Origin of the sequence: uncultured Granulicatella sp., assembly GCF_963521425.1 — a bacterium.
Lineage (GTDB): Bacteria > Bacillota > Bacilli > Lactobacillales > Aerococcaceae > Granulicatella.
In genome coordinates this window covers 1-57,671 of the sequence record NZ_CAUQUN010000006.1, presented here as the reverse complement: position 1 = coordinate 57,671, position 57,671 = coordinate 1, and the positions used below count along the sequence as shown (strand labels likewise).

The 57,671-nt window shown below is 33.1% G+C and carries 58 protein-coding genes, 2 pseudogenes, 1 riboswitch and 1 other annotated feature (1 of these 62 running past the window's edge); of the genes and pseudogenes, 41 read left to right on the top strand and 19 right to left on the bottom strand.

Annotated features, from left to right (window positions below; translation table 11 throughout):
- Nucleotides 1-150: the 5' portion of a biotin--[acetyl-CoA-carboxylase] ligase gene (locus RWO76_RS02900; protein ID WP_314354175.1), read on the bottom strand. The gene continues 846 nt to the left of window position 1, outside the view; only the first 150 of its 996 coding nucleotides appear in the window; the start codon lies at nucleotides 148-150; its stop codon lies beyond the left edge, outside the window.
- 161 nt (nucleotides 151-311) lie between these two features.
- On the opposite strand from RWO76_RS02900, the gene RWO76_RS02895 reads away from it, so the two are divergent.
- Both RWO76_RS02895 and rho read left to right on the top strand, forming a co-directional pair.
- Nucleotides 312-1,574 carry a UDP-N-acetylglucosamine 1-carboxyvinyltransferase gene (locus tag RWO76_RS02895; protein ID WP_314354173.1) on the top strand — a complete coding sequence of 421 codons (1,263 nt, stop codon included), beginning with the start codon at nucleotides 312-314 and terminating at the stop codon, nucleotides 1,572-1,574.
- 1 nt (nucleotide 1,575) lies between these two features.
- A complete protein-coding gene (rho, locus tag RWO76_RS02890; protein ID WP_314354172.1) occupies nucleotides 1,576-2,841 on the top strand; it encodes a transcription termination factor Rho in 1,266 nt (421 codons plus the stop codon).
- 746 nt (nucleotides 2,842-3,587) lie between these two features.
- Here the strand turns inward: rho and RWO76_RS02885 are convergent.
- From RWO76_RS02885 to RWO76_RS02850, 8 genes are all read right to left on the bottom strand, one after another.
- On the bottom strand, nucleotides 3,588-4,229 hold the full coding sequence (locus RWO76_RS02885) for an HD domain-containing protein (protein WP_314354170.1): 642 nt from the start codon (nucleotides 4,227-4,229) through the stop codon (nucleotides 3,588-3,590).
- Nucleotides 4,230-4,290: 61 nt separating this feature from the next.
- Entirely contained in the window at nucleotides 4,291-5,022 is a 732-nt protein-coding gene (locus RWO76_RS02880) for an amino acid ABC transporter ATP-binding protein (RefSeq protein WP_314354168.1), read from the bottom strand.
- Nucleotide 5,023: 1 nt separating this feature from the next.
- Nucleotides 5,024-6,463, bottom strand: coding sequence for an amino acid ABC transporter substrate-binding protein/permease (locus RWO76_RS02875; protein WP_314354167.1), 1,440 nt, complete (start codon nucleotides 6,461-6,463; stop codon nucleotides 5,024-5,026).
- Nucleotides 6,464-6,580: 117 nt separating this feature from the next.
- A complete protein-coding gene (locus RWO76_RS02870; protein WP_314257031.1) occupies nucleotides 6,581-6,736 on the bottom strand; it encodes a YvrJ family protein in 156 nt (51 codons plus the stop codon).
- Nucleotides 6,737-6,803: 67 nt separating this feature from the next.
- Nucleotides 6,804-7,676: a Cof-type HAD-IIB family hydrolase gene (locus RWO76_RS02865; protein ID WP_314354165.1), complete on the bottom strand. Its 873-nt coding sequence runs from the start codon at nucleotides 7,674-7,676 to the stop codon at nucleotides 6,804-6,806.
- The gene (locus tag RWO76_RS02860; RefSeq protein WP_314354164.1) at nucleotides 7,673-8,017 is read right to left on the bottom strand and encodes a YtxH domain-containing protein; all 345 of its coding nucleotides are present in this window, start codon (nucleotides 8,015-8,017) and stop codon (nucleotides 7,673-7,675) included. The genes RWO76_RS02865 and RWO76_RS02860 overlap by 4 nt, the downstream gene beginning before the upstream one ends.
- Entirely contained in the window at nucleotides 8,018-8,437 is a 420-nt protein-coding gene (locus tag RWO76_RS02855) for a hypothetical protein (protein WP_314354162.1), read from the bottom strand. It abuts the gene before it with no gap.
- Nucleotides 8,438-8,439: 2 nt separating this feature from the next.
- Nucleotides 8,440-8,862 carry an HIT family protein gene (locus RWO76_RS02850; RefSeq protein ID WP_006702299.1) on the bottom strand — a complete coding sequence of 141 codons (423 nt, stop codon included), beginning with the start codon at nucleotides 8,860-8,862 and terminating at the stop codon, nucleotides 8,440-8,442.
- A 154-nt stretch (nucleotides 8,863-9,016) separates the two neighbouring features.
- Between RWO76_RS02850 and RWO76_RS02845 the strand changes: the two genes are divergently transcribed.
- The 11 genes and pseudogenes from RWO76_RS02845 to RWO76_RS02795 all read left to right on the top strand — a co-directional run bounded on the left by RWO76_RS02845 (nucleotide 9,017) and on the right by RWO76_RS02795 (nucleotide 19,626).
- Nucleotides 9,017-9,760: an ABC transporter ATP-binding protein gene (locus tag RWO76_RS02845; protein ID WP_314354161.1), complete on the top strand. Its 744-nt coding sequence runs from the start codon at nucleotides 9,017-9,019 to the stop codon at nucleotides 9,758-9,760.
- Complete coding sequence (locus RWO76_RS02840) at nucleotides 9,753-10,985, top strand: ABC transporter permease (RefSeq protein WP_314354160.1); 1,233 nt, start codon at nucleotides 9,753-9,755, stop codon at nucleotides 10,983-10,985. The genes RWO76_RS02845 and RWO76_RS02840 overlap by 8 nt, the downstream gene beginning before the upstream one ends.
- 91 nt (nucleotides 10,986-11,076) lie before the next feature.
- Entirely contained in the window at nucleotides 11,077-11,874 is a 798-nt protein-coding gene (locus RWO76_RS02835) for a phosphotransferase family protein (RefSeq protein WP_314354159.1), read from the top strand.
- Nucleotides 11,875-11,879: 5 nt separating this feature from the next.
- Nucleotides 11,880-12,545 (top strand): tRNA (guanosine(46)-N7)-methyltransferase TrmB, encoded by a 666-nt coding sequence (gene trmB, locus RWO76_RS02830; RefSeq protein WP_314354158.1) that lies wholly within the window; start codon nucleotides 11,880-11,882, stop codon nucleotides 12,543-12,545.
- A gap of 13 nt (nucleotides 12,546-12,558) precedes the next feature.
- Nucleotides 12,559-12,891: a PepSY domain-containing protein gene (locus tag RWO76_RS02825; RefSeq protein ID WP_314354156.1), complete on the top strand. Its 333-nt coding sequence runs from the start codon at nucleotides 12,559-12,561 to the stop codon at nucleotides 12,889-12,891.
- Nucleotides 12,892-12,990: 99 nt separating this feature from the next.
- Nucleotides 12,991-14,076: a glutamyl aminopeptidase gene (gene pepA / locus RWO76_RS02820; RefSeq protein WP_314354155.1), complete on the top strand. Its 1,086-nt coding sequence runs from the start codon at nucleotides 12,991-12,993 to the stop codon at nucleotides 14,074-14,076.
- 28 nt (nucleotides 14,077-14,104) lie between these two features.
- Nucleotides 14,105-14,719, top strand: coding sequence for a YtpR family tRNA-binding protein (ytpR, locus tag RWO76_RS02815; protein ID WP_314354154.1), 615 nt, complete (start codon nucleotides 14,105-14,107; stop codon nucleotides 14,717-14,719).
- Nucleotides 14,720-14,742: 23 nt separating this feature from the next.
- Nucleotides 14,743-15,486, top strand: coding sequence for a hypothetical protein (locus tag RWO76_RS02810; RefSeq protein WP_314354151.1), 744 nt, complete (start codon nucleotides 14,743-14,745; stop codon nucleotides 15,484-15,486).
- A gap of 21 nt (nucleotides 15,487-15,507) precedes the next feature.
- Nucleotides 15,508-16,839 (top strand): UDP-N-acetylmuramate--L-alanine ligase, encoded by a 1,332-nt coding sequence (gene murC, locus RWO76_RS02805; RefSeq protein ID WP_314354148.1) that lies wholly within the window; start codon nucleotides 15,508-15,510, stop codon nucleotides 16,837-16,839.
- A gap of 76 nt (nucleotides 16,840-16,915) precedes the next feature.
- A riboswitch (Lysine riboswitch) is annotated at nucleotides 16,916-17,063 on the top strand.
- A gap of 143 nt (nucleotides 17,064-17,206) precedes the next feature.
- Nucleotides 17,207-18,883: pseudogene (locus RWO76_RS02800) on the top strand (ABC transporter permease subunit).
- A 5-nt stretch (nucleotides 18,884-18,888) separates the two neighbouring features.
- On the top strand, nucleotides 18,889-19,626 hold the full coding sequence (locus tag RWO76_RS02795; protein WP_314354146.1) for an amino acid ABC transporter ATP-binding protein: 738 nt from the start codon (nucleotides 18,889-18,891) through the stop codon (nucleotides 19,624-19,626).
- 87 nt (nucleotides 19,627-19,713) lie between these two features.
- On the opposite strand, the gene RWO76_RS02790 is transcribed toward RWO76_RS02795, so the two are convergent.
- Nucleotides 19,714-19,956 carry a ferredoxin gene (locus RWO76_RS02790; protein WP_314354145.1) on the bottom strand — a complete coding sequence of 81 codons (243 nt, stop codon included), beginning with the start codon at nucleotides 19,954-19,956 and terminating at the stop codon, nucleotides 19,714-19,716.
- 227 nt (nucleotides 19,957-20,183) lie between these two features.
- Here RWO76_RS02790 and RWO76_RS02785 point away from each other — a divergent pair, with 227 nt between their 5' ends.
- The 12 genes from RWO76_RS02785 to ileS all read left to right on the top strand — a co-directional run bounded on the left by RWO76_RS02785 (nucleotide 20,184) and on the right by ileS (nucleotide 35,636).
- Nucleotides 20,184-20,768, top strand: a complete 585-nt coding sequence (locus RWO76_RS02785; protein ID WP_314354143.1) for an SAG1386/EF1546 family surface-associated protein — start codon at nucleotides 20,184-20,186, stop codon at nucleotides 20,766-20,768.
- Nucleotides 20,769-20,851: 83 nt separating this feature from the next.
- Nucleotides 20,852-21,511: a (d)CMP kinase gene (cmk, locus tag RWO76_RS02780; RefSeq protein WP_314354141.1), complete on the top strand. Its 660-nt coding sequence runs from the start codon at nucleotides 20,852-20,854 to the stop codon at nucleotides 21,509-21,511.
- Between the two features lie 129 nt (nucleotides 21,512-21,640).
- Nucleotides 21,641-22,834: a 30S ribosomal protein S1 gene (rpsA, locus tag RWO76_RS02775; RefSeq protein ID WP_314354140.1), complete on the top strand. Its 1,194-nt coding sequence runs from the start codon at nucleotides 21,641-21,643 to the stop codon at nucleotides 22,832-22,834.
- 71 nt (nucleotides 22,835-22,905) lie between these two features.
- A complete protein-coding gene (gene der, locus RWO76_RS02770; protein ID WP_314354139.1) occupies nucleotides 22,906-24,219 on the top strand; it encodes a ribosome biogenesis GTPase Der in 1,314 nt (437 codons plus the stop codon).
- Nucleotides 24,220-24,357: 138 nt separating this feature from the next.
- Entirely contained in the window at nucleotides 24,358-24,636 is a 279-nt protein-coding gene (locus RWO76_RS02765; protein ID WP_006702317.1) for an HU family DNA-binding protein, read from the top strand.
- Nucleotides 24,637-24,739: 103 nt separating this feature from the next.
- Nucleotides 24,740-26,014, top strand: a complete 1,275-nt coding sequence (locus RWO76_RS02760) for a tetratricopeptide repeat protein (protein WP_314354137.1) — start codon at nucleotides 24,740-24,742, stop codon at nucleotides 26,012-26,014.
- A gap of 12 nt (nucleotides 26,015-26,026) precedes the next feature.
- Complete coding sequence (locus RWO76_RS02755; RefSeq protein ID WP_314354136.1) at nucleotides 26,027-26,554, top strand: YpiB family protein; 528 nt, start codon at nucleotides 26,027-26,029, stop codon at nucleotides 26,552-26,554.
- Nucleotides 26,555-26,573: 19 nt separating this feature from the next.
- The gene (locus tag RWO76_RS02750; protein WP_314354135.1) at nucleotides 26,574-27,785 is read left to right on the top strand and encodes a CCA tRNA nucleotidyltransferase; all 1,212 of its coding nucleotides are present in this window, start codon (nucleotides 26,574-26,576) and stop codon (nucleotides 27,783-27,785) included.
- A 110-nt stretch (nucleotides 27,786-27,895) separates the two neighbouring features.
- Complete coding sequence (locus RWO76_RS02745; RefSeq protein WP_006702321.1) at nucleotides 27,896-28,369, top strand: hypothetical protein; 474 nt, start codon at nucleotides 27,896-27,898, stop codon at nucleotides 28,367-28,369.
- A 416-nt stretch (nucleotides 28,370-28,785) separates the two neighbouring features.
- On the top strand, nucleotides 28,786-31,533 hold the full coding sequence (locus RWO76_RS02740; protein WP_314354134.1) for an AAA family ATPase: 2,748 nt from the start codon (nucleotides 28,786-28,788) through the stop codon (nucleotides 31,531-31,533).
- A 1-nt stretch (nucleotide 31,534) separates the two neighbouring features.
- Complete coding sequence (locus RWO76_RS02735; protein ID WP_314354132.1) at nucleotides 31,535-32,263, top strand: hypothetical protein; 729 nt, start codon at nucleotides 31,535-31,537, stop codon at nucleotides 32,261-32,263.
- 583 nt (nucleotides 32,264-32,846) lie between these two features.
- On the top strand, nucleotides 32,847-35,636 hold the full coding sequence (gene ileS / locus RWO76_RS02730) for an isoleucine--tRNA ligase (RefSeq protein ID WP_314354131.1): 2,790 nt from the start codon (nucleotides 32,847-32,849) through the stop codon (nucleotides 35,634-35,636).
- 100 nt (nucleotides 35,637-35,736) lie between these two features.
- Here ileS and RWO76_RS02725 read toward each other — a convergent pair whose 3' ends face one another.
- Genes RWO76_RS02725 through RWO76_RS02710 form a run of 4 tightly spaced genes read right to left on the bottom strand, consistent with a single transcriptional unit; the run spans nucleotide 35,737 to nucleotide 38,538 of the window.
- On the bottom strand, nucleotides 35,737-36,078 hold the full coding sequence (locus RWO76_RS02725) for a DUF5960 family protein (protein WP_314354129.1): 342 nt from the start codon (nucleotides 36,076-36,078) through the stop codon (nucleotides 35,737-35,739).
- The gene (locus tag RWO76_RS02720; RefSeq protein ID WP_314354128.1) at nucleotides 36,053-36,433 is read right to left on the bottom strand and encodes a hypothetical protein; all 381 of its coding nucleotides are present in this window, start codon (nucleotides 36,431-36,433) and stop codon (nucleotides 36,053-36,055) included. The genes RWO76_RS02725 and RWO76_RS02720 overlap by 26 nt, the downstream gene beginning before the upstream one ends.
- Nucleotides 36,430-37,845 (bottom strand): Y-family DNA polymerase, encoded by a 1,416-nt coding sequence (locus tag RWO76_RS02715; RefSeq protein ID WP_314354126.1) that lies wholly within the window; start codon nucleotides 37,843-37,845, stop codon nucleotides 36,430-36,432. The genes RWO76_RS02720 and RWO76_RS02715 overlap by 4 nt, the downstream gene beginning before the upstream one ends.
- 9 nt (nucleotides 37,846-37,854) lie before the next feature.
- Nucleotides 37,855-38,538: an XRE family transcriptional regulator gene (locus RWO76_RS02710; RefSeq protein ID WP_314354125.1), complete on the bottom strand. Its 684-nt coding sequence runs from the start codon at nucleotides 38,536-38,538 to the stop codon at nucleotides 37,855-37,857.
- Between the two features lie 135 nt (nucleotides 38,539-38,673).
- Between RWO76_RS02710 and RWO76_RS02705 the strand changes: the two genes are divergently transcribed.
- Nucleotides 38,674-39,930, top strand: coding sequence for a hypothetical protein (locus RWO76_RS02705; protein WP_314354124.1), 1,257 nt, complete (start codon nucleotides 38,674-38,676; stop codon nucleotides 39,928-39,930).
- A 12-nt stretch (nucleotides 39,931-39,942) separates the two neighbouring features.
- On the top strand, nucleotides 39,943-40,647 hold the full coding sequence (locus tag RWO76_RS02700; RefSeq protein WP_314354122.1) for a CpXC domain-containing protein: 705 nt from the start codon (nucleotides 39,943-39,945) through the stop codon (nucleotides 40,645-40,647).
- Between the two features lie 75 nt (nucleotides 40,648-40,722).
- On the opposite strand, the gene RWO76_RS02695 is transcribed toward RWO76_RS02700, so the two are convergent.
- The 3 genes from RWO76_RS02695 to RWO76_RS02685 form a co-directional block, all read right to left on the bottom strand.
- Nucleotides 40,723-41,229: a phosphatidylglycerophosphatase A gene (locus RWO76_RS02695; protein ID WP_314354120.1), complete on the bottom strand. Its 507-nt coding sequence runs from the start codon at nucleotides 41,227-41,229 to the stop codon at nucleotides 40,723-40,725.
- A 68-nt stretch (nucleotides 41,230-41,297) separates the two neighbouring features.
- Complete coding sequence (locus RWO76_RS02690) at nucleotides 41,298-42,287, bottom strand: NAD(P)/FAD-dependent oxidoreductase (RefSeq protein ID WP_314354117.1); 990 nt, start codon at nucleotides 42,285-42,287, stop codon at nucleotides 41,298-41,300.
- Nucleotides 42,288-42,301: 14 nt separating this feature from the next.
- Nucleotides 42,302-42,811: a divergent PAP2 family protein gene (locus tag RWO76_RS02685; protein ID WP_314078392.1), complete on the bottom strand. Its 510-nt coding sequence runs from the start codon at nucleotides 42,809-42,811 to the stop codon at nucleotides 42,302-42,304.
- Nucleotides 42,812-42,963: 152 nt separating this feature from the next.
- Between RWO76_RS02685 and RWO76_RS02680 the strand changes: the two genes are divergently transcribed.
- From RWO76_RS02680 to RWO76_RS02665, 4 genes are all read left to right on the top strand, one after another.
- Nucleotides 42,964-43,611, top strand: a complete 648-nt coding sequence (locus RWO76_RS02680; protein ID WP_314354116.1) for a CpXC domain-containing protein — start codon at nucleotides 42,964-42,966, stop codon at nucleotides 43,609-43,611.
- Nucleotides 43,612-43,705: 94 nt separating this feature from the next.
- Nucleotides 43,706-44,299, top strand: coding sequence for a peptidylprolyl isomerase (locus RWO76_RS02675; protein WP_314354115.1), 594 nt, complete (start codon nucleotides 43,706-43,708; stop codon nucleotides 44,297-44,299).
- Between the two features lie 9 nt (nucleotides 44,300-44,308).
- On the top strand, nucleotides 44,309-44,701 hold the full coding sequence (locus RWO76_RS02670) for a CvfD/Ygs/GSP13 family RNA-binding post-transcriptional regulator (protein WP_006702336.1): 393 nt from the start codon (nucleotides 44,309-44,311) through the stop codon (nucleotides 44,699-44,701).
- 60 nt (nucleotides 44,702-44,761) lie between these two features.
- On the top strand, nucleotides 44,762-46,108 hold the full coding sequence (locus tag RWO76_RS02665; protein WP_314354114.1) for a glucose-6-phosphate isomerase: 1,347 nt from the start codon (nucleotides 44,762-44,764) through the stop codon (nucleotides 46,106-46,108).
- Nucleotides 46,109-46,442: 334 nt separating this feature from the next.
- Here the strand turns inward: RWO76_RS02665 and RWO76_RS02660 are convergent, their stop codons facing one another.
- Together RWO76_RS02660 and RWO76_RS02655 are read right to left on the bottom strand one after the other, a co-directional pair.
- Nucleotides 46,443-47,057: a response regulator transcription factor gene (locus RWO76_RS02660; RefSeq protein ID WP_314354112.1), complete on the bottom strand. Its 615-nt coding sequence runs from the start codon at nucleotides 47,055-47,057 to the stop codon at nucleotides 46,443-46,445.
- Nucleotides 47,050-48,099, bottom strand: coding sequence for a histidine kinase (locus RWO76_RS02655; protein WP_314354111.1), 1,050 nt, complete (start codon nucleotides 48,097-48,099; stop codon nucleotides 47,050-47,052). Before RWO76_RS02655 ends, RWO76_RS02660 begins: the two co-directional genes overlap by 8 nt.
- A 160-nt stretch (nucleotides 48,100-48,259) precedes the next feature.
- Here RWO76_RS02655 and RWO76_RS02650 point away from each other — a divergent pair, with 160 nt between their 5' ends.
- From RWO76_RS02650 to RWO76_RS02605, 10 genes and pseudogenes are all read left to right on the top strand, one after another.
- The gene (locus RWO76_RS02650) at nucleotides 48,260-49,204 is read left to right on the top strand and encodes an ABC transporter ATP-binding protein (RefSeq protein WP_314354110.1); all 945 of its coding nucleotides are present in this window, start codon (nucleotides 48,260-48,262) and stop codon (nucleotides 49,202-49,204) included.
- Nucleotides 49,201-50,265, top strand: coding sequence for an ABC transporter permease (locus RWO76_RS02645; RefSeq protein WP_314354109.1), 1,065 nt, complete (start codon nucleotides 49,201-49,203; stop codon nucleotides 50,263-50,265). Before RWO76_RS02650 ends, RWO76_RS02645 begins: the two co-directional genes overlap by 4 nt.
- Nucleotides 50,252-51,391: an ABC transporter permease gene (locus tag RWO76_RS02640; protein ID WP_314354108.1), complete on the top strand. Its 1,140-nt coding sequence runs from the start codon at nucleotides 50,252-50,254 to the stop codon at nucleotides 51,389-51,391. The genes RWO76_RS02645 and RWO76_RS02640 overlap by 14 nt, the downstream gene beginning before the upstream one ends.
- A gap of 177 nt (nucleotides 51,392-51,568) precedes the next feature.
- Nucleotides 51,569-52,108 carry a DUF6609 family protein gene (locus RWO76_RS02635; protein WP_314354106.1) on the top strand — a complete coding sequence of 180 codons (540 nt, stop codon included), beginning with the start codon at nucleotides 51,569-51,571 and terminating at the stop codon, nucleotides 52,106-52,108.
- Nucleotides 52,109-52,222: 114 nt separating this feature from the next.
- Nucleotides 52,223-52,538: pseudogene (locus RWO76_RS02630) on the top strand (DUF3847 domain-containing protein).
- A gap of 218 nt (nucleotides 52,539-52,756) precedes the next feature.
- On the top strand, nucleotides 52,757-53,362 hold the full coding sequence (gene coaE / locus RWO76_RS02625) for a dephospho-CoA kinase (protein ID WP_314354105.1): 606 nt from the start codon (nucleotides 52,757-52,759) through the stop codon (nucleotides 53,360-53,362).
- Nucleotides 53,363-53,391: 29 nt separating this feature from the next.
- Entirely contained in the window at nucleotides 53,392-53,868 is a 477-nt protein-coding gene (nrdR, locus tag RWO76_RS02620) for a transcriptional regulator NrdR (RefSeq protein ID WP_006702344.1), read from the top strand.
- A 12-nt stretch (nucleotides 53,869-53,880) separates the two neighbouring features.
- Entirely contained in the window at nucleotides 53,881-55,368 is a 1,488-nt protein-coding gene (locus RWO76_RS02615; protein ID WP_314354104.1) for a DnaD domain protein, read from the top strand.
- Nucleotides 55,369-55,370: 2 nt separating this feature from the next.
- The gene (dnaI, locus tag RWO76_RS02610; protein ID WP_314354103.1) at nucleotides 55,371-56,294 is read left to right on the top strand and encodes a primosomal protein DnaI; all 924 of its coding nucleotides are present in this window, start codon (nucleotides 55,371-55,373) and stop codon (nucleotides 56,292-56,294) included.
- 69 nt (nucleotides 56,295-56,363) lie between these two features.
- Nucleotides 56,364-56,574: a binding site (T-box leader), on the top strand.
- A gap of 75 nt (nucleotides 56,575-56,649) precedes the next feature.
- A partial coding sequence (locus tag RWO76_RS02605; RefSeq protein WP_314354101.1) for a TGS domain-containing protein occupies nucleotides 56,650-57,671 on the top strand: 1,022 nt, incomplete at its 3' end.

Here is a 57,671-nt window from a genome sequence, read left to right as displayed (position 1 = left end):
ATCGATAGTATAACCTTCTTTTTTTAGTGATTGGATGGCTTTCCAGATTGAAGTTCGAGATTTACTTAAAGCCAGTGCCATTTTTTCTCCTGAAATTGGTTCACCAGTGTGTTCTTGAAGGTAGAGTAAAACAGCTTCTTTTGTTTTCATAAAAAATCCCCCTTTACTTGATTCAAATTGTATAAAGATTCTGTAATATTGTCAACTTTACATTTACTGTTAGTTAACAATGATAAATATAGTTTTAAGTATGCCTTTTTAGAAAGGCATGTTATAATAGAGAAGAAGATGATATGAGAGGATTTGAATCAATGAGAAAATTAGTTATTAATGGAGGAAAACCACTTACTGGGGAAGTAACAATAAGTGGTGCTAAAAATAGTACTGTAGCTTTAATTCCTGCAGCTATTTTGTCATCAGAACCAGTTATATTAGAAGGTGTTCCAGATATTCAAGATGTCGCTGCATTAATTGAAATTTTGAGCGATTTTAATGTTCATACTACTTTTGAAGAAGGAGTATTGACGATTGATCCAACAAATATGTTATCCATTCCAATGCCAAGTGGAAAAATTCAAAGTATGAGAGCTTCTTATTATTTTATGGGAGCAACTCTTGCAAAATTTGGTGAAGGGGTTGTTGGACTTCCTGGAGGATGTTTTTTAGGACCAAGACCAATTGATCAACATATTAAAGGATTCAAATCATTAGGAGCAGATGTTCGAAATGAAATGGGAGCTATTTATTTATCCACAAATGGACAAGGCTTAACAGGAACTCGTATTTATATGGACGTTGTATCAGTAGGAGCAACGATTAATGTTTTACTAGCTGCTGTTCGTGCAAAAGGTAAAACGATTATTGAAAATGCTGCAAGAGAACCTGAGATTATTGATGTCGTTAATTTATTAAATAAAATGGGTGCCAATATTAAAGGTGCTGGTACTAGTATGATTCGTATTGAAGGTGTAGATGAATTACACGGATGTCGACATACGATTATTCCAGATAGAATTGAAGCAGGTACATATTTATCAATTGCAGCAGCAGTAGGTGAAGGAATAACTGTTAAAAATGTCATTTTTGAACATATTGAAGGCTTGCTTGCGAAAATGGAAGAAATGGGCGTGAAAATGACAATTGGAGAAGAAGATATTTATGTAGCTCCTTCTAAAGATTTAAAAGCAGTAAGTATTAAAACATTACCTTATCCTGGTTTTGCAACTGATTTACAACAGCCAATTACGCCATTACTAATGAAAGCGACTGGAGAAGCAAAAATTATTGATACAATTTATCCAAAACGTGTCAATCATATCCCTGAATTAAATCGTATGGGAGCGTTAGGACGTGTAGAAAATGATGTCATTTCAATTACGGGTCCAACACCTTTAACTGGTTGTGAAGTTGCCGCAAGTGATTTAAGAGCTGGTGCAGCGTTAGTCATTGCAGGTTTAATGGCTCAAGGTACAACAAAAATTAGCAATATTGAACATATTTTAAGAGGATATTCTCATATTGTAGAAAATCTACAACAATTAGGTGCCGATATTCAAATGATTGAAGAGGATTAAAATGTCAGAAACAATTGAAACAGTAACTTTACCAGTCTTACAACAAAAGACTTTAAAAGAAATGTATGCTTTTGCGAAGCATTATAAAATTCCTTATTATGGGCAAATGAATAAAAAAGAATTAGCTCTAGCAATTATGAGAGCTCAAGAAGAAGCGACTGGGTTCTTCCAAGTAGAAGGAGTATTAGATATTAATAATGCAGAAGGATTTGGTTTCCTTCGTCCAATTAACTATTCTACTAGTCAAGAAGATATTTATATTTCTTCTTCACAAATTCGTAAATTTGCCTTAAGAAATGGTGACTTAGTAGCAGGGCCTGCTCGTCCTCCGCGTACGGGTGAAAAGTTTAATGGATTAATGCAAGTTGGAGCTGTTAATGGAAAAGATCCTGAAGAAGCAAAAGAAAGGGATCATTTTCCAGGCTTAACACCACTTTATCCTGAAAAACAAATGCAATTAGAAACGACTACGGGTAGAATTGCTTCTAGAATGCTAGATTTAATTTGCCCAATTGGATTTGGACAGCGTGGATTAATTGTGGCACCTCCGAAAGCTGGTAAAACAAGTTTATTAAAAGAAATTGCAAATGGAATTACAACAAACTATCCTAATGCGGAATTAATTATTTTACTAATTGATGAACGGCCAGAAGAAGTAACGGATATTGAGCGTACTGTAGATGCTGAAGTTGTATTTTCGACTTTTGATCAAACACCGGAACACCATATTAAAGTGAGTGAATTAGTTTTAGAGCGTGCATTGCGTTTAGTAGAAGATGGACGTGATGTGATTGTCTTGCTAGATAGTATTACTCGTTTAGCACGTGCGTATAACTTAACAATTCCACCTTCTGGACGTACATTAAGTGGAGGTATTGACCCCGCTGCTTTTTATCGTCCTAAGAGATTTTTTGGTTCTGCAAGAAATATTGAAGATGGTGGCAGTTTAACAATTTTAGCAACAGCTTTAATTGAAACGGGTAGCCGTATGGATGATGTGATTTATGAGGAGTTTAAAGGTACAGGAAATGCGGAAGTGCATTTATCTCGTGAATTAGCAGAAAGACGTGTATTTCCTGCGATTGATGTGAAACGTTCGGGTACTCGTAAAGAGGAAATTTTATTGGAACCTAATGTTTTAGAAGCAGTTTGGAAAGTTCGTAATACAATGAAGGGTGACGGGCTAGAAACAAGCGAACAAATTGTGAAGCAATTAAGAGAAACAAAAAGTAATAAAGACTTTATAAAGCGTATCGAATTACTGTAAAAGATATTCGAAAGACTTTTCTTAAAATAGCATTGGACGCCAGTAGCTTCGCAAATGCGAATCTAATGTAAAAATGCTACTAGGGAAAGTCTTTTTTTTGGATGGACGTAAAGTGAATAGAAACAGAAAAATTTTCATGGTAGCCGGACGCCAGCAGACCTGTCGGTCTCATGGCTAAAAATTGAGCCTTGGTCTCAATTTTTCCTTGTAATATAAGCCACTGAACTAGTGGCTTATATTACTGCTACTATGAAAATTTTTCTGTTTCTATTCACCTTAACTTGTAATTTTTTCTTTTATTCGGTATAAATGCTAGTAAGAAAAGTTTATTTATATTTTTACGTACTTTTTAGGATAATTCAAAAGCAGTGACTAGAACGTATGTTTTATTCTAAAAAAAGGTTGTGATAATAACCAAGCGATAGAATATAGTCTACCTATTCTTAAAGTAATTGCCATTGCTGTAGATAAGAAGGTTCAAAATATGAGAATTGGTTCCATGATTATAAAACAAATTTTATAGAAACATTAAAGATCCATACGCTTCTCAAATAAAAGAGAGTGAATAGAAAGAAAAAACATTTTTACTGTAGCAGTAATATAAGTCACAAGAGTAGTGGCTTATATTACGGGAAAATTTGAGACCAAGGCTCAAATTTTAGCCATGAGATTCGCGAAAGCGAAGCTGCTGGCGTCCCAGTTACAGTAAAAATGTTTTGTCTTCCTATTCACGAATAACTTTACTTTTACTTTAATCCTTCCCATTCTGAGAAAAATTGGGTTAAATAATCTTTCATAAATTCATGTCGACCTTTTGCGATTACACGAGCTTCAGGAGTATGTAAAGTGTCAGATAAAGTTAATAATTTTTCATAAAAATGTCCAATGGCGGTATCTTCAAGATCATGAGCTTTTTCTAACACATCTTGAGGTTCTCCTGTATAAATTGGACGTTGGTTTGCTCCTGAATAAACAAAAGTACGAGCAATCGCAATGGCACCAATAGCATCTAGTCGATCGGAATCTTGAACGATTTTATCCTCAATGGTAATCGGTTGAAGTGGATTTTTCCCATTACGAAATCCAACTGTATCAATAGAGTAGAGAATATTTTCAATTAACTCTTTTGTTAATCCATATTTTACTAATAACTCTCTTACTTCATCTTTTGCTTCTTCTACATTATCGACAATTTTATGATCATATCGATCATGAAGTAGAGCAGCTAACTCAATCTGTAGATGATTAGCTTCAGGGTAATGGACAGCAATTTTTTTAGCATTTTTCCATACTCGTTCAATATGATACCAATCATGCCCAGTATGTTCTTGCGTGAAAAAAATTTGCATTTCTTTTTGAATGGAATGGATAATATCTTTATTATTCATGAATTTCTCCTTTCTTATATCTAATAAAAAGACTTTTGGAATTCCAAAAGTCTTTTTCGTATTAATGTAAAACTTTATTTAAAAAGTTTCTTGTACGATTATGTTGAGGATTTGTGAAGACTTGTTCTGGTGTGCCATCTTCAACAACATATCCACCATCCATGAAAATAACACGGTTACTTACTTCGCGGGCAAATCCCATTTCGTGAGTTACTACGACCATTGTCATCCCATCTTTTGCTAATTGTTGCATTACTTCTAATACATCCCCAACCATTTCTGGGTCAAGAGCGGAAGTTGGCTCATCGAATAATAACATTTTTGGTTTCATCGCTAAAGCACGTGCAATGGCTACACGTTGTTTTTGACCACCAGATAATGTTTTTGGATAGACATCTGCTTTATCTTCTAGTCCAACCATTCCTAATAATTCTAAGGCATGTTTTTCTGCATCTTCTTTTGTTTCACGTCCTAATTCAACAGGAGCTAATGTAATATTCTCTTTAATGGTTAAATGAGGGAATAAGTTAAAGTGTTGGAATACCATTCCAATTTCTTGACGAACAAAGTTCAAGTCAGTATTTTTATCGGTTAAATCATAACCATCTACAATAACTTTACCTTCAGTTGTTTTTTCTAGACGATTTAAGCAACGTAAAAATGTTGATTTACCTGATCCAGAAGGACCGATAATACAAACGACTTGTCCTTCTTCAATTTCTAAATCAATCGATTTTAAGACTTCTAATTCACCGTAATTTTTTTTAAGGCCTTTTACTTCGATAATTGCCATCTTATGCCTTCCTTTCTAAACGTGCTGAAATTTTCGTTAATAGAGTAATAACGATTAAGTACATCATACCAACAATAAACCACATTGAACTTGATTGTAAGTTTCTTGCAATAATTATTTTACCAGTTTGTGTCAATTCTACAAGTCCTATGATGGATAAAATTGAAGTGTCTTTCAAAGTAATAACAAATTGGTTAATAAATGATGGAACCATTAAACGAATCGCTTGTGGTAAAATAATTTTTTGCATTGATTTATAATAGGGTAAGCCTAAACTCATTGCTGCCTCGCTTTGTCCTTTATCGATTGCATTAATACCACCACGAACAATTTCAGCGATATAAGCAGCAGCATTCAATCCTAATGTTGTAATAGCTGCAACTGTTGCATCTAAACGAATATTTAATGCTTGAGGAATTCCAAAATAAATAAAGAATGTTAAAACAATTAGTGGAATACCACGCATAAAGTCAATGTAGATAGTTGCGATTGTTTCTAATATAGCAATGCGGCTTGTTCTCATTAGTCCTAAAAGAACTCCGATAATAGTTGCAATTGCCAGAGAAACAAATGTAATCCAAATAGTATTCCATAAACCATTTAATAGTGTAGGAGCATTTGTTTTTAATAATCCAAATAAACTTGTATCTTCAGTAGATGTAGTTGTTGAATCATCTGTTCCAATATATTTATTAATGATTTTATCGTATTCACCATTAGATTTTAAAGTAGCTAATCCACGGTTGAAAGCTTCTAAAAATTCAGTGTTTTGATTTTTTAATACCGCAACTCCATATTGAGTGATTTGTTCTTTATAAGAAGTTAATGTCATTGGTAAGTGATTGCTGCGAATGGCATATCCTAATACTGGATAATCTTCAAAAGCTGCCACACTATTTCCACTGACTACATCTTGATACATATTTGCTGAATCTTCAAATGTTGAGATTGTAAATCCGTATTGATCTTTAATAGAAGAAGCAAAACTAGCTCCTTGCGTACCAATTTTTACAGCGACATTTTTACCGCGTAGTTCTTCATAAGTACTAATGTTGCTTGAAGTACTTACTGCCATTCCAATACCGCTATCGAAGTATGAATCAGTGAAGTCAAATTTTTGTTTTCTTTCATCAGTTATACTCATTCCTGCGATAACTGCATCAACTTGTCCAGCTTCTAAAGCTTGAACAGCAGCGTTAAATCCTAAAGCTTTAATTTCAATTTCAAAATTTTCTTCTTTTGCGATAGCTTTCATTAAATCCATATCAATTCCAACATAATTACCAGAAGTATCTTGGAATTCAAATGGGGCAAAAGTAGTATCTGTCGCAATCGTATATTTTTTTGTAGCAGCTTCGATTGGAGTAGAAAGAAGGAAAAATAAAATTCCTAATAAGCTAATCCAGAAGCTCTTTTTCTTAATGTTCTTTTGTATTTTCATAAAGACCTCCATATTGTTAAAAATTTATGTGCGTCTATTTTACTAAATTTTAATCTAAAAAACAAAAAACAGGTCTCATGTCATGTTATATTTTCTGACATGAGACCTGTGAAAGAGTCATTCTTTCTTTAAATGATGATTGAGTTCCGTTAACAAATGAATCATTGTATCTAACCGTTGTTCCATACGATGAAGTAAGTAAATACTCATTGCAATTGGAAACCCCATATTGCTAATTAAAGCAATGAACGGTTGAAGAATATCTGTTTCCATAAAATCACCTCCTACTATTAAGAAGGAGATTATACAAAAAAATTACCCCCATAAAGGAGGTAATTCGTTATTTTTGTTGATCTAAACAGTTTTGAATCGCTTTAGCAACGCCACCATGTTTGTTATCATCGGTTTGATATTTAGCAGTGTTCATAGCTTCTTGATTAGCATTTCCCATCGCTACACTATAACCAGCAAGTTTTAACATAGAAACATCATTGGAGTTATCACCAATCGCAAAAACTTCGTCCATTGAAATTCCTAAAGTATCTGCGTAGTATTGAAGAGCTATTCCTTTTTGAGCATCTTTGTGGGTGATTTCAATATTCGTTTTAAAAGACGAAGTAACAACTAGATTAGGAAGTTCTTGCTCGACATAAGATTTAATTTCCATTAATGAATCTTCAGTTTCATAATTAGAAGTTAAGACTTTATAAATTTTAATGGATGGATCTTCTAACACTTCTTCTACATTAGAAACGTCTGTTGCATCAAAAAGTTTTCTTAATTTATCGAGTTCAACTTCAAATTGTTCTGGAGTAAAATCTGGATGATTGGCTTTAAAAGTAGCTACTCTTTTTGCAAATTTTTCTGCAAAATGTAAGGAGAATAAGCCTTTTGAAGTCATCATATCCCAATTGTTATGATGTTTTTCAATTTTTTGAATCAGTTTACGTGTATCTTCATGAGAAAGAGTAACTTCTTTTAAAATAGTGCCGTCCTCTTTATAAATAACTGCTCCATTTAATCCTATGACGGGGCATTGAATATTTGTAGGTTCTAAGCAAAGCGAAGCTTGGTAAAAATCTCTTCCTGAGCAAATGACAAATGGAATATTCTTTTCTTGTAAATAGTGGACCATTTTTACATTATCTGGATGAATGGTAGAATGATCTTGTAAAATTGTTCCATCCATATCACTAGCAAATAATCGAATCATACGTTCTCTTTTTTTGCTTCTTGAATATGTTTATTTAACAATGATAGATGTGATTGAATTCTTTTGATACGAGGTTGGCTCATATGTTTAAAATTTTGTACATCTTCCATTATTTCTTCAGATAGCTCTTTTACTTGTGGAATAATTCGATATTGTAATTGTTGTGTTCCCTTTTGAAGAATAGGAATTCCATTACTTAAAGTTGAAATATCTTCAGATAAGCTGACGATATTCTTATATAATTTTTCACGATTTTTTTTACCATTATGTTTAGTGGTTAATAGAGCCACTGTGCTACCAACAATACTTCCGAAGAGTAATCCTTTTATGAATTTTTTCATTTATTTTCTTCTCCAAATTTCTAAGTAAATTTTATCATGTGAACGACCATCGAATTTTTCCTTTTTAACGATTGTAGTTTGATTAAAAGGTAAATCTAATTTTTTATCACTTGGATACACACGAGTCCATTTATATAAATAAAAATCTACTTTACCTTTATAATCGTCAAGTTGAATATCTTCATTTTCAATAAAAACAAAATCATTTTCTTTTGCTCCATAAAGATTGAATTCAGCTAATGACTGGATAGAAATATCTGTACCTTCAAACAATTCTTTAGAATAATCTGATACATATAAAGTTCCATTTTCCTGTTTTACTTTGCTTACGATGTTTTCAACTAAAAAAGCATCTTTTGATTGACGACGATGATTAAAAAGAACACCATTATCTTTATCTAATACATAAATAACTTTCATATTTATCCCTCCACATGTTTGGCAATATTTTGTGCGATATTTGCTAATTCCTCATGAGAATAGTCATGAGTTTCCCATTTTAATCCGAAACCTTCTTCGTGTTTATAACGAGGAATTAAATGGATATGAGAGTGGAATACACTTTGAAAAGCAACTTCTCCATTATTATTTAAAATATTTACCCCTTTTACATCTGGGTTCATTGCTTTTAAAGCACGAGCAATTTTAGGAATTCTGCTAAATACAGCTGCAGCTAATTCCTCATCATATTCAAAAATATCTTTCACGTGTTTTTTTGGCACGACTAATGTATGACCTGGGGTTACTTGTCCTAAGTCTAAAAAGGCAATGACTACCTCATCTTCATAAACAATATGTGCTGGAATTTCTTTAGAAATAATTTTATCAAAAATACAATCTGACATGATAAAAACCTCCTTAAATTGTATAGGCAAATCGTACCACGAGTAGTGAAGGAATGCAATGAAATCGCGAAGTTTTTCTTGAAATGAAAGATTCTAGGAACTAGACTGTTTTTTTGATATAATAATGCTAAATTGTGTAGGATTGGAGAAAGTTATGACATTAAAAGTAGATAATATAACAGCTGGTTATACTCAAGTTCCTGTTATTAAAGGAGTTTCTTTTGAAGTACAATCAGGGGAAATTTGTGGACTCATTGGATTAAATGGGGCAGGGAAAAGTACAACGATTAAATGTATTACAAATTTTATTCAACCATTTTCAGGAAAGATTTCTATACAAGGGCATACCATTGAGGAAAGTGTGAGAGATTATCGTAAATTGATTGCAGTCATTCCGGAAACACCCGTGTTATATGAAGAATTAACTTTTAGAGAACATATTGAATTAACAGCTCGAGCTTATCAACAAGATACGCCTGAAACGATGCACAGAGCGATGAAATTAGTAGAGCAGTTTCGTTTAACGAAACAATTAGATTGGTTCCCAGCTTATTTTTCAAAAGGAATGAAGCAAAAAGTACTCATTATTTGTGCATTAATGTTAGATGTTCCATTATATGTGGTAGATGAACCATTTTTAGGATTAGATCCTTTAGGAATTCGTACATTATTAACTGTATTAAGAGAGAAAAAAGAATCTGGTGCAGCCATCTTAATGTCTACACATGTGCTAGATACTGCCGAAAAATATTGTGATCGTTTCATTGTATTACATGATGGATTAGTTCAAGCACAAGGAGATTTAGAAACATTAAAAAGCGAAGTTCAAATTGATGAAAATTCATTAGAAGACGTGTATTTTGCATTAACAATGAATACAGGTGATTATCATGAATAGTGATCAATTGTGGGGAAGTCGTTTCAAGACTTATCAGAAAAAAGTAATGAAATATGCCAAATATATGATGAATGATCATTTTATGATTGTTGTCTTTTTCTTATTTGGTTTTCTATTATTTCAATATTCTACATGGTTAAAAACAATTCGTATTTTAGAATGGCCTTTGATATTATTGATTAGTTTGTTATTAGCTATTTTTCCTTTATTTGGTGAAATTGCAACTTATGTAGAAGAGGCTGATTTACACTTTTTAAGTGTGATTGGTGAAGATTTTAAACCGTATTTTAAACGTGCGATTCGTTATAGTTGGATTTTTCCATTAGTGATGAATTTTATTGCAACGATTTTTGTGTTGCCGATTTTTATGCAGGCATTTGGGAACGGAATGATTCCATTTTTTGTCATTTTTGGAACGCTATTATCTCTAAAAGGGTTCCATTTTATGATTCAAAAATCAATTTTTGAAGGGAAGTTACCAAAAAATTCCTACTATAATGTGGCACTCTATTTGGTGAACAGTATTTGTTTATTTGGAATTCTTTCTTTTATTCCAAAAGTGTTCTCTTTATCGTTGACACAAGTCTTGGCAGTTCTTTCAATTGGACTTTATCGTTTTGCATCTGCTAAAACGGTGAATTTTGACTGGAATGAAATGATTCAAAAAGAGCAAGTGCGTCAACAAAGAATTTTTAGAGTGATTGCTTTGTTTGTAGATGTACCGTTTTTAAAGAAACATCAAGCAAAACGCAATCAATCATTAGATATTTTCGTGGGAAAACTAACACCAAATCGTATTCATCCGTATCGTTATTTATTAGTTCGAACAGCATTAAGAAGTTCTAATTATACTTCGGTGTTACTTCAAATGATTATAGCAACAATTTTATTATCATTTGCTAGTTCTGTTTGGTATTGGATAATGGTAATTCAATCGATGATGATGTTAGTGATTTGTTTCCAATTTGCTTCCTTATATAAACATCCAAAAGCTCATTCGATTTATATTCATTCCTTATATGATACAAAGGAAATGATGGATGATTTTATTGGGGTTGTTTTACAGTTAGTCATTGGAGCAAGTGTAATGATTAGCTTATTAACAGCTTTGGTCTCGAGAAATGCTGTCGTATTAATAGGACTTTTATGGTATCCCGTATTATCTGCTACATTTTTATATGGTTATTTAAAACCACGTTTAAATCGTAAAAAGAAAAGAAGATAGATTTTAACCATGAAGCTTGACGGAAACATTGGGACAGCATAAAATGAAAGATAACGAATAAACTCAAGAAATGGTCGGTAGGGATAGAAATATGGAACAAAACATGGATGCAGGATGGGAATTACATCCTATTGGGGGAGATACCGGACAAGCCTATATGGCAGTGAGAGCACAGGAGAGAGTCTTTTTGAAAAGAAATTCTTCGCCATTTTTAGCTGCATTGTCAGGAGAGGGAATTGCCCCTAAACTAATGTGGACCAAGAGAGCTGGAAATGGAGATGTTCTAACAGCTCAAGAGTGGTTAAATGGTCGATCCTTAACAACTGAAGAAATGAATTCGATGGAAGTGATTGATTTATTAAAAGAAATCCATCAGTCTCCTAATTTACTATTAATGCTTCAAAAAATTCAGGGAGAAGAATATACTGCTCAGCATTTCATTGAAGATTATTTAGTAAATTTACAGTCAGGTTTACAAAGTCATCGTTTCTTATCCGAAGTGTTAAATTATTTAAAAGAAACATTGCCTCTTGTATTAGAAGCAGGAAAAACAGTTTGTCACGGTGATTTAGATCGTCGTAATTTTTTATTGGCTAATGATAAATTATATTTAATTGATTGGGAAATGGTTCGTTTAGCTGATCCTGTATCGGATTTAACGATGATTTTAACTCAATACATTCCTGTTCATCAATGGGGTGAATGGTTAGATGCTTATGGTTTAAATTTATCAACGAATATTTATCAACGAATTGAATGGTATGCTTTGATGAATTGTTTAAACTTTATTAAGAAAAGTCATTTTGAAGGTCGTTATTATGAAATGAATGAAAAGATTTTAGTTGTAAAATCAATTTATAATCATCGATTGATGAAAGAAGAGGAGTAAAAAGATTGCGTTTAAGAAATAAACCATGGGCTAAAGATACTTTATTAGCTCATCCAGAAATGGTCATTCAAAATCCAGAAGAATGGAAAGGACGTTGGAAAGAAAGATTTGGAAATGATCATCCGATTCATATTGAAATTGGATCTGGAAAAGGACAATTCGTTAGTGAAATGGCTAAGAAAAATCCTGAAATTAATTATATTGGGATTGAAATTCAAACAAGTGTTATTGTTGTTGCATTAGAAAAAGCTTTAGCTGCCCAAGTTCCAAATTTACAGTTATTACATATTGATGGCGGAACAGTCACAGATTATTTTGAAGATGGTGAAGTTGATCGAATTTACTTAAATTTCTCAGATCCATGGCCTAAGAAACGTCATGCTAAAAGACGCTTGACTCATGCTGATTTTCTAAAAGCATATGAACAAGTATTACCTTTAGAAGGAGAAATTCATTTTAAAACAGATAATCGAGGATTATTTGAATATAGTTTAGCTTCATTTTCTCAATTTGGCATGATTTTAAAGCAAGTTTGGTTAGATTTACACCAAGTAGAGTTTGAAGGCAATGTGATGACCGAATATGAAGAAAAGTTTTCTGCTAAAGGACATCCTATTTATCGAGTAGAAGCAATTTTTCCAAAAGAACGTCATCCCTATAAAGTAAAATAGAGGAGTGAGTAAAATGTCAAAAAATAAATCATCTTTTACAGCAGGAGTATTCCTTGCAGCCGGTGCTTTTGTTGGTGCATGGCTCGTTTCTAAATTTTATGAGAAGAAACTAGTAAATGGGGATATTATTGTAGGAAATGTTCGCCGTTTATTTACAGTTGTTGGTACAATCGAAGGTTCATGGATTGAAATGGAACCAGTGTATATTGAACAAGAAGATTTTAGTGGATATGTATACTATGGTGGCATTACTCGTAAAGAACAAGAAGAATTAGTGCAATACGAATTTTTTGCTGATGCCAAAACAGGTGCAGTTTTAGATTTATATAAAATAGCGTCAGCCTAATTTGGGAGAAATTCTCATAAAAAGAGTGACGTAAAAAGGAGCTCTGAAAGGACTGGGAACGGTACATTAGAGCTTTTTATTCTTATGGAGGCAAGAACAATGGAAAAGAAAACAGAAAGTTTAATTAAAACTTTAACAGAATTACAATCAACAAGTGGACATGAAAAAAATGTTCGTGAATTTATGAGAAAAGAAATGGAGCCATTAGTAGATCGTATTGAGCAAGATGGTTTAGGTGGCATTTTTGGGGTTCGTGAACATAAAGATGCGAATGCACCTAAAATTATGATTGCTGCACATATGGATGAAGTTGGTTTTATGGTGACAAATATCACTGCAACAGGTTTATTAAAAGTTAGCCCACTTGGTGGTTGGAATCCATATGTCGTTTCAGCGCAACGTTTTACATTGCAAACTCGTAGAGGAGATTATCCTGTTATTTCTAGCTCTATTCCTCCACATTTATTACGTGCAGCTGGTGGACAACAAGCAGCAGTGAAAGTAACAGATATTTTATTTGATGCTGGATTTACTTCAAAAGAAGAAGCAGAAGAATATGGAGTTCGTCCTGGGGATACGATTGTTCCAATAGTTGAAACGATTTGGACAGCGAATAGAAAACGAATGATTGCAAAATCATGGGATAATCGTTATGGTTGTACAGTAGTGTTAGAAGCTTTACGTGAATTGAAAAATGAAGTTTTACCAAACACATTAATTGCTGGAGCAAATGTTCAAGAAGAAGTTGGATTACGTGGGACAGGACCAAGTGTTACAAAATTCAATCCAGATTTATTCTTTGCAGTAGATTGTTCTGCGGCAGATGATTTAACTGGTTCAAAAGATACATTTGGACATTTAGATCAAGGATTTTTATTAAGAATATTAGATCCAGGTTTGATTACATTACCTCGTATGAAGGAGTTTTTAGAAGATACTGCTTTAACTCATAATATTCCATTCCAATACTTTGTTTCGCAAGGTGGAACAGATGCTGGAAAAGCTCACTTAATGAATCAAGGCGTTCCAAGTACGGTGATTGGGGTATGTGCTCGTTATATTCATACGCATCAAACAATGTTCTCAATTAAAGACTATGAAGCAGCACGTGAAATGGTTATTCAAACGATTCGCGCATTAGATCGTAGCACAGTTGATACTATTTTAGATGGTAGAACAAATTAATTAAAAAAATAAATTGAAGGAGAGTATTATGTGGTTAAGTTTTTATAATCAAGAAGGTATTTCAGATACATTATTATTAACATCAGGAGCGGCAAGTCGTTATGATGTTGCAATTGAAACAAAAAATGGAGTAACACGTGTATTAGATGAAAAAACGAATACAGTGATTGGCTATAATATTGCAGGAATTTCAAACCATATTCATTTTGAAAAAGCAGGGCAACAATTTTTATCTACAGAAGAGCAAGAAACAGTTAAAACATTAATCCAAGAAGCTGGATTTGATGGAGCTTCATTAGATTTATCTCCAAAAGATACTTTAGTAGTTGGATATGTGGAAACTTGTGTACCGCATGAAGACTCAAATCATTTACATGTTACGCAAACACGTGTCAGCCAAGATACAGTTTTACAAATTGTATGTGGAGCTCCAAATGTGAAAGCAGGACAAAAAGTTGTAGTAGCCACTCCAGGAACTGTAATGCCAAATGGAAGTATTATTTGGTCTGGAGAATTACGTGGGGTAGAAAGTCACGGAATGTTATGTTCAGCTCGTGAATTAGGCTTAGAAAATGCGCCTACTAAAAAAGGGATTTTAGTGTTAAATGATGATGCTGTTATTGGAGAGCCATTTAAAGGTTAAATTATCGAAGAGGAGTGGTATTTTTGTCAGATAACCATCGTTCGATGAGAGAGATTAGTAATCAACATTTACCAAATAAGAAAAATTTCCAAACAAAATGGGTTGATTTTCCAAATTATTTGTACCCAAAAGAAGAGGTAGTATTTGATTCTGAACAAGAAGAGAAAAAAGAAGAAACCGTTGTAGAACATTATCTCCCTTTTTCTCATCCAACTCGTTCAGCATTAGAAGAAAAAATGAATCCTGAAAAAAAAGAAGGAATTTTACAATCTTTTAAAGAAAGTAGTCAAAGAGGAAACAATCGAGATAAATGGCGTAGTTTTTTACAAGAAAAACCAACTCGTACTCGTTTTACACCTTCAACGGTTCCATCAATTTTAAAAGGGATGACTCCTGTTAAAACGGTAAAAAAGCAAGTTGTATATGAAGAATTAGAAAATCAATTAAAAAGAGATGCGGAAGAATTACTTATATTTTCAAGTGAAGAAACACCTTTAGTAACAGTAGAAGAAGTAGAAGTTGAGAGAAAATCTCAAAAAATTGAAAAACAAACATCATTACCAAAAAGAGTAAATACTTCTTTATCTTCCAGTCAAATGGTACAAGAAACATTATTGAAGACTGTACCAGATACTCAATCAATGGAAGTATTAGCTCCAGAGTTAAAACCTTTGCCTGGTAAGCAGAGAAGAGCAATGAATCGTTCACTATCATGGATAATGGAACAAGAGCAAGGGAAAGATACTTTACCATATAGTAAAAAGTAAACATAGGAAGTGGAATTAATCATGGATAAAAGTAAAATTTATCATTTTACGGGTATAAAAGGCTCTGGAATGAGTGCTTTAGCCCTAGTATTACATGGAGAAGGATATTCTGTTCAAGGTTCAGACTTGGAGAATTATTTCTTTACACAAAAAGGTTTAGAAGATGCGGGCATTAAAATGTTTCCTTTTAATGCAGAAAATATTCAAGAAGGACAAATTGTCATTGCTGGGAATGCATTTCCAGATAGCCATGAAGAATTAGTAGCTGCACGTGAAAAAGGAATCGAAGTGATTCGATATCATAAATTTCTTGGAGAATTATTAAAAGGCTATAAAAGTGTTGCTATTACTGGTTCGCATGGAAAAACAAGTACAACAGGTTTATTAGCACATGTTTTAAGTGCAATGGAACCAACAAGCTATTTAATTGGTGACGGTACAGGACATGGGGTAGAAGAGTCTGAATACTTTGTATTAGAAGCATGTGAATATAAACGTCATTTTATGGCCTATAAACCAGATTACGCAATTATGACAAATATTGATTTTGATCATCCTGATTATTATACGGATATTGATGATGTACAAAGTGCATTTGAATCATTTGGTCGTCAAGTGAAAAAAGGTATTATTGCCTGTGGAGATGATGAAAGATTACATAAATTGGATGCGACAACACCAATAACTTATTATGGAATTGCTAAAGATAATGATGTTGTGGCAGAAAATATTGAAAAAGATACAGAAGGTAGTCATTTTGATGTTTATATCCATGGTAAATTTTATGGTAAATTTGATATTCCAACATTTGGAACACATAATATTTTAAATGCATTAGCGATTATTACTTTCTATTATTTAAATGATTTTAATCCAGAAGAATTAGCTTCTAATTTAAAAACCTTTGGTGGAGTTAAACGTCGTTTCTCAGAAAAAAAAATTAAAGAAATTACAGTTATTGATGATTATGCACATCATCCATCAGAAATTCGAGCAACATTAGATGCAGCAAGACAAAAATATCCAACGAAGAAAATTGTAGCGGTATTCCAACCACATACATTTACAAGAACAATTGCATTATTAGATGAGTTTGCTAAAGCATTATCCTTAGCAGATGATGTATATTTATGTGATATTTTTGCATCTGTTCGTGAAAAATCGGGAAATGTCTCTATTGAAGATTTAGTAGCTTTAGTAGAAGGAGGAGCAACTGTTTTAAAACTTGAAAATGTTTCACCATTATTAGTTTATAAAGATGCAGTCATTATCTTTATGGGGGCAGGAGATGTACAAAAATTTGAATTTGCTTATGAGCAATTATTAAGTAGTACTTCTCCAACACAAAATTAATAATGAAAATTTAATGAAAATAGTTGACATCATATTTTCATTTTGTTACAATGACTTTACAAATTTAATAAATGGTTATTGAACTTGAGGCGCGGATGACAAAAGTACGTGATTACGGAAAGGGGATTTCGCCGAAATGTAGCGATGCTATGTTGGGGGCTGGTCATAATAGGTCAGTCACTGTCACACTCTCTGCCCAGACCAGTGTGAAGTGCAATCAATTACCGGGCAAAAGCAGTTTATGCTAATTTTTTCTGTACACTTTTTTAGGATAAGAGTCTATTCAGGGGAGATTGCGAACCTTTTGTTCGTGATCTCTCTTTTTTATTTGAGTTCTGAAGTTTATAACCAAGAGGAGAGGATTTTTATGAAAAAAAATTTATTAAAAGGGTTATTAACTGTAGCAATCGGTTTAGGGTTAGCAGCATGTGGCAGTAAATCGTCAAGCAACCAATTAGTGGTTGGGATGGAAGCGGGATATCCTCCATTTAACTGGACACAACAAACAGATGCTAATGGCGGAGTAAAAATCCAAGGTTCAAATGACTATGCGGGCGGTTATGATGTTGAAATTGCAAAACGTGTTGCTAAAAAATTAAATAAAGAATTAGTTATTGTAAAAACTGAGTGGGATGGCTTAACACCAGGCGTTGTTTCTGGTAAACTAGATGCAATCATTGCTGGTATGAGCCCAACTGCTGAAAGAAAAGAAGCAATTGATTTTTCTGATAACTATTACAAATCACAATTAGTAATGATTGTTAAAAAAGGTAGCAAATTCGAACAAGCTAAAACATTAGCTGATTTCTCTGGTGCTAAAGTAACTGGACAATTAAACACTTTCCACTATAGTGTGATTGACCAAATTCCAGGAGTTGCAAAACAACCTGCAATGGATAACTTCCCTGCAATGCGTGTAGCATTACAAGCTGGAACAATTGATGCGTATGTTTCTGAATTACCAGAAGGTGTTTCTGCTCAAGCTGCAAATTCAGATTTTGTAATGATTAAATTAACAGATGGATTCCAAGCAAGTGATGAAGATACAGATACAGCTGTTGGTTTGAAAAAAAATAGTCCATTAAAAGATGCTATTAACAAAGCTTTATCAGAAATTTCTGATGCTGAACGTCAACAAATTATGGATGAAGCTATCAAAAATCAACCTGCTGCAAACTAACATATTTTACAAACTAACATATTTTAATTAAAATTAACTAGAAGAGATTTCTCTTCTAGATACATAACTAAAAAAGAAAGAGGACAAAAGATGAATATTGAATGGATTATCAAAATTATACAAGATAATTGGCCAATGTTTCTAAATGGAGCTTGGGTAACCTTATACATTTCTATTATTGGGACAATTATTGGAACAGGAATCGGATTGCTTATTGGTTTAGTGAAAACAATTCCGATGCCAGAAAAAGGTTCTAAAAGAATTACTTTAAAAATTGCTAATGCTTTATTGACAGCATATACTGAGTTCTTTAGAGGAACTCCGATGATTGTACAAGCAATGGTTATTTATTATGGATCAGCCTTAGCATTTGGCATTGATATGGATCGTACATTTGCTGCTATTTTCATTGTATCAATTAATACAGGGGCTTATATGTCTGAAATTGTTCGTGGAGGAATTATTTCTATCGATAAAGGACAATTTGAAGCTGCTCAAGCGATTGGGATGACACACACTCAAACAATGATGAATGTAATTTTCCCTCAAGTTATTCGTAATATTTTACCTGCTACAGGAAATGAGTTTGTTATTAACATTAAAGATACCTCAGTATTAAACGTAATCTCTGTTTCAGAATTATACTTTGCAACAAAAACAGTTGCAGGAGCAAACTTCCGTTACTTTGAAACATTCTTTGTAACATTGATTTTATACTTCATTATGACAACTGTTTTAACACAAATTTTACGTTATATTGAACGTAAAATGGATGGTCCAGATAACTATGAAATTATTCATTCAGATCCATTAAATTCTAATTCAATGGCATCTGTATACGAAAAAACGAAAGGGAAAGGATAAGAATCATGAGTCAAGAAGTAGTAACGATTAAACATTTAAATAAAGTATTCGGGACTCATGAAGTCCTTAAAGATATTTCATTTTCTGTACAATCTGGTGAAGTAGTAACGATTATTGGTTCTTCAGGTTCAGGTAAATCTACTTTATTACGTTGTGTGAATTTATTAGAAAAACCAACTTCTGGTGAAATTTTATATAACGGAAAAAATATTTTAGATGAAGATACAAATATTTATGAATATCGTACGCATTTAGGAATGGTTTTCCAACAATTTAATTTGTTTAATAACTTAAATGTTTTAGAAAACTGTACAGTGGGTCCTATTAAAGTATTGAAAAAATCAAAAGAAGAAGCAGAAGAAATTGCGAAAAGTTTCTTAGAAAAAGTTGGTATGAGTGCTTACTTAAATGCTCGTCCTCGTCAATTATCTGGTGGACAAAAACAACGTGTAGCGATTGCTAGAGCTTTATCAATGCAACCAGATGTATTATTATTTGATGAACCAACTTCAGCATTAGACCCAGAAATGGTAAATGAAGTTTTAGAAACAATGAAGAGTTTAGCCCATACTGGATTAACAATGATTATTGTGACACACGAAATGGAATTTGCTAGGGACGTTAGTGATCGCGTTATCTTTATGGATAAAGGGGTTATTGCTGAAGAGGGAACTGCTGAGCAAATCTTTACAAATCCGCAAAAAGAAAGAACAAAAGAGTTCTTGATGCGTGTATTATCGTAAAAAAATCTTTTATAACAAAAAAAGGCAGCAGATATCTAGAAGTATCTGCTGCCTAAATATTTAAAAATTATTTTTTGAAAGAATAGACTAAAATGGAGAATTTTTTCGTTTAATAGCTCCTGTTGGACAGTGTGTATATGCTTCTTTAAAAGCTTCTATTTCATGTTCAGGAATTGGGTGGCTTCCAGTATTATGATCGTGTTTCATGAATGCTATTCCATCGTTATCGTATTCAAATAGTTTACTAGCTTTTAGTTGGCAAATGCCACAGGCAATACAACTTTCACAATCAACTTTACCGTAAGTTGGTTGTATTTTTTTTGAATGCATATGAATACCTCTGTTTCCAAAAAATATAATTGTTATTTTAAGTTTCTCATATTTCAAAAAATATTTCAAAACATTTAAAATTTTAAAAAAAAGAAATGACAATGACAAAAAATGTGCTAAAATATTATCTATAGATTGAAAAGATTGCATATTATTATAAAAATGTGCTATAGTTTTAGATGAATAAAGTCTAATGACGACAGTGGTTGAATTTAGGAGGATTTTTAATGAGTGATAATTTAAATAATGAAAGTAACCCAAAAGAAGAACAACCATGGGATCGCCAATTTGGTGAAGATACGCATAAAGTACAGCAGTATTCACGTAGTGCTCGTAATTCCAATGGTAAAGCAGTGGCACCATTATTAAGTGTGTTATTATTTGTATTTATTGTGGTGGTAGTATCTCCATTGTTATTTATGATGTGGTTCTATTGGTCAAGTTCTAAAGCTGAGGTGAAACCTCGTACAGCAGATGAAGTGATGTTAACTAAAGTTGTGGAAACAACAACATCTGAAAAAAACACAGTTGAGGTAAAATCTACAGAAACAAAGGCTAATGAAACTAGTGTAACATCTACAACAGTAGCTCCATCAGATGCTGCAAGACAACAACAAAGGGAACAAACAACTACTGAAACTCAAACGTCTCAAAATGGCTCTTATGGAACATATACTGTTCAACCAGGTGAAACATTATATAGAATTGCGGTTAATCATGGGATGGATGTCGCAACTTTAAAATCTATTAATGGATTATCTAGTAATAACATTTCACCCGGAATGCAATTAAAAGTATTACAACAAAGATAATAACAGCTAAAGGCTGGGCAGCAAGTCCAGCCTTTTAGGTTGTTATAGAACCGAATATTAAGAAATTAAAGGAGAAATATACTATGCAAGTTGCAATTGATGGCCCTGCTTCGTCTGGAAAAAGTACCATTTCAAAATTAATTGCGAAAGAAAATCACTTTTTATATTTAGATACAGGTGCAATGTATCGTGTGGTAACTTTAGCAGTTTTACGTAACCACATTTCATTAGAAGACTATGATGCTATTTATGAGTTAGTTCAAAATATTGACATTCGTTTTTCAATGAAAGACGGAAAGCAAATCGTATTTATGAATAAGGAAGATGTTACAGATGAAATTAGAAGTGTAGAAGTAACTAGAAATGTTTCTGCTGTTTCAGCAATAAAAGAAGTTCGTACTAGATTAGTTCATCTTCAACAAGAAATTGCAGAAAATCATTCCATTATTATGGATGGTAGAGATATTGGTACTGTTGTACTTCCACAAGCTGAAATTAAAATTTTCCTAGTTGCAAGTGTAGAGGAACGTGCAAAACGTCGATTCATTGAAAATCAAGAAAAAGGTATTGAGATGTCTTATGAGGAATTAGTGGAAGATATTCGTAGACGTGATTATATTGATTCTACACGTAAAGAATCACCACTTAGAAAAGCGGAAGATGCTATTGAAATTGATACAACAACAATGTCAATTGAAGATGTTGTAAAAACAGTAACAGCATTAATTCAAAAGTACCAATAAGATAGCCTTTTTAAAACGATATTACTAGAATTGTGATAGAAATAGTGATATGATGTAAAAAGGAGAAAAATTAATTTTTAGAATTATTTTTTCGTTCGAATGAATGGTTGCGTAATAGGAGGAAGTCAAATGTCAGAATTACAAACAATGCAAGATGCACTGGATATTGTAAAAGATATTCAAGTTGGAGACTTAGTTCAAGGAGAAGTGCTAGTTTTACAAGATAAACAAGCTATTGTTGGTATTATTGGTGGAGGTGTTGAAGGTGTTATTCCTTTTAATGAATTATCAGCAACTCCATTTGAAAAAGTTGAAGATGTCGTAAAAGTGGGAGATGTATTAGATTTAGTAGTCATTAAACCAATTAAAGATAAAGAAAATGGTAGTTTCTTACTTTCAAAACGTCGAGTGGATGCTCGTAAAGTTTGGGAAGAACTTCAAGCAAAAGCAGATAATCATGAACAAGTTGAAGGTACTGTAAAAGATGTGGTTAAAGGTGGATTAGTTGTAGATGCGGGTGTTCGTGCGTTTGTTCCAGCTTCAATGATTTCTGACCACTTCGTTTCAGATTTAAAACAATTTAAGGGACAAACATTATTATTTGATATCGTTGAGATTTTACCAGCAGATAATCGTTTAATTTTATCACGTAAAGAAATTGTTGCTAATGAAAAAGCAGCAAAACGTGCTTCTGCTTTAGAAGCTGTTTATGAAGGAGCAATTGTTACAGGTAAAGTTGCTCGTTTAACAAACTTTGGTGCTTTCATTGATTTAGGAGGAATTGATGGATTAGTTCATGTTTCTCAAATTTCTCATGAACATGTTTCAAAACCAAGTGATTTCTTAGCAGTTGGTCAAACTGTAGAAGCAAAAGTAATCGGCTTAGATGCTGAAAAAGGTCGTGTTTCATTATCTATTAAAGAAACTGTTGCAGGACCTTGGGATAATATTACTGAACGTGCAGCAGTTGACTCTACATTAGTAGGAACTGTTAAACGTTTTGCAGCGTTTGGAGCATTTGTTGAATTATTCCCTGGAGTAGAAGGGTTAGTTCATATTTCTCAAATTGCTCATAAACATATTGCAACTCCTCAAGAAGTTCTTCAAGTGGGACAAGAAGTATCAGTTAAAGTATTAGAAGTAAATGAAGCGGAAAAACGCATTTCATTAAGTATTAAAGCATTAGAGGAAGCTCCAGTTGTTGAAAAACCTGAAGTGGAAGAAGTTGTTGAAGAAGAATATGTCTTACCAGAAGAAGATGTAACATTTTCATTAGCAGATCGTTTAGGTGAACAATTATCTGAATTAGTTGTTGAAGACTAATAGAAAATATTAAATTAGGGTGAGGTTGGGAAAAACTCCCAGCCTCATTTTTTGAGAAAGGAGGAATTTTGATGTCAACACCAGTTATTGCGATTGTAGGTCGTCCAAATGTTGGTAAATCTACAATTTTCAACCGAGTTGTTGGTGAAAGAATTTCGATTGTAGAAGATATTGCTGGAGTAACGAGAGATAGAATTTATTCTGAAGGTGAATGGTTAGGACATCAATTTCATATTATTGATACAGGTGGTATTGATATTACTGATGAACCATTTATGTCGAATATTCGTATGCAAGCTGAAATTGCTATGGAAGAAGCAGATGTGATTATTTTCTTAACAAGTGTTAAAGAAGGTGTAACATCAACAGATGAACATATCGCTAAAATGTTATATCGTACTAATAAACCGGTATTATTAGCTGTAAATAAGGTAGATAATCCAGAATTAAGATCAGATATTTTTGATTTTTATGCATTAGGTTTTGGTGAACCATTCCCAATTTCAGGAAGTCATGGTTTAGGTCTTGGAGATTTATTAGATGCAGCTGTAAAAGCATTTCCTGAACATGATGATCAAGAAGATGATACAGATGTGATTCGTTTTAGTTTTATTGGTCGTCCAAATGTTGGAAAATCAAGTTTAGTTAATGCAATGCTAGGAGAAGAACGTGTTATTGTATCAAATGTTGCAGGTACAACACGTGATGCGATTGATACAAGTTTTACGGATGAAGAAGGTACTATCTTTAAAATGATTGATACAGCTGGTATTCGTAAAAAAGGACGTGTATTCGAATCCACTGAGAAATATAGTGTTTTACGTGCATTAAGAGCAATTGAACGTAGTGACATTGTTTGTGTTGTCTTGAATGCGGAAGAAGGTATTCAAGAACAAGATAAGAAAATTGCGGGTTATGCCCATGAAGCTGGTAAAGGTGTTATCATTTTAGTGAATAAATGGGATACTTTAGAAAAAGATAATTCTACGTTTAAAGAATTCGAACAAAATATTCGTAAAGAGTTTCTATACTTATCTTATGCACCAATTTTATTCGTTTCAGCTAAAACAAAACAAAGATTGGTAAAAATTGCTCCATTATTAAAAGAGATTCATGAAGTTCGTTCTAAACGTATTTCATCATCGATTTTAAATGATGTATTAATGGATGCTATTGCAATGAATCCAACACCTACAGATAAAGGAAATCGATTGAAGATTTATTACATGACACAAGTGGCAATTCAACCACCAACTTTTGTTGTTTTTGTAAATGATGTAGAATTAATGCACTTTTCATATGAACGTTTCTTAGAAAATCGTATTCGTTCTGCCTTTGGTTTCGAAGGAACTCCAATTCATATGATTATTCGACAAAGAAAATGATAAAATCGTGTATAATTCGTTGAAAGTCCGCCAATCAAATGGTATACTTGTCTAGAAATCAACAGTAAGGTTTCCAGAGTTATTGGACCACTCAATAACTACTGAATTATTTTCTTATGTGATGGAGGTGAATCTAACATGGCAAATAAAGCAGAATTAGTAGATCGCGTAGCTAAAAAAACGCAATTAACAAAGAAAGATGTTTCAGCAGCAGTTGATGCATTATTCGAAACAATTCAAGAAGCATTACAAGCAGGTGAAAAAGTACAAGTTATCGGATTTGGTAACTTTGAAGTACGTGAACGTGCTGCTCGTAAAGGACGTAACCCTCAATCAGGTGAAGAAATCCAAATCGAAGCTAGCAAAGTTCCTGCATTCAAAGCAGGTAAAGCTTTGAAAGATGCTGTAAAAAACTAATCAGTTTATTATGACATTTTCATAGAAACTATTTCATAAAGGTGCTATATTAGAGTTAAATCAATATAGCATCTTTTTTGTTGTCTATAGAAATGGAGAGAATATGAAATCAATTGTTGAACAAATTCAAAATGCTTTAGAAGAACAAGAATTAGAAAAAGTATATTCACTTTTTCATCAATTTATGAATGAAGTAACAGAAGATGAAATAGAAGAATTAATAGAGTTAGCTGCATTTAGTGCAAGTAGTGGTTTTTTTGATGAAGCTAGACAAGCTTATTTATTATTAACACAATTTGAACCTGAAGAATCCGCTTGGACCATTTTATTAGCAGAAATTTTAGTCAATCAAGGTGAGTATGACCAAGCATTATCTGTTTTATATGATATTCCTGAAGATAATCCAAACTACCCAAGTGTTTTGGTGATTTTATCAGAGTTATATAAAGCGCAAGGGTATTATGATGTTGCTGAAAGAAAATTATTACTCGCAAAAGAGTTAGCTCCAGAAGAAGTTATTTTAGATTTTTATTTAGGTACTTTATTATTTGAGTCTGGATCGATGGAGAGAAGCGTTCAGTATTTAGAAAGATTTTTAAAAAATTCCCATGATGAAACCGGAGAAGAAAATCGTGCAAGAGAATTATTAGTGGAAGCTTCTTTAGAAATTGGGAATGCAGAACCTTTACAAGAACTAGTATCAGATGAAGGATTAGAATCAGCTTCTAATGAATTATTAATCAGTATTGCAAAACATGATGTCCAAGAAGGAAATTATGACCACGCAGAAAAATTATATCAAGAAGTACTATCTCGTGATGAAGAAAATTATGAAGCCTTACTAGGATTAAGTCATATTCAAATGTTTAAGCATGAGTATTTAAAGGCGATTATGAGCTTATCTAAAATGATAGAAACTTATCCATTTGAAAAAGATCCTTTTTTCAGTTTAGGAGTGTCTTATTTATCGATTGGACAAATGGAAAAAGGACAAGAAGCCTTAAAACAAGCTTATGAATTATCTCCTGAATCATTTGAGATTATGCAAGCTTATACAGAAATATTGTTATATCAAGAAGAGTTTGAAGAAGTACAAGATATTTTAGCGAATGAAATTGAACAAGGATTGGAAAATGGTCAAATTTTTTATTTAATGGCAAGAGCTAAAGAAGGACTTGAAGAATTTGAAGAAGCTTTAGAGTTTTATCAAAAAGCAAGTGTTGAATTAGAAGATTCAGTAGAATTTATCATTGATTATGTAAGATTCCTTCGTGAAGAAGGTAGAACTACAGAAGCTAAAGAATGGTTAGAACATGGTCAAAATCTTGAACCATTAAATGAAGATTTACAAGAATTGCAGCAATATTTTGAAGCATAAGGAGTGAAAAAGATGTTTCAACCGAGTTTAGAGGATAAGAAAAATTTTATTTCATGGTTTGTATCCAATCATGCTTTAAAAAGAAGAGAAGCGTTATGGATTTTAAATTATTTATTAAATCACGAATTACTACTAAAGCAAATTCATTTTGTAGAACGAGTAGATTGTACCCCAAAAGGGATGTGGTTTTCGACTGATAAAGTACCTGATGAATCGTTTTATTTTTATAAATCTGGTTCACGTTTTAATAATCCAGAGCAAGCATTTCATGATATTCGATTGAATTGGAAAGAAGAATGTTATATTGAAATGGAATTTGAAGATTCTTACTTAACCATGGTAAAATTTGGTATACTAGAAAAGAATCCTTTTTATGAAGAAGAAAGTTCTTCGAATGAAGAAGTTCATCAAGCATTAACAGAAATTCAATTAAGTGTGTTAAAACAAGAAATTTTAACGCAAATTGATCAAGCATTGGAAAAAGGAAATCAAGAGTTATTTATTAAATTAACGGAACAATTGAAAGAACTAGAAAAGTAAGAGAAAGAGAGGCGAGTGAATGTCGATTCAGAAAGAACCATTATTTTTAGAAGCATTACCTGTGATGCAACAATTAGTTGATGCAGGATATGAAGCCTATTTTGTAGGTGGTTCAGTAAGAGATATGCTCCTTCATAAGCCTATTTCAGATGTAGATATTGCTACAAGTGCTACACCACAAGAAGTTAAAGAAATCTTTTCGCATACAGTAGATGTAGGGATTGAACATGGAACAGTTATGGTTATCCATCATAAAGAAGGTTATGAAGTAACAACTTTTCGAACAGAAGAAGGTTATGAGGATTTTAGACATCCAGATAAGGTAACCTTTGTTCGCTCGCTAGAAGAAGATTTAAAACGTCGTGATTTCACGATTAATGCATTAGCGATTGGAATTGATGACCAATTGATGGATTTTTTCGATGGGATTGGTGATTTAGAACGTCAATGTATACGTTGTGTTGGAGATGCAAAAGAACGTTTTAATGAAGATGCATTACGAATGTTTCGTGCAGTACGTTTTGTCGGTCAGTTAGGATTTCAAATTGAAGAGGAAACGAAGAATGCGATTTCTCTTTTAAAAATGAATTTATCTAAAGTAGCCGTGGAACGAATGAAAGTAGAATTTGAAAAGATGATTCAAAGTTCTTATCGTAAAGATGCATTGAAATTATTTGTTGAAACGGGCTTATATCAAGCTTGTCCATTATTTGATGGAAAAGAGAATATTCTTTTGAAATTAGCAGAATTTCCTTTAAAAGAAATGAGCGTCTTACAAGCTTGGATTTTATTCGTAGATGAACTAAATTTGAGTGATAAAGAAGTGACTCATTTATTAAAATCATGGAAATCATCTAATGAACAAATTCGAGATGTATTAGTTGGATATAAAACTTATCGTGCGCGTAAAAAGGAAGAGTGGAATTTCTTTTTAGCATACGCTTGTCCATATGAAGTTGGCTGTGAAGTGGAGCAATTATTGATTGCTCGAGGTAACAGTACTTCTATGGAAGGCTTAGAAGCAACGTATCAGTCTTTACCGATTTGTTCGATGAATGATATTCAATTGAATGGTCATGATATTATTCGTATTTTAAAATTAGATAAAAAAGGTCCTATTATTGGACGAGTATTAAAAACGGTTGAAAAAATGATTTTAGAGCAAAGTATTCAAAATGATGCAGAAATTTTAGAATTATATATTTTAACTCACTTTGGAAGTGGAAAGTGAATAATCATTGAAAATATTTGTGTTCAATGGTAAAATTCGAAGAGTAAAGAATAAAAAAGTGTTTTCACTGTTTATGTGGGTGAGAACATACATAAAAAGGAGAGACTTTTATGAAAAAAGTAATGTCAGGATTACGTTTTGTATTCCGTAACGGAGAAACATGGACGATTAACCGTCGTTTAATTGGAGATTTATGGATCAAACAAGTTACAACATCGTTTGGTCGTATTAATGGAAGTGAGTTCCAAGAAATTCATCCATGTGAATCATTACGTATTGAAGTGTTTCCTGAAGCAGACCACGTAATGTCTGAAGACATTAACTTAGGTGGATTAGAATTAGGAATGTTCGAACGTGTAAAAAAATATAGTGATATCGAATTAATGGATATTTTATATTTAGATAGCGATCATCCAAAATCAGACGTGATTGTTTCAACAGATCGTGTATACTTCCCATATAGCCCAGTGGATGAAGATGGTAATGACAATAAATACCAAAGTTCAGCTATTGGAAAACATGGTCACTTATACATTGTAATTGACCCTGCGAAAACAGTGGAAGATATTTACCCAGAGATTTAATTACGAAGGACTTTTCTGTTGTAGTAATGGACGGAAGCAGCCACCTACGGTGTCTCATTCCTAAAATTCGAGCCTAGGTCTCGAATTTTCCAGTACTAGAAGCCAACATGGCTTCTAGTACCAATACTACGGTGAAAAGTCCTTCTCCATTTTTATGTAAGGAAATGAAGAGACGTATTAGAAGAGGACTTCTTTGTATAGTAGTAAAGGACGCCAGCAGACCTGCGGTCTCATGGCTAACATACTACTATAAGGAGTCCTTTTCTTTTTCTTAAGACCTCTGGGGTCTTTTTTTTATTTGTACTTATTTCTAAATTTCTAAAATAAAAGCCTGAAAATAGCTGATAATAAATTGACAATAAAGAAGAAAAACAGGTAAAATAATGATGATTGAAACAAAAAAAGAAGGTGAGTAAATGCCGACATATCAAGTAGGATATGATGATAATACATGGGAGTTTAATGATGCCATAGAAGCTGCTAAAGTAGGCGATGTATTGGAAATCCAAAAAGATTATTTCTTGAGATTTTCAACGGATGTTCCATATGAAATTACAAAAAATCTTACTTTTCTAGGATTATTAGACGAAGAAAATGGAGAGTCATTCTTCACGAATAAATTTCAAGGCTATATTGCTCTTGACTGTGGAGCTTCCGTAGTATTTGAAAACATTTGGTTTACGAATGTTAAAAATACAACAATAATGAAAATTAACGAAAATTGCTCTGTCACTTTTAAAAATTGTGTCTTTGAATGTACGGAAGATCATAATGAAAATTATTTAATCTTTGCAAAAGATGATTCTTTTATTACATTTGAAAATTGTAAAACACATTTTGTTAGTGATGAAAGTGATCAAACTATTTTCCTGAAAAATTGTTCTGTAACGGCGAATGATTGCTTTTTCCAATGGAGAACTTTTTGTGAAGGTTCACAATTGAAATACACGAATACTATTTGTGAGAACTACTCAGGGAATGCCGTTTCTTTAAAAAAAGATTCACGATTAGAAGCTAATAATTGCCAATTTTATGGTGGAAATATGCTGAAATCTTATCCAATGATTTGGCTAACGAATTCTTCATTCCAATTAGAAACAGGAATTATTGGTAAAGTAGATAGAGGACAAGGAATTTATTCTGAAATGAAAAGTGGCGTAACATTGACGAATGTAACGGTTCAATCAATGGATTTGAGAGCGACAATTAGTCGTTTAAATAATTGTAAAATTATCGATAACTTTGATTTAGGTCCAAATACGTATTGCTTTGCTGACGGAATCATTACATTCCAGTGTGAAAATAAGTCTAGTATTCCATTAAGACTGTACTATTGTTCGACTATTTTCGCTAAACAACTATTATTCGAAAAATCTCTTGAGGTGAATATAAAAGGATTGGAATCGTCATTAATTCATGTTCAAGAATTAATGTATGCACAAGGTAGTTCGAGTGAATTAAATATTGATACAGATGAAGACTCTATTTTACATGCATCTGTTCGTCATACCAAAGCAATTGGAGCAGAAGGAGATGAAAATGCTCCTAAAGAATTAGACAGTTATGAAGAATTACAAAGCCTAGTTGGTTTAGAAGCTGTGAAAAAAGAAATTGATACATTAATTGGAATGGTTGATTATAATAAACAACGTGTTTTAAGAGGAGAACCACCTCAACAATTAGTATTGCATTCTATGTTTATGGGAAATCCAGGTACAGGTAAAACAACCGTTGCACGTTTAATGGGTAAAATCTTATTTGAACGTGGAGCATTGTTTGGAGATACGTTTAAATTTGTGGAAGTTTCTGAATCAGATTTATTATCTGGATATGTGAACCAGACAACAACTCAAACATTAGCAAAATTAGAAGAAGCACGTGGTGGGGTTCTATTTATCGATGAAGCTTATTCTTTAGATAAGAAAAGTACCAATGATACAGGTAAAGAAGCCATTACTACGATTCTTAAATATATGGAAGACCACAAAAATGAGATTATGATTATTTTTGCGGGATATACGAAAGAAATGGAGCAATTTTTACAAATTAATCCAGGTTTAACTTCACGTGTTCCTAACCGATTAGATTTTGAAGACTATACTCCAGAACAAATTGTTCAAATGGGGATTAAAGGTCTACAAAAAAATAGCTATGAAATTGCAGATGTGGAGTACTACACACGTAAAGTGACCTTGGAATATAATCGTTCATTAGATCGTAGTAATGCACGTTGGATTCGTAATTTTAACGAAAAGATTATTAAACAATTAATTGCTCGTGTTATTGCTGAGAAAAGTGAAGATATTTCACTTATTACAAATGCAGATATTGATGCTGTTCTAGAGATTGGTAAGTATCAAGATAATGGTACGAAGAAAGATGCATGGGAAGAATTGCATCAATTAATTGGTCTTCATAAAGTAAAAGAGCAAGTTGAAGACTTTATTGCTCAAGCGGAAATGAACCGTAAACGTGAACAAGAAGGATTTGCAACTTCTACTACGACTCTACATTCATTATTCTTAGGAAACCCAGGTACAGGTAAAACAACAGTTGCTAGAATTCTTGGTGAATTACTATATCAAAAAGGCTTAATTGCTACGAATAAATTAATCGAAGTGTCTCGTGGAGATTTAATTGGTGGTTACCAAGGTCAAACAGCTATCAAGACAAGAGAACATTTACAGGCTGCCCTTGGTGGAGTTCTATTTATTGATGAAGCTTATTCTTTAAAACATGGACCTAATGATAATTTTGGACAAGAAGCAATTGATGAAATCTTGAAATTTATGGAAGATTATCGACGTGATATGGTAGTCATTTTTGCAGGATATCATAAAGAAATGGCAGAGTTTTTAGAAACTAATTCAGGATTGAAGAGTCGTGTTCCAACGACATTTGATTTTGAAGACTATAGTCCAGATGAAATCGCACAGATTGGTGAATTTATTTTACAAGGTCAAGGGTATCAATATGATGCAGACAGTTATAGAGCAGTTGTGAAGGAAGCTTATGCTGTAACTGATGACCATAGTAATGGACGTTGGATTCGTAACTTTAACCAAAAATTATTGGCACATATGTCTCGCCGTGTGACAAAAGATGAGTCAAGTGATTTTAATACAATTACAAGTGAAGATTTAGAAAAAATGAGGGAGGCATAAGATGACAGATTATGTAGCACCACCAAAAAGAAAAAAAGATTCTGATAATGAAAATAAGGACTATATAGCTCCTCCAAAAAGAGATGACTATGTAGCTCCTCCTAAAAAAGGACAATCGAATTCTTCAGATTATGTTGATCCAACTTCAAATGAATGGAGAAAGAATATAGTCTTTCAAACCAAACCTTCTTCAGAATATCCAAAAGAGGAACCAAAACTAGATCCTCAAGTGATTCCTTATTCAGGATACGGTGGCTATTTTGATACACCAAAGCAAGACTTAAGTTTTTATTTAACTGGATATTTAGTGATTTCACTATTCAATTATATTACTTCTTTTAATGAGTTAGGATTATGGGGAAAAATCTTCTGGCCTATTTATGTCCTACTTTCGAACTATACTTATTGTTGGTATATTGACTATCGTCGTTTCAAAGGCGGAATTTTAGGATGGTTCTTTACACCATATGGTGGAATTCGTGCTGGATATGCTGCTTCTGAAGCAATGGATTATAGTACTGGGAAAGTCAAACGTGGACTATTTGGCGGCTATAAGATGAAAATGAAGAAAGATTTTGGATCACATCTGCTTTCATTTTTAATTATTACATTGATCGTAGAAATTATTAAATATTTTGTAGCAATTCCAGTTGCATTTATCTCGTTATTCTTCCATAAGAGTACAGTTCGTAAATATGTAAGAGCGAGTGAAGAGGCTGTTAGAGGATAGAAATTGACTTTTTAAACTGTGGCAAAGGACGCCAGCAGCTTCGCTGAAGCGAATCTCATGGCTAAATTTTGAGCCTTGGGTCTCAAAATTTCCTATCATAAAAGCCATTATTTTGGCTTTTATGATTTATGCCACTGTAAAAAGTCATTTCTATTTGGGTGTGTATTTATGAGAGTACGAAAAGAAATTGACTTTTTATACTGTAGCAAAGGGACGCCAGCAGCTTCGCCGAAGCGAATCTCATGTTTTATACCATTGTAAAAAGTCATTTTCCAAAATGGATAGTACTTGCTTTTTTTAGAAAAATAGCGTATTATTCTTATATTCATGGACGAGAACGTTCTATTTTTGATACAAGTAGCGAGCTAATGATTGGTGAGAGTTTAGCATGTCCCTCAAAGATAGAGAATCATCTCTGAGATATATTTCCGAAATAGTAGTAAGAAATATCGCCTAAATAGCGTTAACAATTTACCAAGTTGAAAAGTGCTGAATACTTTTCAAGAATTTGGGTGGTACCGCGAAACTTTCGCCCCTGCTTTTGCAGGGGATTTTTTATTTTATTGACAAAGGGGGAAAAGCAATGAAAATGAAAGAAACATTGCAAATTGGAAAAACAGAATTTCCAATGCGTGGGAATTTACCTACAAAAGAAATCGATTATCAACAAGAATGGGAAGAAGCAAACCTTTATGCACAACGTCAGTTAAAAAATGAAGGCAAACCTTCTTTCGTATTACATGATGGCCCTCCATATGCCAATGGGGATGTTCATATGGGACATGCGTTAAATAAAATTTCAAAAGACTTTATCGTACGTAGTAAATCAATGAGCGGATTCCGTGCTCCATTTGTTCCAGGTTGGGATACTCACGGTTTACCAATTGAACAAGCTTTAGCAAATGCTGAAGGTGTTGATCGTAAAAAAATGTCCGTAGCAGAATTCCGTAAATTATGTGCAGAATATGCTTGGCGTCAAATCGACAATCAAAGAACAGTGTTCAAACGTTTAGGTGTAACTGGTACATGGGATAATCCATATGTAACATTAAAACCTGAATTCGAAGCTGAACAAATTCGTGTATTTGGTAAAATGGCTGAAAATGGCTATATTTATAAAGGATTAAAACCAATTTATTGGTCACCATCTAGTGAATCTTCATTAGCGGAAGCAGAAATCGAATATAAAGACGTAGAAAGTGCTTCTATTTATGTAGCATTCAAAGTAAAAGATGGGAAAGGCTTATTGGGTGAAGATACTTCATTTGTTATTTGGACAACAACTCCATGGACACTTCCTGCAAACTTAGGAATTTTCGTACATCCAGATTATGTGTATGCACAAGTGAAAACTTCCGCAGGTACATTCGTTGTTGCTAAAGATTTAGTAGAATCATTAACAACTACATTATCATGGGATAATGTAGAAATTTTACAAGAATTCCCAGGTAGTGCTTTAGAATATATGACTGCTTGGCATCCATTCTATGAACGTGAATCATTAGTAATGAATGGGGATTATGTAACATTAGATGCTGGTACTGGTTTAGTACATACAGCTCCTGGACACGGGGAAGACGACTTCTATTATTCTCGTAAATATAATTTAGCAGTATTATCTCCAGTTGATAGCCAAGGTTGTTATACAGATGAAGCACCTGGATTTGAAGGTATGTTTTATGCAGATGCGAATAAAGTGATTACAGATTTATTAACTGAAAAAGGTGCATTATTAAACTTAAGTTATTTCGTACACAGTTATCCACATGACTGGCGTACGAAAAAACCAGTTATTTTCCGTGCGACACCTCAATGGTTTGCTTCAATTGATGCATTCCGTCAAGAAATCTTAGATGTGATTGAAAACGACGTTAAATGGTATCATCCATCTGGTCAAGTTCGTATTTATAACATGGTTCGTGACCGTGGCGACTGGGTTATTTCTCGTCAACGTGTATGGGGAGTTCCATTACCTGTATTTTATGCTGAAAATGGTGAACCAATTATTACACCTGAAACAACAGAACATGTTGCTCAAATTTTTGAAAAATATGGTTCAGATGTATGGTTTGAATGGGATGCAAAAGACTTATTACCAGAAGGCTTTACTCATCCAGATTCTCCAAATGGTATCTTTACAAAAGAATTAGATATCATGGATGTATGGTTCGACTCAGGTAGTTCTCATGCTGGTGTTTTAGGAACTCGTGAAGAATTATCATTCCCAGCAGATATGTATTTAGAAGGTAGTGACCAATACCGTGGATGGTTTAACTCAAGTTTAACAACAAGTGTGGCGGTTCATAAAAAAGCTCCTTATAAATCAGTTCTTTCTCAAGGATTCGTAATGGATGGAGAAGGCAAGAAAATGAGTAAATCACTAGGAAACGTTATTTCTCCAGCTAAAGAAATGAAGACTAAAGGGGCAGATATTATTCGTTTATGGGTAAGTTCTGTTGACTATGAGTCAGACGTTCGTATTAGTGATGAGATTTTAAACCAAGTATCAGAAGTTTATCGTAAAATCCGTAATACAATGAGATTTATGTTAGCTAATACAACTGATTTTGATCCTAAAGCTCATGCAGTTGCATTTGAAGATTTACGTACAGTCGATCAATATATGTTAGTTCGATTCAATCAATTAGTAGATAGTATTCGTAAAGCATATGATAACTATCAATTCTCAACGGTTTATCAAGGGGTTATTAACTTCTGTACAGTTGACTTATCACAATTCTATTTAGACTTTGCTAAAGATGTTGTGTATATTGATCAAGAAAATGGCTTTGAACGTCGTGCAATGCAAACAGTATTGTATGATATCTTAGTGAAATTAACAAAATTATTGAGTCCAATTTTAGTGCATACAACAGAAGAAGTATGGAAATACTTAAAAGAAGAGGAAGCTTATGTTCAATTAGCAGAATTCCCTGAAGTAACTCATTATGAAGGCGAAGAAGCTATTTTAGCTCGTTGGGCTGAATTCTTTAAAGTTCGTAATACAGCTCTTAAAGCATTAGAAGAAGCTCGTAATGAAAAATTAATTGGTAAAAACTTTGAAGCAAAAGTAACACTATATCCAACTCAAGAAGTAGCTGATTTATTAGATAGCTTACAAACGGATGTTGCTCAATTGTTCATCGTTAGTCAATTAGAAGTTGCTCCTGTAGGAACTACAACTCCTGAAAATGCGGTTCATGGTGAAGGTGTTTCAGTTGTAGTGGAACATGCACAAGGGGAAACTTGTCAACGTTGCCGTGCGGTGAAAGTAGAAGTCGGAACATTAGAAGATGCTCCAACATTATGTCATCGTTGTGCGACAATTGTCCGTGAATTTTATCCAGAAGCGCTTAACGGCGAAGAAGAATAATTTTTTAAATGACTTTCTAGTATAGTAGCAAGGACTCTAGCAGCTTCGCTTTGCGAATGTCATGGCTTGTGCTACACAATAAAACCAGCTCCCTCCTAAATTAGGAGAGAGCTGGTTTTTGTTGTTGTGAAAGATACTGTTGTTTTAATTGCTCTAGTGAATGAGCAACGCAACGGTAGCGATAGAGTCGAATTGATGGTTGAGTCGCTTCTTCTTCAATCGTAAAGAGAAAATAATGATCCTGATGATCCAATGCATTTTTTCCATTCAGTTTAAAATAAGGACGATTTGATTTTGACATGGATAATAATACATCATCGATTAAAAAAGTCAGAGGAATTGTTAGAGAAGAATAGCGATAAAAATCTTCTTCAAAACGAAGGTATTCTTCACTAAAATAATTCATTTGCAGTTCATTACGATAATAATCTTGCTGATTCATCCTGTTCCTCCTCTACTTGTTGAATAGAGACAATATTCTCAATAAAAATTCTTTGATACCCATTATTGAGTTTTAATAAACATTCCGTAGCAGCGAGGTTTTCTAATGTGCCTGTATAGTGTACTAATTGTTTTTTTTCAAGAATAGAAATATGAGCTTTTAAAGAATATAACTGTAATTGCCCTAATAATAAATATTTTTCTTCTAAACTGAGTTGTGAATGAGTCGGTATAGGAATGGCATCATCTTCTAATGCACTTGTATGTTCAGAAAGGAAAAATCCCATCCACTTTGCCATTTTTCGATCTTGATATAAGCGAGCAGAACGAAAGGGTAAGTAAGAACGATCAATCATTGTAATCCCTCCAATCCTCCGGCAGAATGTCCTCCAATGAGTTTGCTACGAGCAATATTTCTCGAACTTTCTAATAGGGAAGTTCCTTTTTGAATGGATAAAAATCCAAATTCATCTCGAATGCCATCAATGGCTTGTTGTAATTTTTCTTCTTTCTCCATTAGGATAGGATCATCGAATAATGAAAGGATGGAATATTTCTCATCTACTAAGTCACTATAGCGTACTCCAATTTGTCGAACAGCACCGCTGTGATATTTTTTGCGAAATAATTGTAAGACAGCCTTTGTTAAGATGGCTGTTTGATTGCTTGGTTCAATGGCTTCTTGGCAATGAAGTGAGGATTTCATTTCATATTTTGAAAAACCAATATAAATAGAAATGAGCTTTGTTTTTTTATGTCGTCTTCTTAAGCGAATGGCTACTTGTTCCGCCATTTCTGATAAGACAATTTCTACATCTTCTTGATGAATATAATCTCGTGGTAAAATTTGTGAATTACCAATTCCTTTGGACTGTACTTTATACGGTTGATGGATATTACTCTCGTCAACCCCATTGGCATGAAACCAAAGTTGAACTCCTATGATACCAAATTCTTTTTGTAAATCATCTGGATTACTCTCAGCTAATTCTTTAACACTATGAATGCCTAGTTTATGTAATCTTTTTTCTGTTCTGCTTCCAATTCCCCAGAAATCGGTTAAGGAGGGAATAGCCCATACCTTTGTTTCCACATCTTCATAGGACCAGTTTGCCCGCATTGTTTTTGTTTTTTTAGCTTCATTATCTAGAGCTAGTTTAGCGAGAAGAGGATTTGCATTGCTCATTCCAATAGTTGAAATAATGCCTGTTTTTCTCCATATTTCTTGTTGGATTTTGGAAGAAAGAACATCTAATTTTTCCTTTTTAGTGAATTGATGATGTGAGATAAAATAATTCAAGGAAGAAGTTAAATCAATAAAAGCTTCATCAATGGAATAAGGAAGAATATCTGTCGGTGCAGCAAATTTTTGAAAAATCTTTTGAATTTCCATATTTTTTTCAATATAGCGATCCATTCTCGGGGGTACAATTAATGTTTTTTGCGCCCAATTTTCTACATAACGTATAAAATTTTGATGGATGGGCAAACCTTGTCTTTTGGCAGCAGCTAGATTGAATTTTCTTGTTTGAATATGAAAAGGTAAATCATAAGAGCGACTGACATTTGCTTTTCCAAAAACCTTCTTAAAAATAGGGGAAGAAGCAAGAATCAGTCCATTAGCATTATCTGCACGACTCATGACACAAAGACAAGTTGTTAATGGATTCAATCCACGGTCTACACACTCCACACTAGCATAGAATGATTTCATATCAATAAAGGCAATATCACTATGTGGTTCTCTTGCATAATCAATAACGGTCATTTTAAACCTCTAGGAAGCAGATACCGGCATAAAGTGATTTACGACGAGTCCAACTACTTGTGGATTTTCTTCATAAGGAATGAATTGCTCTGGGTAATTCGGATTTAAAGAAACCATTCTAAAGCCTTGTTCGTCTCGATATAATTTCTTAATATAAACTGCCTCGTTCCATGTTAGCGCATAGACTGCTCCATCATAGTCAAATCCATTGGCTTGAATAAGAGCAACTTCACCATTTTGATAAGCGGGACTCATCGAATCTCCTTGAATCCATGCAGCAATATCATACCCTCGTTGCTCTGTTGGAGAGTAGACAATTTCTGTTTCATATTCATCAAAAATTCCTTTTCCTAATCCGGCAGAAAGTTTTACTTCTGCTAATACGGTAATCGGATAGAGTGTTTTTTGGTTTTGTTGCTGATGAAGCAATTGCTCTACATAGTGTTCTGCTTTTTTTTGATTGTTTGAATGTAGTTGTAAATAGTTCGTTACAATAGTATATTCCGATTCAAAATAACTGACTTCTACATTGAAAATGTCTGCTAGTGCGATTAAATTTTTTTGATTTGGAATTGTTTTTCCATTTTCCCAATGATGGTAAGCTACTCGACTAATTTCTAGTTGTTTTGCGATAAAAGATTGAGAATACCCTTGTTGAGTACGGATTTCTTTTAGACGATTTGCTGAAAACATGATACACCTCCGTCGTTAATTTATAACTTAACAACAGTTTATCATATGAAATGTAGGATGGCAATATCCACCTATATTAATAGCGAATAAAATTGAAAAATGATAAGATACAAGAGAAGAACAGGGAGGAATTATATGAGAAATAAAGTTCGTTTTAAAGAAAAATTATTTCTAGGTACAACATTGTCATTTGAGTTTGATGGAAATACAATTGGAAAAGAAGCTACTCCTAATCAATGGGTAAATGGAAAATGTTCGATTGAAAATGCTTTTGTATCTTTAAAAGTCAATGGAGAATTTCTCCGTGTAAGAGAAGTAGATCAGTGGATTGAATCTTTAAGAAAAATAAAAGAAAATGAAGAAGTAGAGCCTTGGCATTTATCATTTGAAGAAGAGGATATTGCTTTATATTTTTCTCCTAAAGAATATGAATCAGATGTTAGTTTATTAGGAATTCGAGTTCGCCCTTTTATCAAAGGTGGAAGATATTTAACAGAATATTATGAGATTAGTTTATTTGAAGAAGAAATTTTAAAATTACTAGACTTCTTAGAATCTTGCCGTGAATTTAGCGTTGATTCAAAAGAAAAAATTGAGCCGACTCATCAAGATGGAGAATATAAATATTGCCGTGTGAGCTTTGAAGGTAGCCGAAAACAATATGTGTATTTATGTCATAAAAATTTAGAAGTAGAAGTGGGCGATTATGTAACGGTTCCTGTTGGAGAATATTTCCAAGAAGTAGAGGCTTTCGTTGAAAAAGTTTTTTATGGAGATGAAGAGGCAGCAGATTTTCCAATAGAAGAATTGAAATATATCACAAATGTTGTTTCTTCCCATCAAGAAGCTGTGAGCGATTATCAGTTGTCCATTCCAAGAGAACAGATTATTTATAATTCTAGAGAAAATGAATTAAGAGAAAAAACGATTTTCGGAAGCAAAAATAAAACAGTTAATCCTGTGCATATTTTAAAAACAACGATTGGGGAATTTTGGCTGGAAGCAGATGGAGAACTCATTCCAATGCATTACGAATTTACGAAATTAAGAGTATGGAAAGAAAATTTAGTCAATGGTTCGTATCGTTTAAGACCAGCTCAATTAGAGGTGTTAGCAGGCAAAACGGTTGTATTAAAAACTTCGATGGATTTCGAGGAAATGCGCTATATTAAATCTTATGAGGGAATTGATTTATTAGGAGCACAGTGGCAGTGGAATCAGCTAGCAGTCGGAATGTGGGCTGAAAAGGTAGATCCAGAACACTATGAGATTGAAGTGGATTCGAATGGTGTTGTTTATTATCCACCAGAAGCGAAGAAGGCTTCCTTTGGAGTAGCGTGGACAACGTATGTAGATGATGATGACGCTACAATTTGGATGAATATAGAGTAAATAGGTGAAGAGATGACGGAAAAATTATTTGTAGATAGAGAAGTTAGATGTTTGTATTGCAGACGACATTTTGGTATACGTGAATATCAAAAAATTGAATTACCAAGACAACAGGAATTGATTCCTTATCTTTTAGATGCGTCTATTTTTGAATTTGAATGTCTTTATTGTCGAGAAGAATATACTGTGTTAAAAGATCAAGAGGGATTTGTAATCGATAATCAGGAAAAGAAATATCGTATTTATTATAGTGACAATGAATATGATAATGGTGTTAAACTCATGCAAGTGTCACATGGATTAGGAATTACGTCAGAAGAAGAAAAAGATTTTGTTCTTGAAGTTCGTGCATTAGATGAACAAGAGTATCGTATTCGTTTTGAACCGAACTATGGTTCAGCAGTGGAAAAGATGATCATTTTTGAAGCGGGTTTAAATGATGTAGCAGTCGAATTGCTGAAATCATATATGGAGCTTGAGTATGATTTTGATAAAGAATTTGATCATTTAGTATTTATAGATGATCAAGACAGAGCTTTTGTTGGTGTACAAGATGGTCGTCCTGTATTTGCAGTAGAATTTGATGAAGAGGAATATGAGGCGATTTTAGAAGCTTTTGCTGAAGAGTGTGAATGTATACAGTATGAAGTTGATACTTATGAAATTAAGAAAATTATGAAAAAGCGTCTCGAAGAACTTGAAGAAGACGAAAACTAGACTTCGCTGAGGTTGAAAAGGACTGCATGAAATTCGATTTTACGAATTTCATGCAGTCCTTGTTATTTTATTAAATTAATCTAATTCTGCTTCTTGGGATTCTGGATATCCGTGGGCTACACGACTTGCTGCTGCTGCTGCGATAGCACCTACGATGTCATCTAAGAATGTGTGGCAGTAGCCACTTGATTTATCATTTAATAATTCTAAAATTCCTGGTTTTACTTTATCGATATAACCATAGTTTGTAAATCCGATAGAACCATATACATTCACGATAGATAAAGCAAGAATCTCATCTACACCATATAAACCTTCATCTTTTGTAAGAATATCATTTAATGGTTGAGATAGTTGATTTTTTTCTGCTAATTTATCTAACTCAATTCCTGTAATAATGGCGTTTTGTACTTCACGTTTTTTTAGAACAAATTCAACATTATTGTAGCAGTGTTCAAGCGTTAAATTAGGAAAATATGGTTCTTGTAAGAAATGAACTAATTTTGCAATTTCTTCTAACTCAACTCCACGTTCGTGAAGAAGTGATAGTGCATATTCATGTAATTCTTTTGTATTTTTCATAAAAAACTCTCCTTCCACGTTTCCAGAATTTAAAAGTGGAAACGAATACATCATTATAACATATATTCCTAGAAAAGAGAAGAACTATGAATGGTTTGGATTCTTTTCTCAGGATGAATGTATGCCATTGCTTGGTTAACAGCAATCGGAGCTTCACCAAATCCTGTTGCGATAATTTGAACTTTTCCTTCGTATGTGGCAATGTCACCAACAGCAAATATACCTGGAAGGTTTGTTTCCATTTTACTATTTGTGATAATCGCATTTCTTTGAAGTTCTAATCCCCACTCTTTAATGGAGCCGATAGAAGAGGAAATACCATAGCTGACAATGAAGTCATCCACTTCTAATTCAATTTCTTCTTCTCCACGAGCTTGTTTAAACGTAACAGATTGAAGTGTATTTCCATCACCATTTAAGCGTTCTGGAATAAATGGTGTGAAGATTTCAACGGAAGAATTTTGAAGTAATTCAACGCTATGTTCGTGTGCTCTGAATTGTGGGCGACGGTGAATGATGCTAACTTTTTTAGCGATATTTTCTAACGCTAGTGCCCAGTCAACAGCTGAATCTCCACCACCACAAATAGCAATCTTTTTATCTCTAAATTGTTCTAAATTAGTTACGAAGTAGTGCAGTTGATGATTTTCGTAATTTTCTGCACCTTCTAGTTCTAATTTACGAGGACGGAAAGCTCCGTTTCCGCAAGCAATAATAATGGTTCTTGCAAAGTGTTTTTGTTTAGAGGTTGTAATTTCATAGTAGTCTTCGAATTTTTCAATTTGTAGCGCTTCTTCTTCTAGGCAAATTTGTGTAACCTCAAATCTATCTAATTGCTTGATTAAGTTTTCTACTAAATCTCCAGCTAAAATTTCAGGATAAGCAGGAATATCGTAAACCATTTTTTCAGGATATAACATTCCAGGTTGTCCTCCAAGTTGAGGAAGGCTTTCGATAATTTTTACACTAGCTTGACGAAGTCCTGCATAAAAAGCTGTAAATAATCCAACGGGTCCACCGCCAATAATGGCAATATCTACGATTTCTGTTGTTGTCATTTTATTCTCCATTCTTAGAAATATAAGAAGCGTAATAGGATTGCAATCACGATTCCTGTCATTGCACCACCAAATACTTCTACTGGTTTATGACCAAGATATTTCTTAATAATTAATTTTTTATTTTCTTCTGTATTAAATAATTGAATTGGTTCATCATCATCAATTTCAATCTCTGATAATTTTGTAGATTCATCTCTTAATTGTTCTTCAAATAATTGTGATAATAAAATTCCTTGTTCACCACTTTGGCGTCTAACCGCCATCGCATCAAACATGACAATTACACCAAATGTTGTGGCAATTGCTACAAGTGGAGAAGCAAATCCATATTCCAATCCAAGAGCTGTAATGAGTGAAGTAACAGCAGCAGAGTGAGAACTCGGCATTCCACCTGTACTTGTCATAAGGGATAAATGTGCTCCTTTTTTTCGAGTGAAAAAGGCAATTGGAAATTTAACAAATTGTGCAAATAATATTGATGATAATGCTGCTATTAAAGGATAATTTTCAAAAATAGTCATATATATACACTCTTTCCTAATTAGTCTTTTATACTATACCATATTCTTAAACGTTATACCAAATAAGGAAAGGAAAAACAGTAAATAAAAGGGGAAAGTTTTTGACGAGCGTGGTATACTAGGCACAGTAGAATTCGAAAGAAGGTATATTCATGACAGAAGTAAATCAAGTCCCAATTCACTGTGAAACATGTCAAAAGACTTTTGACTATACGATTTATCAAAATGTGAATGTGACTGAAACTCCAGAATTAAAAGAAAAATTAATCAATCAAACAGTATTTCAATGTACTTGTCCACATTGTGGGCAAAAATACTTTATTCCATATATTTTGAATTATCAGGATATGGATAAGAAAATTTTGATCCATTTTTATCCAAAAGAAGAAGAAATGCAAAAGGAATTGCAACAAGTCTTAATCGATGATCAAACAACAAATCAAGATTTCTTAGATAGTGGATATGCTGTTCGTTATGTGGGAAGTTGTGATGAATTTTTTGAAAAGTTATGCATTACTGAAGAAGGGTATGACGATCGTATTATTGAAATTGTAAAATATTACTGCGTCGATCGAATGTTGCAAAAAAACATCGTATTTGATCGTATTCTTTTTAGTAATCAACAAGAAGCAGGAGTAGGAATTTATATTGTAAATGGAAAGCAAATTTCTCATTTTATTCCAGTATCGGATGAACTATTAAAAATTGCAGAAAAACAATTAGAAAAAGCAAAACCAGAAAAAGATTTATTAGTGGATCGCTATTGGGCACAAATTGTTGCTTCTGTCGGAGATGAGTAGGTTGAAACTTCGTCCATAAATTGATAAAAAAGGCATTTTATGGTTTAATTGAAGCAGTATAAAACTTAGAAAAGAAGGGAAGAATAAGGGGAAAATGGTTATATTTCCACAATTAAGAAGACAATTAAAAGGAAACCCTGTTGTAATTTTACATACAAATATGGGGGATATTACTTTAGAATTATTTAAAAAGCGTGCACCAAAGACTGTTAAAAACTTTGTAACACATGCGAAAAATGGATATTACGATGGAGTCATTTTCCATCGTGTCATTGAAGATTTTATGATTCAAGGTGGAGACCCAACTGGTACTGGTATGGGTGGTGAATCGATTTGGGGTCCAAAATTTGAAGATGAATTTTCAAAAGAATTATTTAATCTTTATGGAGCTCTTTCAATGGCAAATGCTGGGCCAAATACAAATGGTTCACAATTTTTCATCGTAACAGCGAAACATGTTCCTGCTCAAATGTTAACACAATTAAAAGAGATGGGATGGCCAGAAAAAATCGTTGAAGCTTATGCAAAAAATGGTGGAACACCATGGTTAGATCATCGTCATACTGTTTTTGGTCGTGTTGTTGAAGGAATGGATGTCGTATTAAAAATTGAATCCGTGAAACGCAATGGTCAAGATCGTCCATTGGAAGATGTTGTGATTGAATCAACGACAGTAGTGAAAGGCTAGGGGTTGAACATGACACAGACGTATCGCATTGGAGATGTGATTACTGCTAAAGTGACAGGAGTTCAGCCTTATGGAATTTTTCTAGCTTTAGATGAAGAGACACAAGGATTAATTCATATTTCTGAATGTAAGCATGGATATATGGATAATGTGCATAATTTTGTAAAAATTGGAGAAGAAGTCACTGCAAAAGTGATTGATGTAGATGAATTTACCGATAAAATTAGTTTATCGATTCGTGCATTAGAAAAACTAGATGTACCTTCTACACCAACGAGAATTAAGCGAAATAAGAAACGCTTTACTCCACCAATTGGATTTTCATCTTTAGCGCATCAATTGCCGTATTGGATTGAAGAGGCGCAAGAAAAATTTGTAAAGCCGAAAGAAAATAAAGCATAGTAGTACTCATTTTATAGAAAAATTGATATAATAGAAGAAGAAATTTTTAGGAGGTTCATCATGGGACATATTTCATTTGATTATTCCAAAGCATTAGGTTTCTTTAATCAAGAAGAAATCGATCAATTACAATCAACTGTAACAGCAGTTGACAAAGATTTAAGAGAGGGATTAGGAGCAGGTGCAGATTTCACTGGTTGGATTAACTTACCTCGTGACTATGATAAAGAAGAATTTGCTCGTATCAAAGAAGCAGCTAAAAAAATTCAAGAAGATTCTGAAGTATTAGTTGTGATTGGTATCGGTGGTTCATATTTAGGAGCTCGTGCAGCTATTGATTTCTTAAATCATGCATTTTATAACTATTTACCAGCAGAACAACGTAAAACACCGCAAGTGTTATTCGCAGGAAACAGCATTAGCTCAACTTACTTACATGGTTTAATTGAGTTAATTGGAGATCGTGATTTCTCAGTAAACGTTATTTCTAAATCAGGTACAACTACAGAACCAGCAATTGCGTTCCGTGTGTTTAAAGATTTATTAATTAAAAAATATGGTAAAGAAGAAGCAGTTAAACGTATTTATGCAACAACTGATCGTGCTCGTGGAGCATTAAAATCAGAAGCAGATGTTGAAGGTTATCAAACATTTGTAATTCCAGATGATGTAGGTGGTCGTTTCACTGTATTAACAGCTGTAGGTTTATTACCAATTGCTGTAACTGGTGCAGATGTAGATGCATTAATGCAAGGGGCTGAAGATGCTCGTGTGGCTTATAGCTCAGCAAACTTAAAAGAAAACGAAGCTTATCAATATGCGGTAGCTAGAAATGTGTTATACCGTAAAGGTAAAGTGACTGAATTATTAATTAACTACGAGCCAACTTTACAATACTTCTCAGAATGGTGGAAACAATTATTCGGTGAATCTGAAGGGAAAGACTTGAAAGGTATTTATCCTTCAAGTGCGAACTTCTCAACTGACTTACACTCATTAGGTCAATACATCCAAGAAGGTCAACGTAATATCTTCGAAACTGTTATTAAAGTGGGTACTCCTAATGAAACTGTAACAATTCCTGAAACTGAGGAAGATTTAGATGGTTTAGGTTATTTACAAGGTAAAACAATGGATTTTGTAAATACAAAAGCTTTCCAAGGTACTTTATTAGCGCATACGGATGGTCAAGTGCCAAACTTTGTTGTAACAATTCCTGATATGTCAGCTTATACTTTAGGTCATTTAATTTACTTCTTCGAAATCGCTGTAGGTATTTCTGGTTACTTAAATGGTGTGAATCCATTTGACCAACCTGGTGTTGAAGCGTATAAGAAAAATATGTTTGCTTTATTAGGTAAACCAGGATTTGAAGAACTAGCAGAAGAGTTGAACAATCGTTTATAATAAAAATATTTTTTAATGGAATTTCTGAATTGTAGCAAGGACGCAAGCAGCCTCGCCAAGCGAGTCTCATTGCTAAATTTTGAGCCTAAGGTCTCAAAATTTCCTGTGATTGGAACGGCTGTGCCGTTTCAATCACTGCTGCTACGGCGAAATTCCTTTTTGTTTGCTATCATAAAATGGGAGACGTATTGGAGTTAGAAATGGAATTTCCAAGATGTAGTAAAGGATGCCAGCAGACCTGCGGTCTCATGGTTGCTAGATGGAAATTCCTTTTTTTATATTGGTAGATTAAAAAGACACCACTTTGTGGTGTCTTTGTTTTGTCATTAATAGTTCATTCTACCAAATCTTTATAGTAATAAATGGCTAATTGGGTTCTGTCTCTTAAGTTTAATTTTTCTAAAAGTAAGGAGAGGTAGTTTCTTATAGTGCCTTCGCTTAAGTACATTTTTTCTGCGATTTCTTTATTATTGTATCCTTCTGCTACTAAATAGAGTAATTCATTTTCTCTTTCGTTCAAGAGTTTACTAGCTTTTCTTTGAACCAATTTTTTAACCGGCATATCGATTGTTGAATCGTATACAATTTGATGATTCATAACTGCTTCGATGGCAGGGATGATGCCTTTAATATGTTGTTTTAATAAATATCCTTTACAGCCAATTGCTAATGCTTTTGTAATATATTCATCATCTTGAAAGGTCGTTAAAAATAAAATTTTTGCTTCAGGATAAGCTTGTAAAATATGTTTAGCTGCCTCAATCCCAGAAGTAGGTTCCATTCGAATGTCCATTAACACTAAATCAGGCTGATGTTGTTCGTATAGTTGAATCGCTTCAGATCCATTGCTTCCCATTCCAACGACTTCAATATGAGATTGGGCAGATAGGATGGTTTCTAATGCTTGTAATACTAAATAATCATCATCAATAAGAATCGTCTTAATCATGAGAGGCCTCCTGTTTTGGAATACGAATAAAAATTTCGTATCCATTTTTTGTTTGAAGTGTAAAATCTCCATTATGTTTTTCCACTAATTCCTTCATCATTGTTAGTCCCATACCTGAGGGAGTGTTAGTTGGACGGTCACCATTATCTTTATAATCAATGGTGTAGGTTGTTTTTTGTTCCAAAAGGAATAATTGAAGTTGTGTTCCATTGGAATGTTTCATAAAGTTTGTCGTCATTTCCTTACAAATCGTTAAAATATCATATTTTATAGTAATCGGAATACTATCTGAAATAGTGTTCGTAAAATTCACTTGTGCTTTTTCCGTTACAGGTTGAAGGAGTGTATCCATTCTTTGCGAAAGTGAGAATGAGTCATCATACATTTGATGAATGGTTAATCGAATATCATCCATTTCTTGTTGTAAAATGCTCGATAAATGTGCCAATTTTTCTTCCACAACGGGTTCAGTTGTAATAATTTGTAGAGCTTCTAATTGCATAATAGAAGCACTCAAAGTATGTCCTAGTTGATCGTGCAATGCATGAGAAATGCGATTTCTTTCTTTTAACGTAGCAATTTCCATTTGTTTTAAAACTTCTTCAGAGCTTGATTGTTGACGTTGGACTAATTTTAAACGTTCTAGTTCTAAATCATTTTGTATTTGATAATTTTTCTTTTGAAAAGCTTCATCCTTTTGAGTTTGTAAAATAATATAACTACCAATGATACCGAGGATAAAGGTAAATAAATTAGGCTGTAAAAATAAAATTATTCCTGAAAAAATTCCCACTAAACCATATAAGTGAACAGCATGCATGATGAACAGTACACTATAAAGTCCAGTTTGCGGAAATAGAATACAAAGTATTCCAGAAATCCCTAATGCAATTGATGAAATGAATTTTGAACTGACATAAGGGGAAAGAGAGAGGATATACATACAAAATCCTAGAAAAATTGTCAACAGTTCAATATTTTCCTGTGCTAAAAAAATACTGATGAGAATAAAAAATAATGATTTTTCAATGAATGTACGCAAGAATATCCCTCCAATCTGCTTTTTATTGTAGTATAACTGCAAAAGTCACAAAATTCTATAAAAATATGACAAATGTCATATGAAGATGATGATATTTGACACTAGGTAAGAGTGAAGACATTTTATATACTAAGATTGTGATGAAAGGATAGGTGAAAATATGGAAACAAGTATTGTAGTAAAAGGTTTAGTAAAACGATATAAAGATTTAATGGCGTTAAATCACTTTGACATTGAGATTCAAAAAGGGGAGTTATTAGCGCTTCTTGGTCCAAATGGATGTGGAAAAACAACTTTAATCAATTGTATGTTAGGATTTTTAACATTTGATAGTGGAGAGATTACCGTATTAGGAGAAAGTCAATTTCCATTATCTGCTAAAGCTAGAGGGCAAATTGGAATTGTGCCACAAGAGTTAGCTTATTTAGAAAATTTAACAGTGGAAGAAAATATTGATTTCTTTTGTGGACTATACATTTCAGATTCAACATTGCGAAAACAATATGTAAAAGAAGCGATTGAATTTACAGAATTACAAGATTTTCGTAAATTTCTTCCGAAAAAATTAAGCGGTGGATTGAAACGTCGATTAAATATTGCTTGTGGCATTGTGCATAAACCTTCTTTAATTTTCTTTGATGAACCAACTGTTGCAGTTGATACTCAAAGTCGTTCGTTTATTTTAGATGGAATTCGTCAATTAAATGAAAAAGGTAGTACCATTATTTATACCACTCATTATTTAGATGAAGTGGATGGATTAAGTGATCGTATTGTGATTATGGATAAAGGAAAGAGTATTATCTCTGGAACGTCTCAAGAATTAAAAGCATCGATTACTACGTCAGAAATTATTCAAGTAGAATTAACAACGATTCCAACAAGTGAACAATTAGAGCGATTAAGACAAATTCCTCAAATTTTAGTAATGGAAGAACAAAAGCAACAGTTGAAGTTTCATTTTAAAAAAGGGAATAATCATTTAATGCATGTAGCCAATACGATTGAAGAATTGCAGTTAAATTATGTTCGTTTATATAGTGAACAACCAAGTTTAGATGATGTATTTCTAGCATATACTGGGAAAGGACTTCGTGATAGATGATGACATTTCTAAAGTTATTTAAGTATTTATTTAAAAATACGGTAAAAGATTTTGCATTTTCATTTTGGGTATTATGTTATCCAGTGATTTTAACGACTTTCTTTTATTTATCACTTTCTGGTGTGATTCATCAGGAATTAAATCCCGTTCGGGTAGCGATAACTAAGGATCATCCTTTTCATTTTGTATTTGAACAAGCAGGTGAAAATTTTGAAATTATTGATGTAGCATCAGCAGAAGAGGGAAAGCAGTTAACGCTTGAAGAAAAAGCAGATGGATTTGTTGAAAATAATTTAGATATTGTAGTGGCAAAAGAATCAGGTGTTCCTCAAAGTGTTTTGAAAAATGTAGTCACTCAAATAAAACAAGTTCAATCTCTTGGAAAAAGTGCCTCTACCATTGATTTTAAAAAAAGTTGGATACAAGAAACAAAGAGTGATGTTAGTGAAGGAACGATGATGTTCTATTCAAGTCTAGCAAGTTTTGCAATGTATTCTATCTTTAGTGGAGTTGTTTGTGTAGCGTATATGAATGGTAATTTATCTGAAGTGGGACGAAGAGTTATGGGAAGTTCATTTAGTAAATGGAAATTTCTGATTTACAGTTTTGCTACAGGATTAACGTTAAATGTGCTTTCGAATGCCCTTTTATTAGTGTATATGACTCAAATTTTAAAATTACAGTTATTTACGAATTGGACAGGTAGTATTTTATTAATGCTTATAGGAAATATTTTTGGATTATCCTTTGGAATTTTAATAGGAACTCTTCAACAGTTGAGTATACAAGGACGAATTATAGTAGCATTAATGACCAATATGATTGCATCCGCTATTGCAGGATTAATGGGAAGTAGTATACGAGTATTTATGAATAGCCATCTTCCATGGGTAAATCAGTATAATCCGGTAGCTTTGATTATGTCTGGATTTTATCAATTAAACCGTTTAAACGAGGGAACACAAATGACTCGTATTTTTGGATTACTTGGAATTTATACACTTCTATTAATGGTCTTTGCATTATGGAGATTAAGGAGAACACGTTATGACAGTTTATAAGTATTTTTTAAAACTTGCGAATCGTTACAAAATATATGGCATTATTTATTTAGTAATTTTTATGGGGATGGCTTTACTTCAAACTTCTGGGATAGATGAAAGGAAGCATTTTGAAGATGTTCCCGTTAAAATCATGATTAAAGATGAATCAAATGGATCTAACGAAATAATCAATCAATTGATTCAAACACTTCAAAAGAAACATGAAGTACAAAAAACGACAAAAAGTGATACGAGTATGAAAGAAGCCATCTATGCAGGAGATGTAGATGCAGGATTATGGATTCCAAGTGATGCTCAATCAAAATTAGAAAAAGAACAAGAAGTTGTTGAAATGGAAATCTCCAATTCATTATCGGGACATTTAATTCGTGAGTATGTAAATTCTTATCTTCGATATGCAGTTGCTTTGAAAAAAGAAGGGAATTTTAATCCAGAAAGAATTGAAAAGATTATAGATCAAGAAGTAACAGTAACACTTCTGTCTAAAAAAGAAGCCGTATCCAGTCAATACTCTAAAGAAAAATTTGGTGTAAATTATTTTGCCTATAGTCCATTTATCTATTTTTCAGTGTTCATTTATTTATTTGGTACGATTTTTTCTAAAATGAAGGGGAAAGAAGTTGCTAAGAGAATTGCGATTGCAATGAAAGATGAGCGTCGAGTGATGTTGGAACAATTTTTAGCAGGGTTAACGATAGTATGTTTAATTGTTGGCATTAATCTAGTTTTTGTAGGGATTTTAGCTCCTGAATTTTATGCAAGTTCTCAAGCATTGAAGATTTTATTATTGAGTACAGCTTCGGCAATTTCAGCTTATGCTTTGTCATTCCTTTGTGCAGTAGTGATTGGCGAGAATCAATATGCTTATTCAGCTGCAAGTACAATATTGGGAACGGGGCTGGCATTTTTATCCGGAATTTTTGTTCCTTTAGAATTGGTAAGTTCCTATGGAGTCAACATTGCTAAATTCTTCCCAGTTTATTATGTGACTTCAGCAGCGAGCAATTCTTCAACAGAGTTTTCTAGTTATGCATTTCATTTAGGGATGATTGCTTTATTTACTGTTTTATATATCGTAATGGCGTTTAGCGTGCAGCGCATTCGTCGCATTAATAAGTTTTAAATAGAAATCTCTGGTAAATTCTCAATCTAAGTTCTAGTTTTGATACTTAACTAGAAGTTACTTTGAAACTTTACGGGGGAATAGTAGCGAATGAGTATGAAATCTGGTAGTAGAAAAATTCTAAAATATTAAGTGAAATAGATAAATAAATTAAGATTAAGAGAGGTTTTTCGGCAAATGTTAGGATATGAAAAAAATAAAAAGTTAGAATTTAATTATAAAAAATCTGGCGGTTTATGGTTAATTGCGGTTGCCATAGTTATCGCTGTTGCTACCTTAATAGGTGGACAACAAATTATAAATATGCAAGTGTTTAGTATAGGTTATGTAGTTTGCTTTTTTTCAATTAATATGAATAAAAACTTACTAAAAAAACTATCCACTGGATCATCGACTAAATTTCAAAATAAGGTTTCTCAATACTCAATAATATTACTGTTTATATTAATGATTTTTTTAGGAGGTCCATTTTTTGCTACGGAGAATTGGAGATTGATATGGTTGGGAGCATTATTAGCCACAGCATTGCATTTTTTTCCATTCTATTTTGTACATGGAAAATCAATGGTTTTATTAGGAATTATGTGCACTATTAATATTATCATGGGGTATATTTTTTCTGGTGTCTCTTTGGTACTATTTGCCTATATTGATGCAATAATTAAATTTATATTTGGGGTTTATTTGTTATTCTTTTCTAAAGTAACAAAGCAATAAATTCTAATTGTTTGTTGAACTAGCAACTTAATAAAAATAACAGAGAAACAGTAAATCGGAAAAGGTTTACTGTTTTTTTCTTTGCTCAAAATAAGAAAGAGAGGGAAAGACAAAATGAAAAACATAGAAGAAAAAATCTTAATGGTAGATGAAGAAATAAAGCAATTACAAAACAAAAGAAAAAAACTAACCAGTCAGCAGAAACAGGAAGAAAGAAAAAAGAGAGATAAAAGAATATATGAAAAAGGAGCAGTCTTTGAAAATATCTTTACAGAAAGCAAGAACTTAAGCAAAGATGAATTTTATCAGCTAATTATATCTCTAATTCGTAAAGAGGAAGCCGATATCAAAATATAAAATCATAGAGAAAAGAGAAGAAACAGAAGTAGAAATTACAGAAAACCAAGAGGTAGAAATGGACATCGAATAATAGTTTCTTGTTTACAAAGGCGCACATATACACCTTAACAGGTGTAGTGGCCCCCAAAAGTTAGATTTTTGGTCTAACTTTTGGGGGTCGGTACTTGCAAAGCGAGGCTTATTGCTGCTACGGGGAAATTCCTTTTTTGTTTCCCTTACATAGTTTTTTATTGCATCCCTCTTTGTTTTCATCTAACATAGAACAAAAGAGCTACAAGGAGGTTTTTTGTGAAAATTGTTGGATTAACAGGTGGGATTTCTTCTGGGAAATCTACGGTATCTTCTTACTTAAAACAATTGGAAATTCCTGTCATTGATGCAGATGAAGTTGCTCGTAAAGTAGTCGAACCCAATAGTCAAGGCGCTATAGAAATTAGAAAAGCTTACGGTAGTGATGTATTTGAAGAAGATGGAAGCTTAAATCGTCAAAAATTAGGTGCATTAATTTTTTCAAATGCAGAAAACCGTCAAAAACTAGATGACCTATTACAGCCTCTCATTAAAATCATGATTTTAGAGGAAATCGAAGAGTATCGTCAAAATGGAGAGAGCATGATTGTTTTAGATTTGCCCCTATTATTTGAAAAGCATTATGAGGAATTATGCGAAGAAATTATCGTTGTTTATGTTCCAAGAGAACTACAATTAGAACGATTAATGAGAAGAAATCAATATACAAAACAAGAAGCGCTGTCTCGAATCGATTCTCAATTATCTATTGAGGAAAAACGAAACAGAGCGACAGTATTATTGGATAATCAAGGTACAATTCAACAGTTATATCAGCAAGTTGAACAGTGGCTAGTAGAAACGAAAAATGATATACTACAATAAGAAAAAACTTGAAGAAAGGGGACATCGTCATGCAATGTCCAAGATGTAAATTTAATGGTTCACGAGTGATTGATAGCCGTCCAGCAGACGATGGTCGTTCAATTCGAAGAAGAAGAGAATGTGATGAATGTGGTTATCGATTCACAACTTTTGAAAGATTAGAAAAAGCGCCGATTTTAGTCATTAAAAGAAATGGAAATCGCGAGGCGTTTAATCGTGAAAAATTATTAAATGGATTAGTTCGTTCTGCTGAAAAACGTCCGATTCCATTAAGTCAATTAGAACAAATTGTGAATGAAGTAGAACATACGATTAATCAAGAAGGAGAAAATGAAATCTCAAGTATGTTAATTGGAGAGATGGTCATGGACTACCTTGCAAAAATTGATGATATTGCCTATATTCGTTTTGCAAGTGTATACCGTCAATTTACAGATAGAAAAATGTTCTTAAAAGAATTAGAAAGAATGTCTTTTGAAATGGATCGTAAAGATAGTAAATCATAATAGGAGGATCAAATGGACGAGAAATCAATAAAGTGGAGTCAGTTGAATCCACGTGATTGTATTCAAGTGACACAGCAAGTTTGGCTGACACAACGTGAATTACAATTTGTGACGCAATTATATGTACCATTTTTAGGGGTTCAAGCCTCAACTTTATATTTAGTCTTATTTAGTGAGCTTTCTCCGAATTCCTATCAAAGTGATGTCATTCGATTGGCTGATTTATTAGCCTTAGTGAATATGGGAATTCCAGATTTTTATCAAGCAAGAATTCGTTTAGAATCAGTTGGCTTATTAAAAACCTACCGCTATGAAGATGAAGAATCGATTAGTGCTCAATATACATTTGAATTACAAGCACCAGCGAGTCCAAATTTATTTTTCAAAGATGCTTTATTATCAACACTTTTAGTGAATCAAGTAGGTCATCAACGTTTTGAAATCTTACAAAAACGTTTTAGTGTAAAGGAAAAGGCTGCTTATGGGGAAGATGTTACAAGTACTTTCCAAGAAGGATTCCAATTACCTTTTAATATGTCACAGTACAAGAGAAATATCGCTCAAGAAAAACAAATGATTAAAGATGTGAAGCAACAAGAATCATTAGTTATGAATTCAAATATTGACTGGGAATTATTAACAGACTTGCTAAAGAGTCAATTTGTTCATGAACAGGCTTTAACAGATGAAGTGAAGCAAATGTTAAATAGTTTCCAAATATATTATGGATTAACGGAAAGAGAAATTGCGCAATATGTGATTTATGCTGCGGATTTATCTACGGGTGAAATTGATGAAAAGGAATTGTATTCGATTATTATTAATGCTAATCAGCATTTAGCAGTATCTAAACAAGAGGAGGCTACTGTAACTTCAGTTGTTCCGAAAGAAGAAAGTATGCCTGTAGTTTCAGAAGTTGTTGTAGAAGAACAACAAGAAACAACTTCAACGTCTACTCATTTACCTCAGGCGATTCAACGATTAATTACATTAGCAAAAGAAATGACACCTTTTGACTTTATGACAAGTATTAAGCAACAAAGAAATGGTTATGTTTCAAATGGAGAACAACGGATTATTTTAGATTTAGTTCAAGTAGGAACGATTCCATCTGAAGTGATTAATATTTTAATTCATTACGTATTAGTTGTTAAAAATAATCCAACGATTAATAAAAATTTAATGGATACGATTGCGAATGACTGGAGTCAAAAAGGGATTCAAACAGCTGAACAAGCGATTCAAGCAGTTCGTCAAAGAGATAAAGAATTTAAAGCTAGTCGTAAAGAAAAAATTGAAAACCGACAAGTACAATCATACTCAGGTAAAAAATATTATGGAAATGCTCCGAAAGGAAGAGTGGCTTCTGTTCCTGACTGGGCGATGAAACCAAATGAAACAAAAGAAAGTCCATTGGATGATGAAAATCTTCAATTATTAAAAGCTCAGCTTTCTCAATTGAAAACAAGTGGGAATTCTGAACAAGTGAAGGGAGAATAGAGATGGAAGGAATGCAAGATTTATTTGGAAATAAAACGGCTACTACAGCATTTCAACAACAATATCAAAAAATTGTAGCAGAAGTTTTACAAGACAAAGAAGTTCAACAATTTTTACAAGAACATCAAGATGAAATTCCGCAAGAAAATTTAGTGAAAAGCTATTCTGCCCTATTGGAATATATTCAACAACGTGATGCTCGTATTCAAGGAGTAGAAACATACATTAAAGGGATGGAACCCTTATTAAGGGTGAACCAAGGTTTTGTCGAAGTCGTGTATCGTCCAACTCAAGAGTTTATCCAAAAACAACAGCAGCAAGATTTAACGAATCGAATTCATGCCATTAATATGCCTAAAAATTTATTACAGGTAACATTAAATTCCTTAGATATTACAAAAGAGCGTCAAGAAACTTTTCAAGCTTCATTGCAATTTATCAATGAATTATCTGCAAAACCAAATGAGTTTCATCGTGCGATTTATTTAGTTGGTTCCTTTGGAGTTGGAAAAACGTATTTCTTAGCAGCTATTGCAAATGAATTAGCTCAACTCGGATTTGAAACAACTTTAGTGCATGTTCCAAGTTTATCGAGTGAATTAAAAAGTGCGATTGGTGCTAATTGTTTAGAAGAAAAGGTTGAATTTTTAAAAACTTCACCAATCTTAATGTTAGACGATATTGGAGCTGAATCAAATTCTGCTTGGTTTAGAGATGAAATTTTAATGATTGTATTAGAATATCGTATGATGCAACAATTACCAACCTTCTTTTCATCTAATTTAACGATTGAAGAATTGCAAGAACATTTAAGTGTCTCTAATCGTGGAGATGTAGAATTATTAAAGGCGAAACGTTTGATTGAACGTGTACGCTTCCTATCGAAAGAAATTTTCTTAGCTGGAGAAAACCGTCGCTATTCATAAATTTTAAAAAGAAACAAATGTCTTGATTTTTATGAAAATAGTGGTAGAATAACTAATGAATTAAATATTTTGAAAATGATGAAAAAGACAAGAAACTGTTATCTGGTTATCTAATAGAGAGAAGTGGGTTGGTGGAACACTTCATCCGAGATAGTTTTACCACTTTTGAATCCTTGTTTGAATGAAGTATGGCAAGGCGTAGCGGAGCGTTAGTCCGTTTAAGAGATTCGTTTAAAACGAATGAATTTGGGTGGAACCACGTAGAAATAACGTCCCATAGTTTGTATGAGTATGCAAACTATGGTTTTTTTGTTTTTTAAAACATTTTTGAAAGGAAAGAAGGAGAACAATGTCAATGATTAAAGTTACATTTCCAGATGGAGCTGTAAAAGAATTTGAACAAGGAATTTCAGTGAAAGATATCGCTGAATCAATTAGCAAGAGCTTAGCTAAAAAAGCACTTGCAGGTAAAGTAAATGGAGAATTAGTTGATTTAGATCGAGTATTAACAGAAGATGCAAGTATTGAAATCGTAACACCAGACCATGAAGATGCATTGGGAATTTTACGTCACTCAACTGCGCACTTATTAGCACATGCGTTAACTCGTTTATACCCAGGAATTCACTTTGGGGTAGGGCCAGCCATTGAAACAGGATTTTATTATGATACAGATATGCCAAACCAATTAACAGAAGATGCTCTTCCAGAAGTTGAAGCTGAAATGATGAAAATTGTAAAAGAAAACTATCCAATCGTACGCCGTGAAGTAAGCCGTGCAGAAGCGTTAGAAATCTTTGCAAATGATCCATATAAAGTAGAATTAATTAATGGTTTACCAGAAGATGAAACAATTTCTATTTATCAACAAGAAGATTTCGTAGACTTATGTCGTGGAATTCACGTACCTTCAACAGGACGTATTCAAGTATTCAAATTATTATCTCTTGCAGGAGCATACTGGAGAGGGAATTCTGATAACAAGATGATGCAACGTGTATACGGAACAGCATTCTTTGATAAAGCAGACTTAAAAGAATTCTTGAAAATGCGTGAAGAAGCTAAAGAACGTGACCATCGTAAATTAGGAAAAGAATTAGACTTATTTATGATTAGCCAAGAAGTAGGTTCAGGATTACCATTCTGGTTACCAAAAGGTGCTACAATTCGTCGTACAATTGAACGTTATATTGTAGATAAAGAAATTTCTCTTGGATATCAACATGTGTACACTCCAGTAATGGCTGATGTAGGTTTATACAAAACTTCAGGTCACTGGGCACACTATCAAGAAGATATGTTCCCTCCAATGGATATGGGAGATGGCGAATTATTAGTATTACGTCCAATGAACTGTCCTCACCACATGATGGTTTA

Coding starts and splice junctions, on each gene's coding strand:
- RWO76_RS02735 (WP_314354132.1), top strand. CDS start 31,535: ATGACAGATTATGTAGCACCACCAAAAAGAAAAAAAGATTCTGATAAT.
- RWO76_RS02850 (WP_006702299.1), bottom strand. CDS start 8,862: ATGTCAGATTGTATTTTTGATAAAATTATTTCTAAAGAAATTCCAGCA.
- RWO76_RS02765 (WP_006702317.1), top strand. CDS start 24,358: ATGGCAAATAAAGCAGAATTAGTAGATCGCGTAGCTAAAAAAACGCAA.
- nrdR (WP_006702344.1), top strand. CDS start 53,392: ATGCAATGTCCAAGATGTAAATTTAATGGTTCACGAGTGATTGATAGC.
- RWO76_RS02760 (WP_314354137.1), top strand. CDS start 24,740: ATGAAATCAATTGTTGAACAAATTCAAAATGCTTTAGAAGAACAAGAA.
- RWO76_RS02895 (WP_314354173.1), top strand. CDS start 312: ATGAGAAAATTAGTTATTAATGGAGGAAAACCACTTACTGGGGAAGTA.
- RWO76_RS02645 (WP_314354109.1), top strand. CDS start 49,201: ATGATGACATTTCTAAAGTTATTTAAGTATTTATTTAAAAATACGGTA.
- murC (WP_314354148.1), top strand. CDS start 15,508: ATGGATAAAAGTAAAATTTATCATTTTACGGGTATAAAAGGCTCTGGA.
- pepA (WP_314354155.1), top strand. CDS start 12,991: ATGGAAAAGAAAACAGAAAGTTTAATTAAAACTTTAACAGAATTACAA.
- RWO76_RS02740 (WP_314354134.1), top strand. CDS start 28,786: ATGCCGACATATCAAGTAGGATATGATGATAATACATGGGAGTTTAAT.
- RWO76_RS02640 (WP_314354108.1), top strand. CDS start 50,252: ATGACAGTTTATAAGTATTTTTTAAAACTTGCGAATCGTTACAAAATA.
- RWO76_RS02855 (WP_314354162.1), bottom strand. CDS start 8,437: ATGAAAGTTATTTATGTATTAGATAAAGATAATGGTGTTCTTTTTAAT.
- RWO76_RS02670 (WP_006702336.1), top strand. CDS start 44,309: ATGACACAGACGTATCGCATTGGAGATGTGATTACTGCTAAAGTGACA.
- RWO76_RS02720 (WP_314354128.1), bottom strand. CDS start 36,433: ATGATTGATCGTTCTTACTTACCCTTTCGTTCTGCTCGCTTATATCAA.
- RWO76_RS02840 (WP_314354160.1), top strand. CDS start 9,753: ATGAATAGTGATCAATTGTGGGGAAGTCGTTTCAAGACTTATCAGAAA.
- RWO76_RS02675 (WP_314354115.1), top strand. CDS start 43,706: ATGGTTATATTTCCACAATTAAGAAGACAATTAAAAGGAAACCCTGTT.
- ytpR (WP_314354154.1), top strand. CDS start 14,105: ATGTGGTTAAGTTTTTATAATCAAGAAGGTATTTCAGATACATTATTA.
- RWO76_RS02870 (WP_314257031.1), bottom strand. CDS start 6,736: ATGGAAACAGATATTCTTCAACCGTTCATTGCTTTAATTAGCAATATG.
- cmk (WP_314354141.1), top strand. CDS start 20,852: ATGCAAGTTGCAATTGATGGCCCTGCTTCGTCTGGAAAAAGTACCATT.
- RWO76_RS02755 (WP_314354136.1), top strand. CDS start 26,027: ATGTTTCAACCGAGTTTAGAGGATAAGAAAAATTTTATTTCATGGTTT.
- RWO76_RS02835 (WP_314354159.1), top strand. CDS start 11,077: ATGGAACAAAACATGGATGCAGGATGGGAATTACATCCTATTGGGGGA.
- RWO76_RS02845 (WP_314354161.1), top strand. CDS start 9,017: ATGACATTAAAAGTAGATAATATAACAGCTGGTTATACTCAAGTTCCT.
- rho (WP_314354172.1), top strand. CDS start 1,576: ATGTCAGAAACAATTGAAACAGTAACTTTACCAGTCTTACAACAAAAG.
- dnaI (WP_314354103.1), top strand. CDS start 55,371: ATGGAAGGAATGCAAGATTTATTTGGAAATAAAACGGCTACTACAGCA.
- der (WP_314354139.1), top strand. CDS start 22,906: ATGTCAACACCAGTTATTGCGATTGTAGGTCGTCCAAATGTTGGTAAA.
- RWO76_RS02885 (WP_314354170.1), bottom strand. CDS start 4,229: ATGAATAATAAAGATATTATCCATTCCATTCAAAAAGAAATGCAAATT.
- RWO76_RS02660 (WP_314354112.1), bottom strand. CDS start 47,057: ATGATTAAGACGATTCTTATTGATGATGATTATTTAGTATTACAAGCA.
- RWO76_RS02700 (WP_314354122.1), top strand. CDS start 39,943: ATGACGGAAAAATTATTTGTAGATAGAGAAGTTAGATGTTTGTATTGC.
- RWO76_RS02860 (WP_314354164.1), bottom strand. CDS start 8,017: ATGAAAAAATTCATAAAAGGATTACTCTTCGGAAGTATTGTTGGTAGC.
- rpsA (WP_314354140.1), top strand. CDS start 21,641: ATGTCAGAATTACAAACAATGCAAGATGCACTGGATATTGTAAAAGAT.
- RWO76_RS02710 (WP_314354125.1), bottom strand. CDS start 38,538: ATGTTTTCAGCAAATCGTCTAAAAGAAATCCGTACTCAACAAGGGTAT.
- RWO76_RS02615 (WP_314354104.1), top strand. CDS start 53,881: ATGGACGAGAAATCAATAAAGTGGAGTCAGTTGAATCCACGTGATTGT.
- RWO76_RS02665 (WP_314354114.1), top strand. CDS start 44,762: ATGGGACATATTTCATTTGATTATTCCAAAGCATTAGGTTTCTTTAAT.
- RWO76_RS02690 (WP_314354117.1), bottom strand. CDS start 42,287: ATGACAACAACAGAAATCGTAGATATTGCCATTATTGGCGGTGGACCC.
- RWO76_RS02875 (WP_314354167.1), bottom strand. CDS start 6,463: ATGAAAATACAAAAGAACATTAAGAAAAAGAGCTTCTGGATTAGCTTA.
- RWO76_RS02790 (WP_314354145.1), bottom strand. CDS start 19,956: ATGCATTCAAAAAAAATACAACCAACTTACGGTAAAGTTGATTGTGAA.
- RWO76_RS02825 (WP_314354156.1), top strand. CDS start 12,559: ATGTCAAAAAATAAATCATCTTTTACAGCAGGAGTATTCCTTGCAGCC.
- RWO76_RS02725 (WP_314354129.1), bottom strand. CDS start 36,078: ATGAATCAGCAAGATTATTATCGTAATGAACTGCAAATGAATTATTTT.
- RWO76_RS02795 (WP_314354146.1), top strand. CDS start 18,889: ATGAGTCAAGAAGTAGTAACGATTAAACATTTAAATAAAGTATTCGGG.
- RWO76_RS02705 (WP_314354124.1), top strand. CDS start 38,674: ATGAGAAATAAAGTTCGTTTTAAAGAAAAATTATTTCTAGGTACAACA.
- RWO76_RS02685 (WP_314078392.1), bottom strand. CDS start 42,811: ATGACTATTTTTGAAAATTATCCTTTAATAGCAGCATTATCATCAATA.
- RWO76_RS02865 (WP_314354165.1), bottom strand. CDS start 7,676: ATGATTCGATTATTTGCTAGTGATATGGATGGAACAATTTTACAAGAT.
- RWO76_RS02650 (WP_314354110.1), top strand. CDS start 48,260: ATGGAAACAAGTATTGTAGTAAAAGGTTTAGTAAAACGATATAAAGAT.
- RWO76_RS02880 (WP_314354168.1), bottom strand. CDS start 5,022: ATGGCAATTATCGAAGTAAAAGGCCTTAAAAAAAATTACGGTGAATTA.
- RWO76_RS02785 (WP_314354143.1), top strand. CDS start 20,184: ATGAGTGATAATTTAAATAATGAAAGTAACCCAAAAGAAGAACAACCA.
- RWO76_RS02750 (WP_314354135.1), top strand. CDS start 26,574: ATGTCGATTCAGAAAGAACCATTATTTTTAGAAGCATTACCTGTGATG.
- RWO76_RS02680 (WP_314354116.1), top strand. CDS start 42,964: ATGACAGAAGTAAATCAAGTCCCAATTCACTGTGAAACATGTCAAAAG.
- RWO76_RS02695 (WP_314354120.1), bottom strand. CDS start 41,229: ATGAAAAATACAAAAGAATTACATGAATATGCACTATCACTTCTTCAC.
- ileS (WP_314354131.1), top strand. CDS start 32,847: ATGAAAATGAAAGAAACATTGCAAATTGGAAAAACAGAATTTCCAATG.
- RWO76_RS02745 (WP_006702321.1), top strand. CDS start 27,896: ATGAAAAAAGTAATGTCAGGATTACGTTTTGTATTCCGTAACGGAGAA.
- RWO76_RS02715 (WP_314354126.1), bottom strand. CDS start 37,845: ATGACCGTTATTGATTATGCAAGAGAACCACATAGTGATATTGCCTTT.
- RWO76_RS02635 (WP_314354106.1), top strand. CDS start 51,569: ATGTTAGGATATGAAAAAAATAAAAAGTTAGAATTTAATTATAAAAAA.